Below are 57,671 nucleotides of genomic sequence, written 5' to 3' on the forward strand. Positions count from 1 at the left end.
ATCCATCGAGTCTACCATCGGCCTCAAGCCAATGCCGAGCGCCAGCGAGCCTTGTACCCGGCGAAGCCGTCGGGCGCGCGCGCCGCAACGACCGTGCTGCCGCCCGGCGGCGGCGCGTCGCGGTAGCGCAGCATCCAGCCGCCGCATGTCGTGCCGCTCGCATCGTCCGAATACGATACGGCCTGCGCGGGCCGCAGCGCCGCCAGCAGGGGGCCGAACCACGGGTTCGCCGTAAAACTGCCTTCGACCGCGAGCGGCCCCGTGGCGCCCAGCGCGTCGAGACAGTAGTCCGTCACCAGCACGCAGTACAGCGTGGCCAGCGCATAGCGTTCGCGCGCGTCGGTCGGGTGACGACCAAGGATGGTGCCCGCGCGGCCCGCGAACGGACCGCCCGTCGCGGCGAAGCAGGGCAGGGCCAGCGTGCCGTGCGCGACGAGGCGTTCGAGGCCGTCGAATCCGCACGGTACGGGCGCGGCGCCCGCCAGCTCGCCGAATTCGCGGCCGCCCATGAAGCGCATGCACGCGACGGGCCGGCCCAGCGCGTTCGTGTTGGCCAACATGTCGGCTCGTTCGCGCAGGGCGTCCAGCGACGCGCCGAATGCGGCGGCGATGACCCACGTGCCCGTCGACAGCACGGTGCCTTCGCCCTTGCCGAGGTAGCGCAGCAGCGACGCATTGCTGTCGTGGATACCGCACAGCACCTCGCAATCCGGCGGCAGGCCTGTCGCGGCGGCGACGGCTGGCAGCAGGGTGCCCAGCACTGCGTGCGCCGGCGCCAGCGGCGGCACCAGCGCCGTCCAGCCCGCGCGCGCGACGAGGCTCGAATAGGCTTGTCGGCGCGGGTCCCACAAGTCCGTGTGGCAGCCGAGAGACGTCGCTTCCGATGCGGCCCGGCCGCACAGCCGCCACGCCCAGTACTGCGGATACATGAGAATGTGATGGGCGCGGCCGAAGGCGTCCGGGAAGCGCGCCTGCAGCCACGCGAGCTGACGGCCCAGGTTCAGGCCTGCCGGCAGGCGCGGCGACAGCGTTTCGTCATACGGAGGGGCGTCGTAGTCGAGGCCGGGCAGATCGGCTTCGTAGTCGAGCACGGGCAGCACGAGGCCCGCGTCGTCGACCAGCGCGGCAGTCGCGCCATGCGTGACGGGCACGATGGCCGACACGTGCGCGAGCCGGGCCAACTCGCGGCACGTTGCCAGCAGCCAGTCCCACAGGCCGTCCGTGTCGTGGTATGGGTAGGGGCCATCGGTGCGCACGGCATTCGGGCGGCGCCGTTCCGCCAGTACCGTGCCGCCCGCATCGATCAGCGCCAGCTTGGCGTTCGTCTTGCCGATGTCGAGGACGATCAGCGCGTCGTGCGGGGCGCTCATCGCGCGCGCCGCCTGCGCAGGAGCCGCGGTACGGCGATCGTCACCAGCAGCAGCACGCCGACGACGATCGTCATGTAAATGCCGGGGATGTTCGCGAGAGACAACCCGTACGTGACGGTGCCCATCGTGAGCACGGCCAGCATCACGCCGGCGATCGTGCCGGCGCCGCCGGCGATGCTGACGCCGCCCAGGATCACCATCGTGATCACTTCCAGTTCCCAACCGGTGGCGATGTTCGGGCGCGTGCTGCCGATGCGGCCCGTGAGCAGGAAGGCGGCGAGGCCCGCCATCGCACCCGTCAGCATGAACAGCGCGAGGCGGTAGCGGTCGACGGCGATGCCGGAAAAGCGCGCGGCGTCCGGGTTGTTGCCGATGGCGTAGATGCGGCGGCCCCATGCCGTCGTGTGCAAGAGGACCGCGAACAGCGCGGCGCACACGAGCAGCACGACGAATTCGCGCGGCACGATGCCGAAGAAGTAGCCCTGTCCCCAGTCCGCGAGCAGTTGCGGATAGCCGGTGAACGCCTTGTCGCCGAGGACGACGCTCGCGAGGCCGCGGTACAGCGAGACGGTGCCGATGGTGACGACGATCGACGGCAGCGCGAACCGGGTGACGAGCACGCCGTTCAGGCAGCCGCACGCGGTGCCGGTCGCCAGCGCGACAAACGGCAGCGCGGCTGGCGGGAAGCCGGCCCGTTGCGCCAGACCCATCGCGACGGACGACAGCGCGAGCGTGCCCGCGACGGAGATGTCGATCTCGCGGCAGATGATCAGCAACGCCATCGGCAGCGCGATCAAGGCCTTCTCGCTGAAGTTCTGCGTGCCGTCCAGCAGGTTGTACAAGTCGAGGAATTGCGGCAGCGCGACGCTGTCGACGGCGAAGACGGCGATGAACAGCAGCGCCAGCAGGGTTTCCCAGCGTCCGAGGAAGGTGGCGAGGCGGGGCGCTTCGCGGTCGAGGATCGTGTAGCGCGAGGACGACTTGGATTCGGTTGGCATGGTCGTGGTCGGGTTCACGCGGCACTCCGTTCGGGTTGGGCGGCGGTGCCGTGCAGCGGCAGGATCTGGCGGCTGCGGCGGCCCGCGCCGCGGGCGTTGATCAGGACGGCGACGAGGATCACGAGGCCCGTGAGGGCACTCTGCCAGAATGGCGATACCTGCAGCACGGGCAGCGCGTTGCCGATCACGGTGAGGAACAATGCGCCCAGCATCGCGCCGAGCACGGTGCCCACGCCGCCGCCGATGGAGACGCCGCCGATCACGCACGCGGCGATCACGGTGAACTCGAAGCCGTACGCGATTTCCGTGTAGGCGACGGCATAGCGCGCGACCCACAGGTAGCCGCACAGGCCGGCCACCGCACCGGACAGCGCATACGTCCACAGCAAGCGCTTGTGGCTGGGGATGCCGATATAGCCTGCGCATTGCGGCGCGTTGCCGATCGCGTACAGGTCGCGGCCGAAGCGCGTGCCGCGCGCGACCCACGCGAAGACGCCCACGGTGGCGGCCGCGATCCATACGAGGTGCGGCAGGCCGAGAAGGCGGTCCAGCGGAAAGGCGATGAAGTGCGCGGGCATCTGATGCGCGGACACCCACGCGCCGCCCGACAGCACGAACACGGCGCCGCGGTACACGCTCATGGTGCCCAGTGTGACGACGATCGGCGGCAGTTCGAGGTAACCGATCAGCCAGCCGTTGACGAGGCCGAGCGCGAGGCCGACGGCGACGGCCGCCAGCATGATCAGGGGCAGCGGCAGGCCGGGCACGTGCGCAGCCAGCATCGCGGCGACCATGCCGGACAGCGCCAGGTTCGACGCGACGGACAGGTCGACGCCGCGCGTGACAATGACGAGCATCTGCGTCAGGGCGAGCATGACGAGCAGGGTACTGTCCGTGACGACGTTCGCGAGCGAGCCGCTGGACAGAAATGCGGGCGCGCGCAGGCCGACGGCCAGGACGAGCAGCACGATCATCGCGGCCAGCAGCGGCTCGCGTTGTTTCAGGAAGGTCATGCAGCCTCCGGCGCGGTGATGGGGTCGAGGGCCAGACCCGATGCGGCCGCGACGACGGCTTCCGGCGTCGCCTCGTCGCGCGTGAATTCGCGCTGCACGCGGCCGTGGTGCATGACGACGACGCGGTCCGCCATGCCCAGCACCTCCGGCAGCTCCGACGACACGAGGATGACGGACAGCCCGCGCGTCACGAGTTCGCTGATGAAGCGGTGCACGGCGGCCTTCGAGCCGATGTCGATGCCCTTCGTCGGCTCGTCGAGGATGATCACTTTCGGGTTTGTCGCGAGCCACTTGCCGAGGACGACCTTCTGCTGGTTGCCGCCCGAGAGTTCAGCGACGTGCTGCGTGAGGTGGCTCGCCTTCAGTTCCAGCTGCTCGGCGAAATGGCGCGCGATCGCGGTCTCCTGCGCGCGGCGCCCGCGCAGGAAGAAGCCGATGCGCGACAGGATGGGCAACGTGATGTTCTGCTGGATCGTCATCGTGAGGTGCGCGCCGTGGTGCTGGCGGTCTTCCGGCACGTAGGCGATGCCGAGCGCGATCGCTTCGCCGGGCGAGCGCGCAGCCACGGGCTTGCCGTCCAATGTGACGCAGCCGGAAACCCCGGGTGTCAGGCCGAACAGCGCCTGCATCACTTCCGAGCGGCCGGCGCCAACGAGGCCGTAGAAGCCGAGGATCTCGCCGCGGCGCAGAGTGAAGCTGACGTCGTCGAATTCGGTTGGATGCGACAGGTTCTGCACGACGAGCAGCGGCGCGCCGATCGTGGCCTCCGCCTTGGGATAGGCCTGGTGCACGGCGCGCCCGACCATCAATGCGACCAGTTCCCCTTCCGTGATGTCGGCCAGGCGCCCGTCGGCGACGAACTGGCCGTCGCGCAGCACCGTGTAGCGGTCGGCCACGGCGAAGATCTCGTCGAATTTGTGCGAGATGAAGATGACCGCGGTGCCGGCGGCCTTCAGCTGGTCGATGATGCGGTACAGTTCGCGGATCTCGCGCTGCGACAGGGCGGCCGTCGGCTCGTCCAGGATGACGACGCGCGCTTCCTGCGCGAGGGCGCGCGCGATCTCGACGAAATGGCGCTGCGCGACGGACAGGTCCTTGATGCGCGCTTTTACGGGGAGCGCGACTTCCAGGCGGGCGAACAGCGCCTCCGCTTCGCGCTCGATGCGCGCCCAGTCGATGCGGCCGGCGCGCACGGGCTGGCGGCCCACGTAGATATTCTCGGCGACCGTGAGCTCGTCGAACATCACGGTTTCCTGGTGTACGGCGGTGATCCCGGCGGCCATCGCTTCCTGCGGGCTCGCGAACGTCACGGGCTTCCCGTCGAGGGCAAGCGTGCCGGCGTCCGGCCGGTAGATGCCCGTCAGCGTCTTCACGAGCGTGGACTTGCCCGCGCCGTTCTCGCCGACGAGGGCCATGCATTCGCCGGCGCGGATCGTGATGTTGACGCCGTTCAGCGCGTGGATGCCGTTGAAGCGCTTGCTGATGCCGGTCAGTTGCAGGACCGGGGGCGCGTCCGTTCGCGGACTTGTGGTGTCGGTGGCTGGCATAGTGGTGCGGTGTGATTGAAAACGCCGCCGTTCCGCGCGGGGCGGAACGGCGCGATACATCAAAGTACTGCGCAAAGTACTGCGCAAAGTACTGCGCAAGGTACTGCTCAGAACAGCTTGGCGAACTTGTCGACGTTGTCGGCGTTGTACGTGAACGGCGGTCCGAGCGCGGCCTCGCCTTCGGCATCGAGCGTCACGTTGCCAAGGCGGCCGACGGACACGGTGGCACCCGGCTTCGCCTCGGCCTTGCCCTTCACGAACTGGTCGGCGGCGTATGTCGCGGCATAACCCAGGTCGATCGGATTCCAGATCGCGAATTCCTTCACGGCGCCGCTCTTCACGTGGCCCGCCATCTCGGACGGCAGGCCGAGGCCCGTCACGTAGACCTTGCCGACCAGGTGCTCGTCCGCGACGGCCTTGCTCGCGGCGACGATGCCCACGGTCGTCGGCGCGATGATCGCCTTCAGCTGCGGATGGCTGCGCAGCAGGCCGATCGCCTCGCGGTAGCTCTTGTCCGACTGGTCGTCGCCGTACACGGTGGCCACCAGTTTCAGCTTCGCGTACTCCGGCTTCTGCAGGACGTTCTTCATCACACCGATCCAGATGTTCTGGTTCGTCGCTTGCGCCGACGCGGACAGGATCGCGATCTCGCCCGCGCCCCCGATTTCGTCGGACGCCATCTGGATCTGCTTCTCGCCGATCAGCTGCGCGTTCGACGGATTGAGCTGCATTTGCCGGCCCTCGGGCGCGATGCCGCTGTCGAACGAAATGACCTTGATCCCGCGCTGCATGGCCTTCTTCGCGATGGGGACGAGCGCGTTCGGATCGTTCGCGGAGATGACGATGGCGTCGACCTTCTGGCTGATCAGGGAGTTGATGATCTCGATCTGGCCTTCGGCGCTCGGTGTCGTCGGCCCCGTGTAGATCACTTCCACGTTGCCGAGCTGTTTCGCCGCTTCGTCGGCACCGGTGTGGGCGGCGTCGAAGAAGCCGTTGCCGAGGCTTTTCACGACCATCGCGATGCGGGTCTTTTCAGGCTTCTTCTGGCCGCAGGCCGCAAGGCCGGCCAGGATGCCGACGGCCGCCAGCGCGAGCAGGGTGGTTTTCAGCTTCAATGTGCGGGCTCCAGTTGGGTGTCGAGCCGCGGGTCGAGCTGCGCGTCCAGGTGGAACAGCGCCGCGGACTGCAGGTCGTACTGCGGATTAAAAAAAGGTGCACCGACGTCCGGCGCCACGTCGTCCGGTTCGACGGTGACAACCTTGACGCCGTATTGCTCGAGCGTCTGTACGGCCTTGTCGGACGCGCCGGTGTCCGTAATGACGGTCGACACGCGATCGAGGCCACACAGGATCAGGCCCGCCTTGCGCGCGAACTTGGAGCTGTCCGCCAGCACGACGAGTTCTTCGGCCTGGCTGATCAGGCGCTTCTCGGCCTGGATCAGCAGCGGGTCCGCTTCCATCAGCCCCAGTAAAGACAGGCCGTAGACGCTCATGAACATCTTGCCCGCGTAGTGGTGCTGGGTGATGTCGTTATCGAACGGCGACAGGATCACGTTCTGCTCGCGGTAGACCTTCCCGCCGGGGACGATGATCTCGTTCTCGCTCGAGACGAGCAGGCGCTCCGCCATCAGGAACGAATTGGTGAGGATCTTGAGGTGCTTGTCGGCCAGGAATTCGGCCATCATGAACGTCGTCGTGCCGCCGTTGATGATGATCGTTTCGCCGTCCGCGCACATGCCGGCCGCGTGGCGCGCAATGGCCCGCTTCCGCGCCGCATAGCACTGGATGTTGTTCTGGAACGTTTCGCTCGACAGCGGGAACTGGCGCTTCTTCGGAAGCAGGTTCTCGGCGCCGCCGCGGGTGCGGGTGAGCAGGTTGCGGGCTGCGAGCCAGCTGATGTCGCGCCGGACCGTGGCCGGCGATGCGTTGAGCCATTCGACGAGTTGCTGGACCGTCGCCGTCTGATGCTCGGCGAGCAGTTTCAGCAAACGCTTGCGGCGTTTGTGATTCACCATTGTCTCCTCCTGATGCCGTCTGTTTTTGTGAAGCGGCCTGACAACGTCGTACCGATGGTCGCGTTGTGTGGGAAAAAGAGTAATGAGGAGTTAACAGTGCGTCAATCGTTAAATGATCAAACGATTGATTATTTGGCCGCCGCAGCGCCGCGAAATGCGCGTTTCGATCAACCTGATGATTAAATCGTTCTTGGTCACGATGTTGATCGGTTCCGCGTTGACACCCCTCGGGCCGCTGAATTCTACTGTGCCGGATGCCGCGACCGTGGTCCGCCACGGCACGGGCGAAGGAGACGGGATCGCCGTCCGGCGACGACACACAACGCATATTGGAGAATTTTGAATGGGTGCACCGAGCGACACGAAGCACAAGGAACCGATCACGTCACGCTGGGACGACCAGCACGCGGCCGCGCTGAGCGAGCCGGAACTGCTGCTGTACCGTTCCAACCTGCTCGGTTCCGACCTGCGCATCACGAACTTCGGCGGCGGCAATACGTCGGCCAAGATCGCGATGACGGATCCGCTCACGGGCGATCAGGTCGACGTGCTGTGGGTGAAAGGCTCGGGCGGGGACCTGGGTTCGATCAAGCTGGATGGCTTCTCGACGCTGTACATGGACAAGCTGCACGCGCTGAAAGGGCGCTACCGCGGCCTGGAACACGAGGACGAGATGGTCGGCTACCTGCCGCACTGCACGTTCGATCTGAACCCGCGCGCCGCGTCGATCGACACGCCGCTGCATGCGTACATCGACCGCAAACACGTCGACCACATGCACCCGGACGCCGTCATCGCCATCGCCGCCTGCAAGAACAGCCGCGCGCTGACGGAGAAGATCTTCGAGGGCGAACTGGGATGGCTGCCGTGGCAGCGCCCCGGCTACGATCTCGGGCTGAAACTGGAAAAGCTGTCGCAGGAACAGCCGCAGCTGAAGGGCATCATCCTCGAAGGCCACGGACTGTTCACGTGGGGCGATACCGCGAAGTCGTGCTACGAGACGACGCTCGCGATGATCAAGCGTGCCGACGAGTGGCTCAGCGCGAACGTGAAGCAGCCCGTATTCGGCGGCCGGGTCGCGCAGCCGCTGCCGGCGGCAGAACGGGCGGCGCTCGCGGCCCGGCTGATGCCCCTGCTGCGCGGGAAGATCAGCCAGCAGGAATACAAGCTCGGTCACTTCGACGATGCCGACGCCGTGCTGGAATTCGTCTGCAGCGCCGACCTCGCGCCGCTGGCCGCGCTGGGCACGTCGTGTCCCGACCACTTCCTGCGCACGAAGATCCGCCCGCTGGTGCTCGACTTCGATCCGGCTGCACCGGATTTCGATCGCCTCGTGGGCGGCCTCGATCAGGCGTTGAGCGATTACCGCGCCGACTACACGGCGTATTACGAGCGCTGCAAGCGCGCCAACTCGCCGAAGATCCGCGACGCGAATCCGATCATCTACCTGATCCCCGGCGTGGGCATGCTGTCGTTCGCGAAGGACAAGGCCACGGCGCGCATCGCCGGCGAGTTCTACGTCAATGCGATCAACGTGATGCGCGGCGCGAACGGCGTAGACTCCTACGTCGGGCTGCCGGAACAGGAAGCGTTCGACATCGAGTACTGGCTGCTGGAAGAGGCGAAGCTGCAGCGCATGCCGAAACCGAAGAGCCTCGCGGGGCGCATCGCCCTCGTGACGGGCGGCGCGGGCGGCATCGGCCAGGCCGTGGCGCGCCAGCTGCTGCAGGAAGGCGCGTGCGTGATGCTGACCGATATCGACGGCGAGGCGCTCGAAGAGGCGCGCCAGAATCTCGTCAAGGTGGCGGGCAAGGATGGCGTGGCGACCGTGCAGGCGAACATCACGAGCGAGGACGACGTGGCCGGCATCCTGTCCGCGACGGCGTTGCGCTTCGGCGGCGTCGACCTGCTCGTGTCGAACGCAGGCATCGCGTCGGCTGCGCCGCTGGACGAGACGTCGCTGGAAGTGTGGAAGCGCAACCAGGACATCCTCGTCACCGGGTACTTCCTTGTGAGCCGCAATACGTTCCAGATCATGAAGCAGCAACAGCTGGGCGGCAGCATCGTCTTCGTGGGCAGCAAGAACGGTCTCGTCGCGTCGGCCGGCGCGTCCGCGTACTGCACGGCGAAGGCGGCCGAGATCCACCTGGCGCGCTGCATCGCGCTGGAAGGGGCGGAACACGGCATCCGCGTCAACGTCGTCAATCCGGACGCCGTGATCCGCGGCTCGCGCATCTGGGACGGCAAGTGGAAGGAAGAGCGCGCCGCGTCGAACAAGATCGGCGCGGACGACGTCGAGGAGTTCTATCGCAAGCGCAGCATGCTGAAGAAGAGCGTCTTCCCGGAAGATATCGCGGAAGCCGTGTACTTCTTCGCGAGCGACAAGTCCGGCAAGAGCACGGGCAATGTGCTGAACGTCGATGCGGGCAACGCGGCCGCTTTCACGCGATAATCGAGATAGCCGGACAGTACCAATAAGATGAGCGGCGCCGCGAGAGGCGGTGCCGCCGACGACTAGGAGACAACATGACGACCCTCATCGACGCCGCGCTGGTGGCGGACCACAACGACAAGCTCGCGGCGCAGCTGCAGGCCGACTACGACGCGCTGGGCGGCATGCTGGCGCGGCGCGGACAGGACATCGAGGTATTGACGGCCCTCGCGCAGCGCTTCGCCGTCGCCGTCCCGAGCTGGGGCGTGGGCACAGGCGGTACGCGCTTCGCGCGCTTTCCCGGCCGCGGCGAGCCGCGCAACGTGTTCGAGAAGATCCACGACTGCGCCGTCATCAACCAGTTGACGCGCGCGACGCCAACCGTGTCGCCGCACTTCCCGTGGGATAAGCCGACGGATGCGAACGAGCTGCGCCAGAAGGCGGACGATCTCGGGCTCGCATTCGACGCCGTCAATTCGAACACGTTCCAGGACCAGCAGGGGCAGGAACACACGTATAAATACGGCAGCCTGACGGCGGGCAGCGCGGCCACGCGCGCGCAGGCCGTCGCGCACAACATCGATTGCATCGAGCTGGGACGCGCGCTGGGTTCGAAGGCGCTGACGGTCTGGGTCGGCGACGGCGCCAACTTCCCCGGCCAGAGCAATCTGCGTGGGGCGCTGGAACGCTATCTGGACAGCATGCGCGCCATCTACGCCGCGCTGCCGGACGACTGGAACGTCTTCATCGAGCACAAGCTGTTCGAGCCGGCGTTCTACGCGACGACGATCGCGGACTGGGGCACGAGCTTCGCATGCGCGACGGCGCTGGGCCCTAAGGCGAAATGCCTCGTCGACCTGGGCCACCACGCGCCGAACACGAACATCGAGATGATCGTCGCGCGGCTTGCGCAGTTCGGCAAGCTGGGCGGCTTCCACTTCAACGACAGTAAATACGGCGACGACGACCTCGATTCCGGCTCCATCAACCCGTTCCAGCTGTTCCTGGTCTTTAACGAGCTGGCCGATGCGGCACAGCGCGACGGCGCCGGTTTCAATCCGGCATACATGCTGGACCAGTCGCACAACGTGACGGACCCCATCGAAAGCCTGATGAACAGCGCGGTCGAAGTGCAGCGCGCGTACGTACAGGCCGCGCTGGTCGACCGTGCACGCCTCGCCGAGCTGCAGGAGGCGAACGACGTGCTGCTGTCGGCGCAGGCGTTGAAGACGGCGTTCCGCACGGACGTGTCGCCCATCCTCGCGATGGCGCGCGTGCGCGCGGGAGGTGCGGCCGATCCGGTGGCGTGCTACCGGACGAGCGGCTATCGCGACAAGGTGGCCGCGAGCCGGCCGGCCAAGGCGGGGGCGAGCAGCAGCGGGATCGTGTGAGCGGGGTCCGTTGCATGCGCAAGCCCTTGCTGGGCGCGGTGCTGTCGTGCGCGTTCGCCGCGCACGCCGCCGCGCCGTCGACCACCTTTGCTGACGTCGCAGCCCATCTCCAGGCGCCGCCGCCGGACGCCCGCCCGATGATGCGCTGGTGGTGGTTCGGCCCAGCCGTCCAGAAACCTGAGCTGGAACGCGAGATCCTCGCGATGAAGGCCGGCGGTATCGGCGGCTTCGAGATCCAGCCCGTCTATCCGATGGAACTGGACGACGCCGCGCGCGGCATCCGCAACGTGCCGTATATGTCGGCCGACTTCCTCGATGCCGTGGCATTCGCCAACAAGACGGGCCGCGCCAACGGCATGCGCGTCGACATGACCCTCGCGAGCGGCTGGCCATATGGCGGCCCGCACGTCGCGGTGGCCGATGCGGCGGCGCGGCTGCGCCAGGCCGTCGTCGATGTGCCGGCCGGTGCGAAGAGCGTCGCGCTGCCGGCCGTGGCGAACGGCGAGAAGCTGATCGCCGCCTTCGTCGGCACCGCCGTCGATCCCTCCGCATTGAGGCCGCTGACGGTGCGGGCCGGCGTTGATGGCCGCGCGCCGATCGCGCCCGCGCACGAGCCGCGCAAGCTCGTCGTCTACATCGCGAGCCGCACGGGCCAGCAGGTCAAGCGCGCGGCGCTGGGTGCGGAAGGCTTCGTGCTCGACCACCTGAGCCGCAACGCGGTCGACCACCATCTGGCGACGGTCGCCGAACCGTTGCTGAAGGCATTCGGCGACACGCCGCCGTATGCCGTGTTCTCGGACAGTCTCGAGGTGTACAACACCGACTGGACCGATGACTTCGCCGCAGAATTCAAGAAACGCCGCGGCTATGACATCGTGCCGCACCTGCCGGCCGTCTTCACGGGACAGGGACCGGACGCCGCGGCCGTCCGCCACGACTGGGCGCTGACGCAGACGGAGCTCGCGAACGAGCGCTATCTCACGCCGATCGACGACTGGGCGCGGGCGCACGGCACCCGCTTCCGCTCGCAGACGTATGGCGAGCCGGCCGTCTCGCTGTCCAGCAACCGCCTCGTCGCGCTGCCGGAAGGCGAGGGGCCGCAATTCCGCGAATTCTCGTTCACGCGCCTCGCGACATCAAGCGGTCATCTGTACGGCCGCCCCGTGATCTCGGCCGAGACGTGGACGTGGCTTCATTCGCCCGCATTCGCCGCGACGCCCCTGGACATGAAGGCCGAGGCGGACCGTATGCTGCTGCAGGGCGTGAACCAGTTTGTCGGGCACGGCTGGCCATACACGCCGCCCGGCACGCCGGAACCCGGCTATGCGTTCTATGCGGCCGCGGTGTTCAACGACCACAACCCGTGGTGGAACGTGATGCCCGACGTGACGGGCTATCTGACGCGCATGAGCTGGTTGATGCGCCAGGGCGAGCCGGCAAACCAGGTCGCCGTGCTGCTGCCGAACGACGACGTCTACGCGTCGCTCGTGCCGGGCAAGGTGTCGCTGTCGGCCGAGATGCACAACTACGTGACGCCGGCGCTCACGGGTCAGATCCTCGACGCGGGCCAGAACCTCGACTACATCGACGCGGACGCGATCCTCGCGCTGGGCGTGCGCCATCCCGTGCTCGTGATGCCGCACGTGACGCGGCTCGCGCCCGCGGTCCTCGACAAGCTGGCCGAGTACGTACGTGGCGGCGGCAGGATCGTCGCCGTGGGCGGTCCGCCATCGCTGGCGCCCGGCTGGCTGGACGCGGCGCGCGTGTCCGCCACGGTCGCAGCGAAGGCGAAGGTCTTGTTCGCGCATCCGAACGTGCGCGTCGTCGCGGATGAGGATGCCGTCGGCGCCGCGGTCCAGGCCGTGCTCGCGCCGGACATGCGGTTGTCGGCGCAGGTGGCCGATGTCGGCTTCGTGCGCCGCAAGCTGCGCGACGCGGATATCTACTTCATTGCCAACACGAGCAACCATCCCGTGCATGCCGAGGCGACTTTCGCCGCCCGGCGGAAGGCAGCCGCATGGATCGACCCGGACAGCGGCCGCATGACGGTGGCCACCTTGCCCGCGCGGCTCGACCTGGCACCTTACGAATCGCGCGTGCTCGTGCTGGCCGACGTGTTGCCGGCCGCGCCGGCGCCCGTCGCCGCGACGATGGAAATCGCGGACCTGGGCCGCGGCTGGACGCTGCGCTTCCCGGGCCAGGACGAGGCGCAGCGGCTCGACACGCTGCGTTCGTGGACGGACGTCGACGCGACGCGCTTTTTCTCGGGTGTCGCCGCGTACGACAAGGAGGTCGACTTGACGGCGGCCCAGCTGGCATCGGCCCGCCTTATGCTGGACTTCGGTCCCGGCACGCCGTTGGAGACGACGCCGAAAGTCCCTGCGGGCATGAGGGCGATGTATGAAAGCCCCGTGCACGAAGCGGCGCAAGTCTGGGTGAACGGCCGCCACGCCGGCGCCGTGTGGCATCCGCCGTATGCCGTCGACGTGACGGGCCTGCTGCAGCCGGGCCGGAACCGCATCGAAGTCCGCGTGGGCAATTCGGCACTGAACGTGCTCGCGGGCCGCGCGCTGCCGGACTACCGGCTGCTGTCCGCCCGCTATGGCCAGCGCTTCGTGCCCCAGGATACCGCTTTGATCGCGCCGCAGCCTTCCGGCCTGCTGGGCCCCGTTAAGCTCTTCGGAGCGGTCGCGCGCTGACCATATCGCAGAACAGGACAGGATCTTGAAAACGACGTTACGACTCTCGCTGCTGGCGGCCGGTACCGCGCTGGCATTGCCGGTGCTCGCGCAGACCGCGCCGGCCTACCCGCTGCCGACGCCCGCGATGCAGGCCGTCATCGACAAGGATGTGGCGCGTCATTTCGGCGACGCGCCCGTCGATGCGGGGCCGCTCGCGACGGATTTATCGCCCGAGCTGACGCCTGCAGCCATCGACAGGGTCTTACGCAAGGTGGCCGACTGGCAGCTGGCACGCGCCCAGCCTTACTTTTCGCGCATCTGGACGGAAAGCGTGATGTACACGGGCTTCATGGCCGCGTCCGACGCGACCGGCGACCCGCGCTACCGCGACGCCATGCTCGCGATGGCGCGCCACTTCGATTTCCAGGAACGCGACCGCCTGCCGAACGCGGACGACCTGTCGATCGCGCAGACCTACCTCGACCTGTACTTCCAGGAGAAGAGCCCGGGCATGCTGCGGCTGACGAAGGCCGAGATGGACGACCTGCTGCCGCTGGCCACGTTGAAACCGAACGATGCGCGCATCCCGTGGTGGTGGTGCGACGCGCTGTTCATGGCGCCGCCCGTGTGGGCCAAGATGTTCCGTGCGACGGGCGAGCGCAAATACCTCGACTACATGCACGTGAACTGGAAGCGCACGTACGACCAGCTGTACGACAAGGACGAGCACCTGTACGCGCGCGACGCGGGCTACAAGACCAAGCGCGAACCGAACGGCAAGAAGGTGTTCTGGTCGCGCGGCGAAGGCTGGGTGATGGGCGGCCTCGCACGCGTGCTGGACTACGTGCCGGCCGACGATCCGCAACGCGGCTTTTACGTGACGCAGCTGCGCGAGATGGCCGACAGGCTGGCGTCGCTGCAGGGCCCGGACGGTCTGTGGCATGCGGGCTTGCTGGACCCGGCGTCGTATCCGCTCCCTGAGACTTCCGGTTCCGCGTTGTTCGTGTACGGCATGGCGTACGGCGTGAACCACGGCCTGCTGGACGGCGCGCGCTTCCGTCCCGTGATCGCGAAGGCCTGGGCCGGCATCGTGAAGAGCGTGTATGCGGACGGGCGCGTCGGCAATATCCAGCAGACGGGCGCGGAGCCCGCGTATTACCGGCCCACGTCGAGCTACGACTACGGCGTCGGCGGCGTCATGTTGGCCGCGGCGGAACTGAAGCGCATGGCACAGGGAGGCGCGCGATGAGCGAACAGGTCGAAACCCGCGCATTCGTGATGCGCCTGAAACCGGGCAACGTGGCGGAGTACGAGCGGCGCCACGATGCCATCTGGCCCGAGCTCGCGGACTTGCTGGGCACGTCCGGCATCCACGATTACTCGATCTTCCTCGACGAGGACACGTTGCAGCTGTTCGCCGTGCTGAAGCTGCGGCCCGGCCATACGATCGCCGCGCTGCCGGACCACCCGGTGATGCGGCGCTGGTGGGACCACATGGCGCCGCTGATGGACGTGGAGCCGGACAACCGGCCCCGCGAATGGACGCTGCGCCGCGTGTTTCACCTGCCGTGAGCGGGCGCCGGGTCCAGCAGGCCCCGCGCCTTCAGCCATTCTTCAGCGCGCCGTGGCCAGTCGGACGACGTGCCGAGACCGGCGCGCATCCCCATGCCATGCCCGCCGTGCTCGAACAAATACATCTCCGCCGGCACCTTCGCGCGCGTGAGCGCCTGGTAGAACAGGATGCTGTTCTCGACGGGGACGGTGCCGTCTTCCTGCGTGTGGATCAGCAGGGTGGGCGGCGTGGCGGACGTGACCTGCGTTTCCACCGACATCAGGCGCACCGTATCCGCCGTCGGATTGCTGCCCAACAGCGCCTTGCGCGAACCCGCATGTGTGGCCGGGCCGTCCATCGTGATCACGGGGTACAGCAGCATGAGGAAGTCCGGCCGGGCGCTGACCTTGTCCAGCTCCGCGCCGGTGCGGCCCAGCGGATGGTCGAACAGGGTGCCTGCGCTGGCCGCGAGGTGGCCGCCGGCCGAGCTGCCCATCACGCCGATACGGTCGGCCCGGATCCGGTACGTCGCGGCGTTGGCGCGCACGAGGCGCACGGCGCGCAGCACGTCGCGCAGCGGCGCCGGGTGGCCGAATTCCTGCATGCGATACTTCAGCACGAACGCGGTGATGCCGAGGGTGCCCAGCCACGCCGCGTACTGTTCGCCTTCGCGCTGCATGGACAGCCGCACGTAGCCGCCGCCTGGAGAGACGATGACGGCGGTGCCGTTCGGCCGGTCGACGGCGGGGCCGTACACGGTCAACGTCGGTTCGCTGACGTTCGCTACGCGGCCGTCGTCGACCCGCTCCGCGCCCAGGCCGGGCTTCGCATCCGGCACGCCTTCCGGCCACAGCGGGATGACGGCCGTTGGCGCGGCGAAGGCGGCACCGGCCGCACCGGCCGCACCGGCCGCACCGGCGAAGAGGGCGCCGGCGACGAGTTTCATGTAATGTCTCCTGTATTCATTCGAACGATTCATCGTGGGGTCCTGACATGGTAAAGCTTGGATGGTTGGGCGGCGCGCTGTTGTGCGCGGGTCTGTTCGGTTGCGCGACGCCGCAGCCCCGTGCGGATGGCGGCCTCGGCGCGCTGGACATCGTCACGGCGCCGGCCGCGGCGCTGGACACCGTGTGGCAAGCGCGACCCGACGGCGTCATCGGCGTGGCGGGCAAGCCGTCCGGATTCATCGTCACGCGCGACGTCTACACGGACTACCGCCTGCACGTGGAATGGCGCTGGACCGGGAAGCCGGGCAACGGCGGCGTGCTGCTGCACGTGGCGTCTGGGCCGAAGGACGGCGTCTGGCCGTACAGCATCCAGGTGCAGACGAAGCACGGCAGCGTGGGCGACCTGCTGCCGATGGCCGGCGCCACCTTCCATGAACCGTTGACGACGGCGCCCGGCGCGTACCCGCCGATCAAGGCGCGCACAGCGCCCGACAGCGAGCTGGCGCCCGGCGAATGGAACACGATGGACGTGCTCGTGCGCGGCGGCTGCATCGACGTGACGATCAATGGCGTCGCGCAGAACGCCGTCACGCTCGCGCAGCCGGCAACGGGGCGCATCGGGTTCCAGCTCGAAGGCACGCCGTACGAGCTGCGCAACCTGCGCGTCGAGCGCCTGTAGGAGTCTTTGCATCAGCGCGTGCCGCGCTTGAGCCAGGCGTCCGGCACGGGCACGATGCAGATGTTCAGCGTGCGGCCGTCGGCGGACAGCATCGCGGACTGGATCTCGATGCGCGTGCCGTCCGGGCTGAACGTCGGATGCGGGTGGTCGGCGGCCGTCGTCTTGTGGCCGGTCGTCAGCAGGATCATCTCGTGGCTGGCCCGGTCGATCAGGTACAGGCTGCGGCTGAAATCGTCGCCGACGGCGAAGCGGCCGTCGCTGGAGCCGTGCACGTGCCAGAAGCCGCTGCCGGACGGCGTCTGCCCCACGATCTGCATCTGGCGCGTGCGCAGGTTGACGATCGCGAGGCCGCTCGGCTTCTCGCGCGTACCGGTGGCGCCCCAGCCGTCATCCTGGCCGGGATTCGCAGCGCCCACGTCCGTCGCAGGCGCGTCGATGGCCGACGCCGCGCCGGGAATCGGGCGGTGGCCCATGATGGCGAGCGCCACTTCGTCCTTGCCGATCACGGCTTCGTGCGTGACCCATTCGTACGGCGCTTCCGGGTACAAGGGACGCAGGCCGCTGCCGTCCGCACGCACGGTCCACGTGCGCTGCGGCGACTTGCCGCCCGTTTCCCAGCAGAAGACGATCTCGCCTGGATTCCACAAGTTCGCCTGGATGTGGCCGACCTGGAACGGTACCGACACGACGTGACGGACCTCGCCCGTGCGCATGTTCACGCGCGCGATGCCCGCGGGGCCGGCGCCCATGTGGCGCGGGCCGAACGCGGGCTCCAGCTTCGTGCCCGGTGCCAGGTGGCGCGCCGCCTCGTGCGGGCCGACGCGTACGTACAGCCATTCCTCGTCCGCGTCGAGCGCCGTGTCGCCGAACGCTTCAAGAGCCGCGGGCAAGGTGGCGGCCACGCGCTGGTAGCGGGATGCGTCCTCCATATGGCCGGCCGCGCTGTCGGCCAGCACGCGCGCGAGGTCCACCTCGATCACCTGTTTGTCGTCGCCCGCGCGGCGCAGGAAATACAGCTTCATCGACTTGCGCGCCACGTTCAGCATGCCTTCGTAACCGCCTTCCGTGACCTGCACGATGGCGCCCGTCGTTTCGTTGACGGCCATCGCCTCGTTGCCGGCAAGGTGCGAGCGGAAGATCAGCCACTGGCCGTCCGCCGTCCACTGCGGGTGCGTCTGGTAGATCTTCGAATCGCCGTGCGGCTGGCTCGTGAGGAAGGTCAGATGGGTCCCCGTGACGGGGTCGACGACTTCGCGGCGCTCGGACGGAAAGCGCCGGCCGATGGCGGCGGAGGCATCGGTGGCCGCGCCGAGCAGAGCGCAAAGTGTCAATATGGCGAATGGGCGCATGCCCGTCTCCTTGTGGTTGGGATCCGCTCATTGTTGCAGCGGCGGGCGCGCCTATCCGCTCATGTTCCTGATTCTTTGGCCGCTTGCGTTCTGGCCGTGCGCGTCGCTCGCATAGAATGGACCGCAGAACAGAACAACGAGACAGGAACACCGCCATGCTGCTGCCCCACCTGCTGCGCGCCGTCGCCGCGCTTCTCCTGCTGATGGTCGCCACCGCCCACGCGCAACCGCTGCCCGCCGCCGTCAATACGGACCCTGCGCGCGCGCAGGTGACGTTGCCGGTGCCCGCGAACCCGGCGCTGCCGTCGCTGATCCTGATCGGCGACTCCACCGTGCGCAACGGCCGCGACGACGGCCAGGGCAAGGGCGCGGCGGGCCAGTGGGGATGGGGCAATCCGATCGCCGCCTGGTTCGACCCGGCGAAGGTCAATGTCGTCAACCGCGCCGTGGGCGGCCTGTCGAGCCGCACGTACATGACGAGCGGGCACTGGGAGCGCACGCTGGCCTTCGTCAAGCGGGGCGACATCGTCCTCATGCAGTTCGGCCACAATGACGCGAGCGCGGTGAACGACGCGAGCCGTGCGCGCGGCACCTTGCGCGGCGCGGGCGAAGAGACGGAGGAGATCGACAACCTGCTCACGCAGCAGCACGAAGTGGTGCACACCTACGGCTGGTACCTGCGCAAATACGTCGCGGACATCCGCGCGAAGGGCGCGACACCGGTGATCTGCTCGCCGATCCCGCACAAGCAGTGGGACGCGCAAGGCCATGCGAAGCGCGACCGCGACACGCATGGGGGCTGGGCCGCCGCGGTCGCGCGCGAGCAGGGCGTCGGCTTCATCGACTTGAACGACGAGGTGGCACGCCGCTACGATGCGCTGGGTCGCGACGCCGTCACGCAGCTGTTCCCGCAGACGATGCCGGACGAGCACACGCATACCAACTGGGCGGGCGCCGTGCTGAATGCGCAGGTCGTGGCCGCCGGCCTGAAGGCGCTGGGCGATCCGCGCATCGCCGCATGGATGAAACCGCAGCCGCCTGTGAATCTGCAGCCGCCCGCGCGCGAGGACGACCGGCCCGTCGTCGATGCGGCGAGCGTGCGCGACGAGGCACCGCGCGATCCGGCGCTGCCGACACTCTTTCTCGTCGGCGATTCGACCGTGAAGAGCGGCGGCGTGCACGGCGCCATCGGCTGGGGCGAGCGCATCGCGCCGTGGTTCGATCCGCGCAAGATCAATGTCGTCAACGCGGCCATCGGCGGCCGCAGCAGCCGCACCTACTTCACGGAAGGCCGCTGGGACAAAGTGCGCGACCAGCTCAAGAAGGGCGATATCGTGCTCGTCCAGTTCGGCCACAACGACGGCGGCCGCATCGGCGACCCGGCGATGAAGAACCGCGCATCGGCGCCCGGCACAGGTTCGGAAACCGTCGAGGACACGCGCCCGGACGGCAGCAAGGAAGCCGTGCACACGTTCGGCTGGTATATGGCGCGCTACGTGGCGGATGCGAAGGGGAAGGGCGCGACGGTGATCCTCGTGTCGCCCGTGCCGCACCGCGACCGCTGGCAGGACGGCCGCGACTTCGCGACCTTTGCCGACTGGGACCGCCAGGTGGCCGACGCGAACGGCGCGCTGTTCATGGACCTGACCTTGCTCGTGGCGGACGGCTACAAACAGATCGGCGCGGAGCGCGTAAACACCTTCTTCGCCGACGCGCGTACGCACACGAACGAAGACGGCGCCGCCTTCACCGCGCAGCGCGTCGTCGCGGGCCTGAAGGCGCTGCCGGGCAATCCGCTGGGGCCATACTTTGCCGACAAGACGGTGGCCGGCCGATGAGGATGGCGTTCGCCGCGCTGGTGCTGGCGTCGGGCGCGGCCGGGGCTGCGGAACCCGCCGCGTGCACGTACTGGGGCCGGCCGGGCGCCGTGCTGTTCGCCGACGATTTCAGCGCGCCGTCCAGCGCGTACGTGGCCGAGTACGCGCGCAAGCCGGGTAGCGTGGTCGAGACGCGCGACGGCCGCCTGCTGATCGACGTGGACAGCGGCGCCACCGTGTGGCTGGACCGACGGCTAGCCGGGAACGTGTTGATCCGCTTCACGCGCAAGGTCGTCGTCGAGGGCGGGCGGAACGACCGGCTGTCCGACCTGAACGTGTTCTGGATGGCGCGCGACCCGGAGCGGGACAATCTGTTCACGCGCGGCGGCAAGTTCGAGGACTACGACGATCTCGCGATGTATTACGTTGGCATCGGCGGCAACCGCAACACGACGACGCGGCTGCGCCGCTACGGCGACGGCCGCCGGGAGCTCGTGGGCGAGTACAAGGACGCCGCCCATCTGTTGGCCCCGAACCGCGACTATCGCATCGAGATCGCCGTGTACGACGGCTGCACGCGCGTGCGCGTGGATGGCACCAACTGGTTCACCTACCGCGACCCGCATCCGCTCGCGAGCGGCTACCTGGGGCTGCGCACGACATGGTCGCGCCAGACGGTGGACGACCTGACGATACAACGACTGGAATGACAGGAGACAGTGTGAAGACTCGATCGATGGCACTGGCGCTGGCCGCCTGCGCCTTGTCCGCATCCGCCCAGCAGGCGCCGGCACCGCAGGAGCGTGGCCCGGTGGCCGCGGACGCGCTGCTGCACGCGCAGCAAGTGCATTACCCGACGCCGTATGGTGCGATGGATGCGGCCGAGGTCAAGGCCGTGCTGGACCGCGTGTTCGGCTACCTCGACCAGGTGACGCCCGCCGAGGTGATCGACCAGCGCACGGGCGCCCCGATCGCGGACTTGTCGAAACCCGATCCGAACGCCGTGCTCAAGCCCGGCGACTTCCGCCTGACGAGCTATGAATGGGGCGTGACGTACACGGGCATGCTGGCCGCAGGCGCGGCGACGGGCGACCGCCACTACACGGACTATGCCATCCAGCGTCACCAGTTGCTGTCCCGGCTGACGAAGACCTATCTACCGCTCGTCCAGGCGGACCGCGAGCATGCGGCCGCGCCCATCAAGAGCTTCCTGAATCCGCACGCGCTGGACGATGCCGGCGCGCTGTGCCACAGCTTCCTGAAGGCGAAGCTTGCCGGTTCGTCCGTCGACTATGGTCAGATGATTCCGATCTGCGCCGACTTCGTCACGAAGAAGGAATACCGGCTGAAGGACGGGACGCTCGCGCGCGGCGGCCCGGACGGCCACGGCGGCGTCAAAATGCGCCCGCTGCCGGACACGCTGTGGCTGGACGATCTGTTCATGGGCGTGCCCACGATCGCGTACCTGGGCAAAGTGACGGGCGACGCGCGCTATTACGACGACGCGGCGCGCCAGGTGCTGCAGTTCTCGAAACGCATGTTCAATCCGCGCCTCGGCATTTACATGCACGGCTATGTTGAAGGCTTGCGCGACCATCCGGAACTGCACTGGGCGCGTGCGAACGGCTGGGCCGTGATGGCGATGGTCGAAGTGCTCGAGGTGCTGCCGAAGGACCACAAGGATTACGGCGCCGTCCTCGAGCAGCTGCGTGCCCACGTCAAGGGTCTCGCGAGCTACCAGACGAAGGACGGTTTCTGGCATCAGCTGATCGACCGCCCCGACACGTACGAGGAGACGTCGGCCACGGCGATCTACGCGTACGCGATCGCGCGCGCCGTCAATCGCGGCTATGTCGATGCGCAGGCGTACGGCCCGATGGCGAACCTCGCGTGGAATGCCGTCGCGAGCAAGGTCGGGTCGAACGGCCGGATCGACGGCATCTGCGTGGGCACCGGCATGGCGTTCGACCCCGCGTTCTACGCGTACCGGCCGACGAGCGTGAAGGCCGCGCACGGCTATGGCCCCACGTTGCTGGCGGGTGCGGAGATCATCGCCATGAACCGCAAGTTCAAGTTCGGCCTGAACGACAGCGCGCTGATGTATCAGGGCGTGCGCGACTGAGTCGAGCGCCTCTACACGACGATCACGAGCTCCTCGCGGAACGCCGCCTGCTCGCCCTTGTTCGCATAGCCGAGCGGGTTCGCGACGACGCGGCAGCGCCAGCCGGTGCCTTCGACGACGTAGTCGTTCGCGCAGTGCAGGTGCCCGTGCATCCACACGTCCGCGAACGGCAGCAGATCGTCCAGCGCATTGCAGAAGCCCGCAGTGCCGGGCGTGATGCCGTAGCGCGGGTCGGCGCTGCGCAACGTGGGCGCGTAATGCGTGACGGCGATGGTGGTGCCGTCGAACGGCGTGGCCAGCGCATCACGCAGCCAGGCCTGGCACGCGAACGACAATTCGCGCTGGCCCTCGGCCAGCAGTGGCGCGCCGTCGACGAGCGTCGTGTTCCCACTCAGGTAGTAGTTCGCGGCGCGGAACGCCTTGTCGCGCTGCTTCAGCTGGCGCGTGATGTCCGTCTCGCTGGACGCGAGCGCGTCGAAATCGGCCCACAAGGTCGTGCCGATGAAGCGGACGTCGCCGAGCGTGACGATTTCGCCGTCGAGCCACGTGATCCCGAACGCGGCGCACGTCGCGCGCAGGCGGGCCTGCGTCGCGGTGAAATCGAGGCCGTCGAATTCGTGGTTGCCCGGTACGTACAGCACGCGCGCGCCGGCGCCCGTGGTGGCCGGCGCGAAGCGCGCGAGGCCGAAGTCGTCGGACGTCAGGCGCGACCGGGCCTGGTACGAGCCGATGTCGCCGGCGAGGACGACGACGTCCGTGTCGGGGAAGATGGTCGGCTGGAACCCGGGGTCGCGTTCGAGGTGGAGGTCGGAGAAGAGCTGGATGCGCATCGCCGGAGTATACCGCCTTCCGGCGCCACCCCGCCGCGCGCATCCGGGCGCGGAGCCCGGCTTACTTGCCGGCCGCGTTCTGCATCTTCTCGCCGGTGCGTTCGAGGCTGCGGCCCGTGGCGGCCGTCGCATCCTTCGCGCCTTCCTTCACGTTCTGCGCGGCTTCGTGCGATTCCTGGCGGACTTCGGCACCTGCCTTCTGCATCTGGTCGCCGGCGCGGTCGGCCGCGGCCTTGACGTTGGCGTTGGCCTGCTCGGCCGCTTCCTTCGCATTCTGGCCGGCCTGCTGGGCGGCCGCATTGGCGTTGGCGGCAGCTTCCTTCGACTCGGCGGCGGCCTTCGCGCCCGCGTCGTCGATGGCCTTGCCCGTGGCCTGGGCCGGGCCCATGCCGTCCTTGTCCTGCGCTTTATGGCAACCGGTCACGAGAACGGCGACGGCGAGCATGATGCTTGAAATGGTGGTGGCTTTCATGGTTTCTCCTGTAAGAAGTTGTCACTTAGATTACACAATTCCGTCAAGACGCGGCGTACGATACGGCTGGGCCGGTCCGCGGATCGTGGCGACGCTTGTTTTGCCGCCGTTGTGGTGGCACGATGCCGGATGCGATTCGACACAAGGAGACCGGCATGAGCGGCACGATCACATTAAAGGAAACGGCAACCGACTTCCTGCGGTTGACGGCGCGCGGACAAGTCGACGAGGCATTTTCACGTTACGTGGCGCCGGGGTTTCGCCACCACAACCCACATTTCGCGGCGGACATGGCGACCTTGCAGGCGGCAATGAAGGAGAACGCGGGGCGGTTCCCGCGCATGGTGTTCGAGGTGCAGCGCGCGATTGCCGAGGGCCCGCTGGTGGCCGTGCATTCGCGCGCCGTGATGGAAGAGGGTGGAACGGAACTGGCGATCGTCCACATCCTGCGCTTCGAGGGCGACCGCATCGCCGAGATGTGGGACATTGCCCAGCCGGCGCCCGTCCCGATGGCGAACAGGGACGGGATGTTCTGACGGATCAGATGGCCCAACCGCCCCCGTAGAACGCGGCCAGGGCCAGGGCGATGCTGACGGTGCCGACGTTCAGCTTGCGCCATTCGCCCGCCAGCACGCGGCCGACGACCAAGGTGCAGAAACCCAGCATGATCCCGGTGACGATATTGCAGGTCAGGAGGATGAACACGGCGCACACGAGGCCGGACAGCGCATCGAGCTTGTCGTCCATGTTCATGTGCGCGACGCTGCTCAGCATCAGCAGGCCCACGTACATCAGGGCGGGCGCGGTGGCGTACGACGGCACGAGGCCGGCCAGCGGCGAGAAGAAGATCAGGCCGAGGAAGCCGAGGCCCACGACGACGGCCGTCAAGCCCGTGCGGGCACCGGCCGCGGTGCCGACGCCCGATTCGATATAGGCCGCAGCGGGTGCGCCGCCCACGAGGCTGGAAAAGATCGAGCTCAGGGAATCGGCCGTCAGCGCGCGGCCGCCGTTGTGGATGTAGCCGCGCGCATCGACCTGGCCGGCCTGGCCCGCGACGGCGCGGATGGTGCCCGTCGCGTCGAACACCGCCGTCATCACGAGGGCGAGGACGCTCGGCAGCACGGCCATGCTCAGCGCGCCCTTGACGTCCATCGCGCCGATCAGCGATGCGTGGCCCGGTGCGCTCAGTTGCGGCCACGAGAAGATGCCCTTGAAGTGCACGTTCGGATCGAACGCGAGGCCCAGCGCGGATACGGCGATCACGACGAGCAGGATGCCGCCCGGGACCTTGCGCTGTTCGAGGCCGAAGATCGCGGCGAGGCCCAGGATGCTCATCACGACGGGGAACGCCGTGACGTGGCCCAGCGCGACCGGGAGGCCGGCACCGGCATTCTTGACGACGAGACCGACGTCGCTCGACGCGATCATCAACAGGAACAGGCCGATGCCCACACCGGTGCCGTGCGCGACGCCGGCCGGCAGGTTCTGCAGGATCCACGAGCGGACGCCCGTCACGGAAATCGCCGTGAACAGGAGCCCCATCAGGAAGACGGCGCCCAGCGCGATGGCGGGCGTGAGGCCCTTGCCCAGCACGAGGCCGAACGCGGTGAATGCCGTGAGCGAGATCGCGCAGCCGACGGCGATCGGCAGCCGGGCCCAGAGGCCCATCAGCAGCGAGCCGAATGCGGCCGTCAGGCACACGGCGACGAAGACAGCGCTGACGTCGAAGCCGGCCTGGCCCAGCATGCCGGGAACGACGAAGACGGAATACACCATCGCCAGGAACGTCGTGATGCCGGCAATGACCTCGCGCCGCGGCGTGCTGCCGCGTGCCGTGATCTGGAAGTAGTGGTCGATCTTGCCGATGGGGATGGATGGGGACGTGAAAGTCTCCACGCGTTCCACGCGCTGGACTTGAGGCTGGGACATAGCGGCTGCTCCTCTGTGTTATTGACCCGCCGATCGCGCCGCAGGGGCGTGTCGACGGGGTGTCTCGTCGTTATGAGTGGTGAAGCTTAGGCCCGAAGCTCACCGGCGACATATCGGAGCAGCGCATAGAGACTATACGAAAAGTGGTATTGCGTTTATGGATAGTGTCGTTTTGGCATGAGGTCACGCGAGGCGCACGGACGGCTCGACGTCTCCGCCGAACGACATGGCGTGCGCGTGGCTGGACGCGCTGGCGGCCCGCTGACGGGGCCGCGCGGGATCAGTGCCCGAGGATGCGCGCGAGGTAGGCGTCGTGCGAGGCCAGCGGGGCGACGGCTTCGGCGAGCTGGCTTGCGCGCGTGCGTACCCAGTCGAGCGACGTCGCGAGCGGCAGGTCGGACAGGCGAGGGTCGGCGCGCTCGGGCCAGCAGTGCATGCCCGCGTAGATCGCGAGCCAGCTGTGGCCGTCGAAGCCTTCGACGTCGTACTGGTGCAGTACGCCCGTCTGGCGCCATGCGTGCAGCTTGTACGCGAGCGTCTCCGGCAGCTCGACGTGCGCCATCGCGTTCCAGAACGGCGTGTCGCGCCGCGCCGTCAGGCAGTAGTGCAGCAGGATGAAGTCGCGGATGCGTTCGAACTGGCGCGTGAGCCCGTGGTTGTACGCCTCGATGGCTTCCGGCGCCACGCGGGTGCGCGGCACGAGCAGCGGCATCAGGTTGCCCAGGCCCGCCTGGATGAGGTAGATGCTCGTCGATTCGAGCGGCTCGAGGAAGCCCGTGGCGAGGCCGATGCCGACGACATTGTGCACCCAGAAGCGTTCGCGCCGGCCCGTCGTGAAGCGCAGCAGCCGGGGTTCCGCCAGCGCTTCGCCGTCCAGCTGTTGCAGCAACTGTTCGCGCGCCTTGTCCTCGTCGATGAAGCGGGACGAAAACACATGGCCGTTGCCGGTGCGGTCCTGCAGCGGGATGCGCCACGCCCAGCCCGATTCCAGCGCCGTCGCGCGCGTGTACGGCGTCAGTGCCGTGCCGGTGCGCGCGCAGGGGACGGCCCAGGCGCGGTCGACGGGGAGCCAGCGGCTGTAGTCGAGGAACGGTTCCTCGAGCGTGCGGCCCAGCAGCAGCGACACGAAGCCGGAGCAGTCGATGAACAGATCGCCCGCGACGACGCGGCCGTCGTCCAGGCGCAGCGACGCCACGCCGCCGTCGGCCCGGCGCGTCACGTCGACGACCTTGCCCTCCGTCCGGCGCACGCCGCGCTTGATGGCAATGTCGCGCAGGAAGCGTGCGTACAGGTTGGCGTCGAAGTGGTACGCGTAATTGAAGCTGGCCGCGCCCTGGCCCGGCGCGCAGAAGCGGTCCTGCATCGCCATCACGGTCGGCAGGCATTGCTCGCCGAACTTCGGCAAGCCCGCGTTGACGTGGCGGCGATACTGGCCCCACAGGGAGTGCGGGCCGTCCAGTTCACCGAAGTCGCCGAACGTATGGTAGTAGTCCTCGCCGCGCACGCGCCAGTCGCAGAAGCGGATGCCCAGCTTGTACGTGCCTTGCGTGGCGCGCAGGAAGTCGGCTTCCTGGATGCCGACGATCTGGTGGTAATTGCGGATCGAGGGGAAGGTGGCCTCGCCGACGCCGACCGTGCCGATGTCTTCCGATTCCACCAATTCCACCGTCGTGCCCTGCAGGCCCGTGGCCAGGGCAACCGCCGTCATCCAGCCGGCCGTGCCGCCGCCGAGGACCACGATACGTTCGTAACTCATGCTGTCTCCATTCTGTCCCATGGCGGCCGAGTGGGCCCGGCCGCTCTTCGTATGCATGCGATTGTACCGCCGTCTTTACGGGGCGCAAGGAACTTTTAGCGCCGGACAACAGGTTTTGCACGGCTGTTGTGAAAACGGTTTCTTTGCTGGGGTATCATAAGGCTGTTTGCGCTAACAAAATCAACCCGAGGGAGACATCCATGCAGACGAACATTCCGGCGGCCGTGGCCCGCGTGGCGGTGCTGGCCGCCGCGCTCGGCGCGGGCGTTGGCGCGCACGCGGCCGCTTATCCGTTCCAGGATCCGACACTGCCGCCGCAGCAGCGCATCGCCAACATCCTGTCGTTGATGACGCCGGACGAAAAGATCGCCGCGCTGTCGCCTGATTCGGGCGTCCCGCGTCTCGGCATCCCCAGCTTCGGCGCGACGGAAGGCATCCACGGCCTCGTGCAGCGGGGCGAGAGCACGCGCCAGCGCGAGGTCATCACGACGACGCAGTTCCCGCAGCCGCCCGGCATGGGCGCCACATGGGACCCCGACCTCGTGCGCCAGGCCGGCGCCGTGCAGTCGACGGAAGCGCGCTACATCACGCAAAGCAGCAAGTACAAGCACCCGATGCTGATGCAATGGGGCCCGCAGTCCGACCTCGCGCGCGACCCGCGCTGGGGCCGCAGCGAAGAGGTGTATGGCGAAGACCCGTTCCTCGTGGGGACGATGGCGACCGCGTACACGCGCGGCATCCAGGGTGACGATCCGACCTACTGGCGCGGCGCGGCGCTCTTGAAGCACTTCCTCGCCAACAGCAACGAGGATGGGCGCGGCAATTCGTCGTCGAATTTCGACGAGCGCCTGTTCCACGAATACTATGCGGCGCCGTTCCGCATGGCGTTCCAGGACGGCGGTGCCCGCGCGCTGATGGCCGCATACAATGCATGGAACGGGACGCCGATGGACGTGCATCCCGTGCTGCGCAGCCTCGTCATCAAGCAATGGGGTGCGGACGTGATCTCGAGCGACGGCGGCGCGATTTCCACCCTCGTGAAACTGTATAAACGGTATCCGGACCAGAAGGCGGCCGCGGTCGCGGCGCTCAAGGCAGGCGTCAACCAGTACCTCGACAAATACCAGGACGAGCTGCGCCCCGCGCTGAAGGACGGCACGATCACGGTCGCGGACCTCGATGACGCACTCGCGCGCAAGCTCCGCACGACGATCAAGCTGGGCCTCATCGATCCGCCGGCCGGCAACCCGTATGCCGCCATCAAGGATGGCGCGGCCCCATGGGACAGCGCGGCGCACAAGGCCGTGTCGCTGCGGATGGCGCTGGAATCGATCGTCTTGATGAAGAACGACGGCCACGCGCTGCCGCTCGCGAAGGACCACATCAAGCGCATCGCCGTGATCGGTCCGCACGCGGACAAGGTGCACTGGGACTGGTATGGCGGCATCGCGCCGTACACGGTGACGGCGCTGCAAGGCGTCAAGGCCGCTGCCGGACCTGGCGTTACGGTGACGTATGCGCCCGACGACAAGGACGGCGCCGCGGTGAAGGCGGCGCGCGACGCGGACGTGGCGATCGTCGTCGTCGGCAACGACCCCACGTGCGGCCCGAACATGGCGCACGAGTGGACGGACGCGGGCACGAAGCGCTGCGCCGACCCGGGCGACGGCCGCGAGGGCCGCGACCGCGAATCGCTGGCGCTGGCGCAGGAAGGCCTCGTCAAGCAGGTGCTCGCGGCGAACCCGCGGACGGTGATGGTGCTCGTCTCCAGTTTCCCGTTCACGATCAACTGGTCCAAGGCGCACGTGCCCGCGATCGTGCAGATGGCGCATGCGTCGCAGGACCAGGGCACGGCGCTCGCGCAAGTGCTGTTCGGCGCTTACAACCCGGGCGGCAAGCTAGTGACGACGTGGCCCGCCGCGGAAACGCAACTGCCGACTATGATGGACTACGACATCCGCCACGGCCGCACGTATATGTACTTCAAGGGTGAGCCGCTGTTCCCCTTCGGACATGGCCTCAGCTACACGACGTTCCGCTACGACCGGCTGCGCACGAGCGCGCCCGCGCTGGCGCCGGACGGGAAGGTGGACGTCGACGTGGACGTGAGCAATACGGGCAAGGTGGCCGGGGATGCCGTCGTCGAGCTGTATGCGGCGTGGCCGAAGTCGAAAGTTGAGCGTCCGCGCGAGGCGCTCGTGGGCTTCGCGCGCGTGCACCTGGCGCCGGGCGAGAAGCGCACCGTGCGTATTCCGCTGGCGGCGCAGCGCCTCGCGTACTGGAACACGGACGCAGGCCGCTTCGACGTGGAGACGGTGCCCGTGAAGTTGATGGTCGGGGAATCGTCCGCCGACATCAGGCTGACGGCGACGCTGCCTGTGCGTCCGCGCTGACGGCGCCGGGTGCCCGGGCCAGCATGCGGCCCAGCCGCCAGCCCAGGCACAGCAAGGTCAACGTGGGCGGCAAGCCCCACGGCTCCGGAATGACGGAGGCGTCGCACACGTACAGGCCGCGCGTGGCCGTCCGCAGGTCGGCGTCGACCGTGCGGCCGATGGGGGCCGTGCCGCCGGGATGCGCGGCGAAGTGGTGGCTCGCGAACACATGGCGGGCGCCGGCCCGCGCGAGGATGTCGCGCGCGATCCCGATGCCTTCGTCCAAGCGGTCGCGGTCGCGCGGATGCAGGGTCTTGTCGACCCAGCGCGGGCCGACGTCGCCGCGGATCTCGTCGCGGATCTTGACCATGATGGTGAGTGTCCGCGCGTGCGCCAACAGCCGGTCGACGCGGCCCGCCTGCGCGGCGAACGCCTGGTACATCGGGCGGGGTAACGTGAGGTCGGCGAGGCTGATGCCCGCGTCGGGAAGCATCGCGCCGGCCGCCATCGGCACTTCGGCGCCGCCGCCCTCGATGTTGTCGATGGTGCCCATCACGGCGACGACCGGATCGCTGAAGAACGGCACGGGGCCGGCCAGCAGGTTCGACGCGCGCAGGATCCGCGGGCTGCCGATGCCGCCGGCCGCCAGCACGACGCGTCCCGCCCGGAACGTTTCGGTACGCCCGTCCACGACGGCTTCCACGCCGACGGCGCGTCCACCGTCCACCAGCACGCGCGTCACGCGCGCGCCCGTCCGCAGTTGCGCGCCATGCGCGCGCGCGTCGTCGACGAGTTCGCGGGCGGACCATTTGGCGCCGAACGGGCAGCCGTAGACGCAGCGCCAGCAACCCGTGCGGCACGCGGCGGGGCGGATCATCTTGTCCAGCTTGCGCCACGGGAAGCCGGCGGCCTGCGCGGCATCCATGATGCGCGCGGCCATCGGGCCGACGAGGCTGTCCGGCAGCGGCGCCATCGGCAATTCGGCGCGCCAGGCGGCGAGGGCGGGCGCCAGGTCGATGCCGTGCGCGGCGAACATGGCGGCCGGTGGCGGCGCGGCGGTGGCGAAGTTGATCGTCGACGTGCCGCCCGTCGTCAGCGCCCGCACGAGCAGGGAAAGATCGCGGTGCAGGAAGGCGCCCTTGCCGGGCACGGCGGCCATGCCGGCCATCTGCGCGAGGGTGCCGGCCAGCGGCGCGTCGCCGCCCGCTTCCAGCATGAGCACGCGCGCGCCGGCCCGTGCGAGCTCGCGCGCGACGCTGGCGCCACCGGGGCCGGTGCCGGCCACGATGACGTCAAAGGGGGAGGGCGGCGTGGACATGCGGCATTCTACCGCGCGCCGCACCGCCCGGGCGTGCTCAGGACGTCATGCGATCCCACCCGGACCGCACGGCCGCTTTCATCCGTTCCCACGTCGATGCGCCGGCGCTGCCGTAGCGTGCATCCCAGTCGCTGCGCAGGCTGGATTCGACGTCGTCCCAGTTGCGGCCCTGGTAACGGGCGTCGCGCCGCATGTCGTAGCCGTAGCGGTAGGCCGGCGCGTAGTCGTCGTACGTGCCGCCGAGGCTCGCGTAGTTCTGCTGCCAGTCGTTGCGGTAATACGTGTCGTCGTCGCGGGCCGCGCCCTGCAGCGGCTGCACGTCGACTTCCGTGCGGCGCACCGTGTCGCGAATGTTCTGCTCGCGCTGGGTGACTTCCTTGCCGACGACGACTTCCTCCACGACGCGGGCCGACTTCTGCACGACGGCTTCCTCGGCCGATTCCCGCAACTCGATCGTCTTGTCCTTGAACATGGCGGCGTCGCCCGGGTTGACGGGCCGGTCGACGGGCCGGCGCTCCACGCTCACGTGCTCTTCGCGCAGCGCCACCGTTTCGTTCACGGGTGTCTCGACGACGCGCGAGAACACGCGCACGCCGCCCCGCTCGACGAGGCGCTTGCCGACGCGGACTTCTTCCTGCACGACGGGGATTGCGGCCTTCCCGGTCTGCATGGCGGTCGCGTCGCGCTGCTGCGAGTCGGTGCGCACGTCGGCGGATTCGGCGCGGCTGCCGGCCAGGTTGCCCGATTGCGAGCCGGATTGCAGCGATGCCGACGTGGCGCCCTGGTAGGCGCTGGCGCCCAGCGTCGCGGCGTTACCGGCCAGATCGTGGCGCTCGTCGATGTCGATGGGACCGAAGCGTTCGATGACGTCGGCCGCGCGTTCCACGTCCGGTTCCGACATCGTCGTCAACGTGAGCACGTGCTGGCCGGACGTGACGGCGTTCGAGTAGCGGATCGCGTGCTCGTCGTGGTCGGTGCCGAACAGGCTTTCGAAGAAGTGCTTGATCGACGCGCCGATGCCTTCGTCCTGGGTCGTGGTGGTGGTGGTCGCCGCCGTCGTGGCGGACGAGCCGGCGGCCAGGTCGGCAGTGGAGAGGTTGACGTTATCGCGTGTGAAGCCCGATGCCAGCAATTCGTCCATCGCGCTCTGGGCATCGCTGCGGTTGTCGAAAACCGCGACTAGGGTATGTTGCATGATGTGTCCTCCGGTGTGTCGTTGGTTTCAATTGGATGATGTGTCGCCGTGCTCGTCGAAACGCTCCACGCTGACCTGCTCGGACCTGAGCACGACGGTGTCGACGTGGCGCTCTTCGCGGCGGGTGCGGGTGATGTGGAGCTCTTCCTTGATGCGCAGGCGCCGTTCGACGACCAGCACTTCTTCGAGGATCGGGACGACGAGCGTGTCCCCTTCGTAGCGCGTCGCGGGTGCCTGGTCGAGCGGGACGATGCGGTCCACAGGGACGTGGCTGACCTGCACATCGTCGCGCGCCAGGCTCTCGTCGATCTGGCAAGGGTGCTCGGCGACGGTCTTATGGATACGCACGCCGCGTCCCGTGTCGACGATCCGTTTCTCGACCCACGCTTCCTCCCGCACGACGGGAACCCTCAGGAGTTCCTGCGGTTCCTGCTGTTCCTCTTCGGGTTTCGCTGGGTCAAGGGACACGGTCCGCCTCCGGGTTCACGACGTTGGAGAGGCCGAGGTTACTCCATCCGGCTGCGGTTCCGCGCACCATTGCCCATCAACAAGCGGCAGCGCGCGGCGGCGGGTCGTTCAGCGCGCGCGCAATGTGTCCAGCAATGCCGGCGGCACGCGCAGCGCCGTGCCGTGGCGCATGCGCTTCGCCGTGCCTTCGTCGGGGAACCGCATCTGCGCCGTCACGTCTTCCCAATGCACGAGATCGCGCGAGCGCAGCGCGCCGTAGTGTTTCGCCGTGTACGCGTCGTAGTAGACGATGACGGCGTCGCCCACCTGCAGCGCCGTCGGGCCTTCCGTCCACAGGCCCGCGGGCGAAATGGGCGCGCTCAGCGGGTCGAACGGCCCCTGCAGGCTGGCGGCGCGCGCGACTTGCAGGTATTTGCGCGGCGGGTGCCTCGTCTCGTCCTTCACGAGCAGCCAGTCGCCCAGGCTCGTGCGGACGAACGTCGCGTCGATGACGGAAAAGCCCGGATCGTAGAACAGCCGCGTCGGGGTGAACGTGACGAAGTCGCGCGTCGTCGTCGCGTAGATGCGGTGGTTGTACTTCGCGGCGCCCGCATCGTCGCCGGCCGCTTCGGATTGGGGGAAGCGGCCGGGAATCGTGGACGACCAGAAGATCAGGTATTCACGGCGCTGCTCGTCCCACGCGATCTCCGGCGCCCACGCGTTCAGCGTCGTCGGCTCGTGCGCCATCACGGGCAGTTCGCGCTGCGCCGACCAGTGCACGAGGTCCGGCGACGACGCGTAGCCGATGCCCGTCTCGTTCCAGCCGCTCGTCCACACCATGTGGTAGATGCCGTCCGGGCCGCGCACGATGCACGGATCGCGCATCAGCTTCGCCTTGCCGACCTGCGGCGCGAGGAAGCTGGCGCCGCCGCCCAGCGCGTCCCACCGATAGCCGTCGCGGCTGCCCGCGAGATGCAGGCCGTCCTGGCCGTTGTCGACGAAGTAGGCGAATACGTAGGCGTCGCCGGCCGGCGCGACGCTCGCGCACCCGGCCAGCGCGGCCGCGGCGATGGCGGCCAATGCCGCGCGCCGCTTCATCGGTGCGCCTCGTCGCCCAGCGGGCGCTGTGCCGTGCGGTGCGGACTCGGGGACACGGCGACCGCGGTGACCGGATCCGGGTGGGCGGGGTCGAACGCGAAGTCGTCGACGATGAACGCGGCCGCCGGCACCTTCGCGTCGCGCATGCCCAGCACGACGGCCTTCGCCAGCTCGTAGCTGCCATAGTCGTCGTGGTGTGTGTTGTCCAGGCGGCCCGGCGCCGGTTCCGCGAACGCGGCCTTCGAGCCTTCCGGTCCCAGCGCCTCGTACAACGTCTTGCTCATCGCGTTCAGGTCGATGAACGGCACGCGCAATTCCCGCGCGGACTGGCGCGCCGCCTCGGCATAATCCTGCAGCGACGGGATCACGTGGCCGTCCGCATCGAAGCCGCGCCGCTCCATCGACGACACGATCACCGGCAGGCCGCCATGCGCGCGGATGGCATCCACGTGCAGCTTGATCTCCGCCTTGTACGTCGTGAACGGGCCGCCCTTGCCCTCCTTGATCTGCTTCTGGTCGTTGTGGCCGAACTGCATGAGGACGACGTCGCCCGGCCGCAGCGCGGAGACGACCTTGTCCAGGCGCCGGCGTGCGATCGAATCGCGGTAGGTCTCACCCGACTCGCCGTGGTTGGCGACGGCGATGCCGGGCTTGAAGAAGCGCGGCAGCATCTGGCCCCAGCTGGCGTACGGTTCCGCCGGCTGGTCGCAGACTGTGGAGTCGCCCAGCAGGTACAACGTGGGCACGGTGGCCGGTGCGATCGCGATGGTGCGCACGGCCGGGTGTGTGCCGTTGATTTCCAGTGTCAGGCGCCGGTCCCAGTTCCACGCCTCGTCGACCGTTTCACGCGGTGCTTTCAGTTTCACTTCGCCACCGGTCGGGATCTGCGGCGTGCGCACGTTGACGGTGAACGTCTTCGTCACCGTCTGGCCCTTCGCCGTGTCGACGTTTTCCAGCATCAGGCGGCGCAGCTCCGCTTTTACGGTCGTCCTGGCCGGCGCGGCGTCGTCGCCCAGCGCGAGCGTCACCGTGTAATTCCCCTCCGGCAGGTCGACGGAAAAATACCAGGGGTGCGCGCCATCGGGCGCCGTGCCCGGCTCGAGGCCGTAGCCCCGCGTGGACGTGTAGACCGTGTCGGTCGTCACGGCTGTGTAGCCGGCAGGCGGCTTGCCGGGGCCGAACGCGAATTGCCGGGTGTCCGCAGCGTGGGCGCTGGTGGCGCAGGCCGCGCAGAAGACGGCGCGAAGGATGGTGTTCATGTGTCTCCGTCGGTGCAAAGAGTCAGCGTTCGAAGGCGCCAAGGTCGGGCGCGCGGCCACGGTACGGCAGGCCCACGTCGATGCCGCGGTCCACCACCGGGCTGCCGGCGCGCGGATGGAACATGGGCACGTCGGGCAGGCTGCCGTCCGGCTTGCGCGGCGCGTCCCAGCCGGTCGTCGCGACGCTGTCGAAGTCGGCCGGCGACAACGTCAGGCCCCGGTCCCACGAATTGGACGCGCTGTCCGCGCCCGCCACCTTCAGCCGCGTGCCCGCCGGATAGGCGACGTTGTTGCGCAAGGTGCCGAGGTAGACGGGGCCACCGTCGGGCGCGATGCCCAGCATGTTGAAGTCGGTCGCGTTGCCGAACGCCGTGTTGTTGAAGAAGTCGAGGGCCAGCGGGTGGTGGTTCGCGTAGAAGCCGGACACCTTGTTGTCGAAGGCCACGGAGAAGCGCACGATGTGCTTCACGCCGTTGGCCACGTACTTGCCGCTGTAGCCGCCCGCCTTGATGCCGTTGCCGTTGCCCGCCGGAAGCGGCGTGTGCGTGCCCGGCAGGTAGCCGTGCTGCCAGGCCCACGAATACTCGATGGTGACGGGAGAGAAGGCGTTGATCAGGTCGAAGCCGTCGTCCGTGTTCGCCCACGCGCGGCAGCCGCGGAACACGTTGCCGGGATGGCCCGCGCTGACGTGCGCGCCGAAGCCGTCCGCGCTCTGGCCCGCGCCGTTCGACGTGTACGGATCGTAGTTGTGGTGCGAATCGCTGTTCAGCACGAGATTCCAGCCGCCGTCCTTGATGAACAGGCCGGGCCCCATATTGTGGTGCAGGTCGAGACGTTCGAAGACGTTGTGGTTCCCGTTGATCCAAACGCCCCACGATTCGTGGTTCAGGTGATTGTCCGGTTGCTGCGGCGCGCCCGTGATTTCCAGACCCCGCAAAACGATCCAGTCCGCGACGACCTCGATGCCCTTGACGCGGCAATCGTCCTTCATGCCGGAAAAGTCGAAGACGGGCGTCTCGCCTTGAAACGCTTCGTAGCGGATCGGCTGGCCCTCGGTGCCGCTTTTGTCGATCACGATGCCGGCGACGGTGGCCCGGCGCGATGCGCAACTCGTCGTCGCATGCGTGTAGGCGTAGCGGCCACCGCGGAACAGCACGGTGTCGCCGGGGCGCGCCATCGCTTGCGCATGGGCGAACGATTGCCATGGCGCGGCTTCGGTGCCGGAGGCCGTGTCGTTGCCCGTCGGGGCCACGTAGTACGTCGCGGCGGTTGCGGGCGCCGCGACCAAGGCCGCGGTGAGGATGAGAGTGCGATGCATCGTTGGTCTCCTAGGTGCGCGGCAGCGCGTCGCCGATCAGCGCGAGGTTCTGGATGGCGGCCAGGCCCCACTGCGCCGTCTCGTTGGTGCTGACCCAAGGGACTTCGTCGACGGGGTTCAGCACGTGCGGGCCCGCCACGTGCACGGTGCGGAAAGGCCGGGGCTTGCCGTCGCCGGCGAACTCGCGCCACGCGCGCCGCGCGAGCGCGGGGTCGCGCCGCTTCCATGCGGCGTATGCGGTCAGGCGCGAGTGGCCTACGTACAGCGCATGCGTGGCGCCGTGCGGGGCGCCCAGCCGGCGGCGCTGCTCCTCGACGGGCGCGTTGAACAATTCGCAGTAGTCGAGCCAAGCGCGCTCGAACGCGGCGTCACCGGTCAGCCGTATCAGTTCGTCGAAGATCTCGACGGCGCCGAACACGGCGTTCAGGTGCAGCGCTTTCACGTTCGTGCCGATCATGTCGTGCATGTGGCCCGTGTCGGGCTCGTAGCCCATGCGGTCGCCGTTGAAGAAGCCGTGCGGCATGGCGGCGATGTCGCGCATCCCGGTCAGGATCTTGTCGCGCCAATGGGTGCTTCCGGTGCGCTCCCACTCCGCGAGCCAGTTGGCGACAAGCGACGCCCAGTCCGTGCCGAAGCTGATCCGCGCCGGATACGGGCCCTTGGGCGGCTGGTTCGGCAGCTTGCGGACCGGGTCGACGGCGTCCAGCTTGCGGTCCGCGTCGAGCACCTCGCGCATGATGTCGCCGATGCGCTCGTCGCCCGTCAGGTAGTAATAGTAGCGCCGGTAGACCGCGGTGCTGATGCGCACCTGCTTGGCGCTGCAGCCCCAGTGCTGCACGTTGTGGCGCGAACCCAGGCCCGCGAAGCGGCCCAGGTGGTACGTGTCGACTTCGCTCGTGTGGCGCACCATCGCTTCGCCCATGCGGAACACGTCGGCGCGTCCCGTGCGCAGGAAGGTGTACCACAGCCACAGGTCGGGCGACAGTTCCGAATTGTCCCAGGCGAAGCCGCCCACGTCGTAGCGCCAGTCGTGGCGGTCGGCGTCGTACGTGTGGCGGATGTCGCCGTAGTCCCAGAAGCCGTACCAGTGGCGCTGCTCGACTTCGTTGCGGTAGAAGTCGAAGCGACCATCGAGCTCGTCCTCGATGGCGGCGCGGGCCGGCGTGCTGCGGTCGGGCAGCGACCATAGCGTGCCGAAGACTTCCGTCGCGAGCAGGTGCGCGGGCGCGGGCGTCAGCTGCGGGGGCGTCTGCACCTCCCGCGCGAACTGCACGAAGCGCTCGCGTGACGGCGTCGCGTCGCACGCCCACAGCGTGATCTCGCTGCTGCGCGCGACGCCCACCGGCGTGCCGTAGCCCCGCTCGTAATCCTCGTAGGTGATCTGCAGGCCCTGCAGCTCTTCCGCATGCGTTTCCATGCCCATGCCGTCGTGGTAGAAGCGCAGGTCCATCGCCGGCGCGTCCGGGGACCACATCCAGACGGTGGCGCGCGCCGTGTCCGTGTGTGCGTCGCGGATGTCGAGCTGCGTCGGGTGGCGCTGCCAGAAGTCGCGCAGGCCGAATGCGACACCGCCCGAGGCGCCGCCCACGTAGCCGCAGCCGGCCGCGCGGCCGCCCCACGCGGCGTCGACCCAGCCGCAGCCGGCGGTCGTGCGCTTGCGGATGCGGAAGCTGTCGGCCGACAGCTGGGACAGCGACACGTCGCCCCAGGCGGGGACGAGGTGCAGCAGCGGACGCACTTCGTCGGCCACGGGCGGACAGCGCTCGCCCGCCAGCTGCGCGCGGCGCACGGCGGCGCCGGGGTCGCGGCGCAAACCCGTCAGGTTGCGCACGCCCTCGGCCCACAGGCCGCCGTCGGCGCCGGCGAACCGCACGTGGCGGTCGTGCAGCTCGTCGTGCATGGGCACGTCGACCGTCAGGCCAATGCCGCGGATGAAGTCGCGTTGCTCGTCGCCATCGAACACGAACGTGTGCATGATGCGGACGGACGCCGCGCCCGCGTAGAAATACAGCCGGACGGTGAACGGCAACCAGTCGCGCCCCGCGGCGCGATGCTTGCCTTCCAGACGGAGCACGCTGCGCACGGGGCCTTCCTGCTCGAGTGTCACCGTCTCGACGGCGCTCTCGAATGCCGTGCGGCGCGTGCTGCCTTCCGGCGTGTCGTCGCAGAGCGCGACGAGGCGCGCGTTGCGCAGGACGTCGCGGCCCCCGCGGCGGATGGCGCGCACGAGCACGGGGCCGCGGGACGGCACGATGCAGTCGATGACACCCGTGCCGACGACATGGGCGTCGGCGTCGCGGCGCACGGTCACGCCCGGGCCCGCGGGCGCGCGCGACGTGCCCGGGCGCACGCGCAGGGCGGCGCCCGTATCGTCCGTCGCGCCGAGCGCGTGCGCCGTCCACTTCAGCGAGCCGTCGGGCCAGTACGCGAGCGGCCAGCTTTGCGCGGGCACGGGGCCGGAAGCGCCGTCGACGACGAACGCCTGGCCTTTGCGGAACACGCCGCGCGGCCAGGGCACGCCGAAGGTCGTGCCGACGATGCCGGCGGGGCGGCCTTCCAGCCACGCGACCTTCGCGCCCTCGGCGGGATCCGCGACCGGGGCGGCCGTCGTGGCGCGCCCCAGCGGCAGCGCGGCGGCCAAAGTCGTGGCCCGGAAGAAGTCGCGGCGGGTGAAGCCCCGTGTGGCGCGGCCTGTGTCCACCATGTCAGTGCGCGGACGACGTCACGCGCACTGGCGCGGCCACGCGGGCCGCCTCGTCGGCCACGTAGCGCTTCCACTGCTGCTCGGAGGCGATGTCGCCCCCGCGCGTCCACGCGGCGCCCACGTAGTAGCGCAGCGGCCGGCCGGACGCGGCCGGCGCCAGCATGAACGCGTTGCGGGTGTCGGCGCCGAACGCGGGGTTGCCCGCCTCCGGCACGATCACTGCGACGCCGAAGTCGCCGCTCTTCTTTTGCGCGACCCATTGCACGAGGGCCTTCGCGGCCGCGTCCTGCGTGAACGTGACCTTCGCATCTTCGCCCTTGTCTGCCGGGTCCTTGTTCAAGCCGACGGCAGCCTGCACCGGATGGCCGCCCGCGAACGTGAACGTGCTGTCGATACGGTCGAAGTAGTGGCCGGCATCGACCGTGAACCGCTTGACCTCGGACACCTGCGTGCCGGCCGCGTTCCAGCCGTCGTACGTGAGCTCGAAGATGGCGCGCACGGGGCCGTTCGCCAGCACCTTCCAGTGCGTGAAATTGATGCCCGAGTAGAGCTTGCCGCCGGCCCAGATGCCCGTGCCGCCGGCGCCCATCGTCGTGCCGACGTTGTACATGTCGAGGCCTTCGCCCTCGTCGTGGTGGTAGTGGTCGTGGCCGACGTTGTACCAGCGGTCGACGATCGGGTACGGCACGCGCTTGAACCAGATATCGAGGCCGCTCGTCTTCAGGACCTCCTTGTCGGAACCGGTCGGCGCCGGCGCGGCGAGGGCGGGGCCGTACGTGCGGTGCGCCACCTTGTCGTTTTCCCACGCGAAGTCGTCGAGCCGTTCCGGCACGATGCGCGCGAAGACTTTCGTCGGGAACGGGCCCACGACCGCGTCGCTGGGTTCGACGGTGAACGTGGCCGTCTTTTCGCCGGGCGCGAAATCGTGCTGGAACAGCAGTTCGCCGTACGCGACACCGTTGCGCTGCGGGTCTTTCGCTTCCGGCGCCACGTTCGTCACCTGGTGCGGCAGCACGCGGCCGGCGGCATCCTTCACGACGATGTGCTGGACGCCGGCATGCGGCAGCGCGTCGTTGACACTTTTCCACGGCACGGCGATCGTCTCGGCCGGGCGCGCGATGGCGAGATCGTGGGTGACGGTGATGGTCATGCGGTCGGCGGCGGCGGCGCCGGTGGCGAACGTCACTGCGCATGCGCAGAGCGACAGGTGGAGGCGGGCGGGTAAGGTCATCGTGCGTCCGTGAGTGCGGGATCGTGGATCGGGAACAGCGTGCCCGCCGAGTATCGATTCCGGGTGGCGCAAGTGTCAATGAACGGGCGGCTGCCTCCCGCATTTAATCAGCGCGTTGAGCGGGCCCGTATTGACGCGTGTGACCCGCAAAGCCAGTGTTTTGGCTCGCAAGGACAGGGCGCCGGCCCGTGGAACGCCAGGCTTTCCATTACTCTAATACTGCTTGACGTTCCTGCAACGATCGGGCGCGAGGAGACGCGCAGTACAAGAACAAAGGTCGGAAAGACCGAAGGGGCAACGATGAGAGACCACCACAGGCCCGCCGGGCCGGCCCGCGACGGGGCCGGCGCGCCGCGCGGCGCCGCATCCACCCGCCGCCGTCCCGCCGGGCAGCGCCCACCACGGCGCGCCGCCTGCGTCGACGGCTCCCGTCACCCACACGGGGCTGCCGGCTTTTTCACCTCCGGCCGCCTGGCCGGCGCATCGGCGCGCCACGAGCCGCCGGACGCCGGTGCCAGGGCGGTCCCGGGCCGCGACCCGGCCTGAGACGGCGCGCCGCAGCGCACGCCAACGGGTCCGACCGCAAGCATCGAACGATGACCGAACCGCCGGGGCATGCCGGGACGGCGCTTTGCCGCTGCCCGAGCGCGCCACCACGCCGGCGCCTCGCCCGACGCGAGGCATCCCGGCCCACAACAATGGAGACACCATGACGCATTCAATGACCGGAACTTTCCCAGAGGCCGCGGCCGTACCGGACGCGCGCGACGCCTTCGCGGGCAAGCGCATTCTGCTCACCGGCGCGACGGGCTTCGTCGCCAAGGTCGTGCTGGAAAAGCTCGTGCGGACCGTGCCGGACCTCGGGCGCATCCTGCTGCTCGTCCGTCCGGGCGAACACGGCGACGCCCGCGCGCGCTTCGAGCGCGAGATCGCGGCATCGTCCGTATTCGACCACCTGCGCGCCGTGCGGCCGGCCTGGCTGGAGCGCGTCTTCGCCGAGCGCGTGGAATGCGTGACGGGCGAGATCACGGCGCCCGCGTTCGGCCTCCCGGCTGCGCGCTTCGCGGCGCTGGCGGAGAGCGTGGACATCGTCGTGAACGCGGCCGCCAGCGTCGATTTCCGCGAGCCGCTCGACGAAGCTTTGGCCATCAACACGCTCAGCCTGCGCCACGTGACGGCGTTCGCGCGCGTGGCTGACGCGCCGCTCGTGCACGTCTCGACCTGCTACGTGAACGGCTACAACCGCGGCGAGATGCGCGAGGAGATCGTGGCGCCGGCCGGCGCGGCGAAGGACGCGATCCCGCGCCACGGCGACGGCTGGTACGACGTCGACGCGCTGATCGAATCGCTGCAGCGCAAGATCGCGCGCGTCCGGGCGCGCCACGACGATCCCGAACGCCTGCGCCGCCGCCTGACGGACCTCGGCATCGCCCAGGCCCAGCGCTACGGCTGGAACGACACGTACACGTTCACGAAATGGCTGGGAGAGCAGGTCGCGCTGCGCGCCATGCACGGGCGCACGCTGACGATCGTGCGGCCCGCGATCATCGAAAGCACCTTGCGCGAACCGGCGCCCGGCTGGATCGAGGGCGTCAAGGTGGCGGACGCCGTCATCCTCGCCTACGCGCGCGGCAAGACGAGCTTCTTCCCCGCGGGCCGCGACGGCATCATCGACATCGTCCCCGTCGACCTCGTCGCCAACGCCATCGTCCTGGCGGGCGCGGAAGCGCTGTCCTCTGGACCGGGGCGGCGCATCTACCAGTGCTGCAGCGGGTCGACGAATCCGCTGGCGCTCGGTGAACTGATCCGCCTGTTGCTGGCGGAATCGAAGCGCAACTGGCAGAAGTACGACCGCCTGTTCCACGCGGAGCCGAAGCACGATTTCCGCACCGTGGGCGAGCGCACGTTCCGCTTCGTGATGGGGGCGTTGGGCCTCGGCGCGGCGGCGTGGAACGGCCTGCGGCGCCTCGTCGGCGCGCCAGGGTCGACGCGCGCCATGGAAAAGCTGCGCACGACGCGCACCTTGGCGGTCACGTTCGCTTTCTACGCGCACCCGCGCTACCGCTTCCACAACGCGAACCTGCTGGCGCTGGCCGCGCGTTGCGGGGAAGAGACGCGCCGGCTGTACCCGGTCGACGCCCGGCTGATCGACTGGGAAGAGTATTTGTGCCGCATCCACATGGCGGGGCTGAACCGCTACGCGCTACGGCGCCGGGATGCCGTGCCTGACGACGCGGCCGACCAGGCGAACGCCGCGCGCGGGCAGGCCGACGCGTGTGGGGGTGCGGAGGTGCTGGCGCCGCAGGCATCGCGCTGAAGCGGGACGGGCGCCGGGCGCGGCATGCACGCCCGGTGCCGTTCACGGCGGCACATTGTTGTCCGGATAATTTGCAACTAACCGACATGTGCAACATACCACCCCCAAAAGGCGCCACCAGGGAGAGGGCGGCCGCCGCGCCATGCACGATAAATACGGCGCCCCGGCTTTCATGACTGCGCTATGATGTTTTCCTGCCGGACGCCATACAAAGCAAGCCCGGCCGGTTCTCAGGAGGAGCCCGTGAACCTTTCACCTTTGCCCCTCGCCGTATTCGTCGTCGACGCGACAGGGTCCATCACGAGCTGGAACCGTGCGTGCGAGAAGCTGGCGGGCTATGGCGCGACGGATATCCGCAATCGCGGGCTCGACACGATCATCGCGTTCGACGACGCTGCCACCGTGAACCGGGTCGCGGACCGGGTCAACGCCGACTCGACGGGCGAACTGATCTGTGCAGACGGGCGCCGCGTACCCGTTCGCGTGACGGTGGCCCCGCAATCGCTCGATCCCGACCAGCCCGGCACATATAGCGTGATCGTCGTGCCGCGCTCCGGCCTCGCGCCCACGCGCTATGCGCTCATCCAGGACCTGCCCATCGCCGACATCATCGAGGAATTGCCGTGCGTGTTCTACGTGATCGACCAGAGCGGGCACCTGTTGCTGTGGAATCAACAGCTGGAAGAGGCGCTCGAGATGACGAGCGACGAATTGCCGACCTATGACGTCAAGAATTTCTTCGACGAGGCCGCGCAGGCGAAGATCGTGCAAAAGATCCTGGAAGCGTTCGAAGAGGGGACGTCGTCGCACGAGGCCGACCTCATCGGGCGGCACGGCAAACGCACGCCGTTCCTGTTCCATTGCGCGCGCACGAACCTCGGCAACCTGCCCGTCGTGTTCGGCACCGGGCTGGACATCACTGCGCGCAAGGAAGCGGAACACGGCTTGCGCGTGCGCGAGCGGGCGATGTACTCGAGCGTCAACGCCATCGTCATCACGTGCTGCGAGGATGCGGACAACGTGATCGAGTACGTGAACCCGGCGTTCGAACAGATCACGGGCTATACGCTGGCCGAGGTCAAGGGCAAGAACCCGCGCTTCATGCGCGTCGACGATTGCGACGTGGACGAGCGGCAGCGGATCCACGACGCACTGGCGCGGCACCAAAGCGTCCGCGCCGTGCTGCGCAACCGCCGCAAGAACGGCGAGATCTTCTGGAACGACCTGCGCATCGACCCGGTCGCCAGCATGGAGGGCAAGGTGACGCACTTCGTCGGCGTGATCAGCGACGTCACCGAGGCCAAGCATTACGAGCGCCGGCTGCAGCACCTCGCGCATCACGACGCGCTCACGGGCCTCGCCAACCGCACGCTGCTGCAGGAACGCTTGAAGGCCGCCATCGACGCCGCCACCGCGCACCGCAAGCAGGGTGCGCTCGCCTTTCTCGACCTCGACAATTTCAAGCACATCAACGACACGTTCGGCCACGAGGCCGGCGACGCCGTGCTGCGCGAGATCGCCCTGCGCCTGCGCGCCAGCATGCGCGAGGAGGACACGGTGGCGCGCCTTGGCGGCGACGAATTCGTGCTCGTGATCGCCGAGCAGCCCGACCTGGCCCAGCTGGGCATGCTCGTCGAGCGGATCCGCCAGAGCGTGTCGGCACCGATCGTCGTGGGCGGCAAGGAAATCCAGCCGGGCACGAGCATCGGCGTCGGCCTGTTCCCGCAGGACGGCCGCAACGTCGACCAGATCATGCGCGCCGCCGATGCCGCCATGTACCACGCGAAGACCCTCGGACGTAACAACGTGCAGTTCTATTCGGACGAGCTGAACCAGGTCGTGCACCAGCACCTGCTGCTGGAAGCGAGCCTGAGCCGGGCGATCCGCAACCGCGAACTCGTGCTCGGCTACCAGCCGAAGGTCGACCTGCGCACGGGCAAGGTCGTGGGCGCGGAAGCCCTCGTGCGCTGGCAGCACCCCGTCGACGGCATCATTCCGCCCGACGTGTTCATCCCCGTGGCCGAGCAGACGGGCCTGATCGTACCGCTGGGCGACTGGGTGATCGACGAAGCGTGCGCCACGCTGCGGGCGCTCGGCGCGCTGGGCATCGACGATTTCGTGATCGCCGTGAACCTGTCCGCGCGCCAGCTGCGCCAGCGCCGCTTCGTGAACCGCCTCGCGGAGACGCTGGCCCGGCATGACGTGGCCCCTGGGCGGCTGGAACTGGAAGTGACGGAAAGCCAACTGATGGACCACCCGGAAGAGGCGCGCGAGGCGCTGGCCCAACTCAAGCTGCTGGGCGTGCGCCTGTCGATCGACGATTTCGGCACCGGCTATTCGAGCCTCAGCCACCTGCAGCGCTTCCCGGTGGACTGCATCAAGATCGACCGCTCCTTCCTCGGCGGCAGCGGCGACCTGCACAACGGCCATGCCGTGATCACGCGCGCCATCATCGCGCTCGGCCACAACCTCCAGCTGCAGGTGATCGCGGAGGGCGTCGAGACACGCGAGCAGCTGACGTTCCTGCGCGACCACGACTGCGACCAGATGCAAGGGTATTATTTCAGCGCCGCGCTCGCGCAGGACGGGCTGCAGGACATGCTGCGGCGCGACACCCGGCTCGACATGTAGCGGGGAGGGCGGTTGCGCTCAGGCGTATTCGCCCGTGTGCAGGATCGCGTACGTGTGGCGTCCCGCTTTCTTGGCCGCGTACAGCGCGCGGTCGGCCGTCTCCATCAAGGTGCGCGGGTCCAGGGCTCCGGCGGACGCCAGGCCCACGCCGATCGTCGTGCCGACTTTCAGCGTGTGGGTGGCGAGCACGAACGGTTCCGCGACGGCTTCCAGGATCTTGCGGGCCACGCGTTCGGCGTCGGCCTCGCTGCGCACGTCGTGCAGCAGTACCGTGAATTCGTCGCCGGCGAGGCGGGCGACGAGGTCCGTCGAGCGTACGGACATGCGCAGGCGGCGCGCGAACTCGACGAGCACGTCGTCACCCGTCGCGTGGCCGTAGCGGTCGTTGATCTGCTTGAAGAAGTCGATGTCCAGGTACAGCAGCGCGCAATCGCGGTCGCCCTGGCGCGAGCGGCTCGTCGCCCCCTCCAGCGCCTGCTCGAAGCGGCGGCGATTCGGCAGCTGCGTGAGCGGGTCGGTGTGCGCCAGCGCGTGCAGGCTGCGCTCGTGCAGGCGCGACGCCGTCGCGTCGGTCGTCAGGATGTACACGCCCACCACGCGGCCGTCGCGCAGCTGCGGCAGGAACGTGGAGTGGACGATGCGCGTGTGGCTCTTGCGGACGACCTCGTGTTCGCACTGCGACGCATTGCCGAGCCAGGCCTGCTCGAGCGCCTTCGCCTGCGGTGCGTGGAACGCGGGGCCGAACGCTTCCTCGACGGTGAGGCCCAGCATGTGGTCCGGGCGTACGCCCAGCCACGACGCGTGCACGGCATTGGCGAACGCGTAGCGGCGGTCCGCGTCGAGGTAGGCGATCAGCACGGGCACGTTGTCGGTGATGGTGCGCAGGCGTTCTTCGCTCTCGGCCTGGCGCAGTTCGCTCAGCTTGCGGGCCGTCATGTCGAACGCCATCGCGTAATAACCGTCCGGCGTGCCGTCCGGCGCGCGCTGCGGCACGAACACGCACTGGTAGTACAGCCGGCGGCCGCCGACGTCGACGACGTCCTCGAACGTGCTGCGCTCGCCGCCGTGGACGCGGCGCAGGTGCGGTTCCAGCTTCGCGTACTCCTGCTCGGAATAGGCGTCGCGCACGTCGTGGCCGATCAGGGCCTCGGGCTCCTTGCCGTAGAACTGGATGGCGCGCCCGTTCAGGAACACGAACTTGCCGGCCGCGTTCACCTTGCCGATCAGGGCCGGCAGGTTTTCCGTGACGGCGCGCAGGCGGCGCTCGCTCGCTTCGAGCTGTTCGCGCGCGGCGTTCCGTTCCGTGATGTCGTGCATCGCGACGACGGCGCCGAGTGCGCGGCCGCTGCTGCTCTTCAGCGGACGGCCGCTCGCCAGCAAGGTGACGGGTGCGCGGCCCGCCGGCGCGACGCTCATCGCCTGCTCGCGCACGACTTCACCGCGCAGCACGCGTGCCAGCGGCACGTCGGCGGGTGACAGCGGCGTGTGGCCGTCCGCCTCGTACAGCGAGTAATGCCTGGACCAGTCGGGCGACTTGACGCACTCACGGTCCAGGCCATGCAGCATGCGCGCCTTCTTGTTGAACAAGCTGAGGTTGCCGTCCGCGTCGCAGGCGACGACGGCCACGTCGATCGATTCCAGCACGGCGTCCAGCAGTTCCTGCTTTTCCTCGAGCTGCTGGCGCGTGCAGTTGCGCTCGGACACGTCGTCGAGGAACGCGCCCACGCAGCGCCGGCCCTGCCATTCGTAGGCGCCGACCTTCATCTCGACGGTGATGCGGCGCCCGCTCGCGGTCAGCGCGGGCAGTTCGACCTGGCGATCGACGACGTTGCTCGCGCCCGTCGCCAGGTAGCGGGCCATGCCGGCAGTGTGCGCGGCGCGCAGTTCTTCCGGTACGATCAGCTCCGCCAGCGGCCGGCCGAGCGCTTCGGCGCGGTTCCAGCCGAATATCCGCTCCGCGGCCGCGTTCCATTCCATGATGCGGCCATCCGCGTCGGCGCCGACGAACGCGCTGTACGACGTCGCGACGATCGTGCGGTTCCACGCCTCGGCGTCGCGCAGCGACAGCTCGGCGGCCTTGCGCTGCGCGGCTTCCGCGGACAGCTGGGCGAGACGGGCTTCCAGCTCGGCCGTGCGCTGCGCCACGCGCTGTTCGAGTTCCGCGTTGAGCGATTTGAGGGCCTGCTCGGCCATCACGCGCGCCGTCGCCACGCGCGCCTGGTTCAGTTCCGCCTCGACGAGGTCGGCGAGGTCGCGCAGGCTTTGCCGTTGCCGGGCATCGAAGCTGCGCGGATTGCGGTCGACGATGCACAGCGTGCCCACGGCGTGGCCGTCGCAAAACACGGGTTGTCCGGCGTAGAAGCGGATGTGCGGGTCGCCCTTGACGAGCGGGTTGTCGGCGAAGCGCGGATCAGCGGCGGCATCCTCGACGACGAGCATGTCGCGCTGCGCGATGGCCTGGCTGCAAAAGGCGATGGCGCGGGGCGTCTCGTCGGCGTCCAGGCCGCAGCGCGACTTGAACCACTGGCGCTGTTCGTCCACGAGCGTGATCAGGGCGATCGGCACGCCGAACGTCATCGCGGCCAGGCGCGTGTAACGGTCGAAGCGGGGCTCCGGCAGGGTATCGAGCAAGTCCAGTGCGGCCAGGGCCGCGAGGCGTTTGGTTTCGGAAATCGTCGAGGTCATCAGCAAGGCCGTTCCCGGCGGGTGAACGGCGGCGAGGCAAGGGCCGCAGGAGGGACGCTGCCGGGAATCGGGGCCGGCGTCCAGTGGGCATCGTACACGGAATTCTCTACAGAAAGTCGAACTGTGTGACAGATTGTGGCGCGCCGACTACGTTGCAGTTCACATATCCATGCGGCCTTGTCATAGTAGAATGGGCGCTCCGTTCCCTTCCTGCCAAAAGGACATCGACCCATGGCGCGCTTCGATCTCACCGGTTATGACCTCGCCGAATTAAAAGGCTTGCAATTCGAAATCGAGCAGGAAATCAAGCGACGCGCGCGCGACGAACGCGAACACGCCCGTGCCCGCATCCACGCGCTGGCGGCCGACGCGGGCATCCCGCTGGACGCCCTGATCGCGAAGGCAGTACCGCGCTATCGCAATCCGGCCGACAGCGGCCAGACGTGGACGGGGCGGGGCCGCCAGCCGCGCTGGATCGCGGAGGCGCTTGCGAGCGGCAGGTCGCTGGACGAGTTCAAGATCTGACGGCGGCGCTCAGCCCGGTAGCGGGCCCGTACCGTGACGGGCCACCACCCGCCAGCCATTGCCGCGGCGGACCCAGACGTCCGTCGTCAGGAACACGCCGCTCCAGTCCTGCTCGGCGACGCTCGCTTGCTGCCGCGACCGCCCGTGGACGACCGCGACATCGCCGAACGGCCGCACGACGAGCTCAATCCACTCGAATGATGTGCATTTGAACACGCTGCCTTCGTTGGCAAGCCAGGCGTCCTTGGGCATGAGGACACCGCGTGCGCTCGCGAGCAGGAAGTCGTCCGCAAGGATGGCCGCGCAGGTGGCGAGGTCGTTGTCGACCCAGGCCTGCATCCATTGTCGTTCGAGGGTTTGGATTTCGGTGGTGCAGGAAGCGTCCATCCTGTCTCCTTGCGAGCGGATTGCCCGGCCCATATTACGACAATCTTCGCCTTGCCATATCTTATCGGAATAGCCAAGTCACGATTGCGAATCCATGCATGACGCCGCCGCCACGGCCTGTCGGCGTGGCGCATGGACACCTTTTTGTAGTGGCGGTATTATTCGCGATTTAACATTCCTTCGCATGCATAACGTCGCGACACCACTGTCCTCCCGGGAGGAGGGCCGCACCTATTGGCTTGTACTCGTTGTCGGCTTCGCCGTTCTCGCGCTGGCGGTAATGTGGTTGCGGTGGGGCGGCACGATCGAGGATTCGCAAGCGTATTTCGATACGGCGCGGTATCTTCGCGGCGAGATTCCGTTGGAACAGCTGCGTGCGCCGTTCCCATATCGCTTGCTGGTGCCCGCCGTGGCGGCGGCGCTCCCTGGCGACTTGCGGAACGGCTTTGCGACGCTCAACTGGTTGCTGGTCGTCGCGGGGGCCTGCTTCATGGCTGCCGCGGTGTCGCGGGCGGGCCTGAGCCGGCGGCGCGCGGTGGCGGCGGGCCTGCTGATGATCGTTTCCTTTCCGACCTTTTGGTACGCGCCCTATCTGCTCGTCGATCCAGGTTCGGTGTGCGCGCGGGCCGCATTCGTTCTCGCCGTGCTGTCGGGGCAGCCATGGCTGGCCGCCGTGGCGGGATTGGCCGGGACGGCGGTACGCGAGGAGAACATCCTCCTCCTCGTTTGGCTCGTCGCGACGCGCCGGATCGCCGTGCTGCCGGGACTGGCTTTCGTGGCCGCTGCCGGCGGCTGGCTGGTCGCCGTGCGCTGGTGGCTGATTGCCGGGCTTCCCAGCTATACCTGGGTGCCCAGCTGGGACAGGGTCCATGCCGCCGTACGCGACGTCCGCTCGCTTGCGTCCCTTGCCGCCACAGCCTGCGTCGTGGTGCCGCTCGCGATCGTTGGATGGCGCGCCGCGCCGCCCCGGCTGCGGCCACTGACGACCCTGCTTTTGCTCATGGCGCTCCCCCAGTGTTATGCCGCGCTCAGCGTACGTGTGGAGGGCCGGCTGATCTGGGGACTCTTTCCTTTCCTGGTGCCGTTCGCGGTCTGCACCGGGTTGCCCCGCCGCACGCCATCGCACTCGGTGTGATCAGGTGGCGGCGACCGTCAGTACGAAGCAGAGCGCAAACAGGGCGAGGCTGACGCGATCGCGACTGACGTACAGGACCGGGTCGTCGTCGACCCGGCCGCGGTAGGACAGGATCCAGAGACGGCTCAGCCAGAAGACGAGCAGCGGCACGATGCCTGCCAGCCATATCGGTGACTTGTATTGGATCAGGGCGTTCTGCGATTCGACGTACAGGATGAAGACGAGGACGGACAGGAATGCGCTGTTGATGCCCATGATGCCGATCGGTCCCTTGTCGGCGACCGTGTAGCCGCGGCCGGCCGTCTTGTCGGCACCTGATCGCTCGAGGTTTTCCAGCTCGCTATGACGCTTGAGCAGCGCCAGGCTGAGGAAAATAAAGAAGGAAAACGCCAGCAGCCAAAACGAAGGTGCGATGCCGGTGACTGCACCGCCGGCAAGGATGCGCATGCTGTACAAGATGGCCAGCGTCACGACGTCGACTGCGAGCATGCGCTTCAGGTACAGCGAATAGAGCACGGTCGCGACGAAATAGACGGTGAGCACGGCCAGCAACGTCCGACTGACCGCTGCGCACAGCAGCAGCGACGCCACGGCCAGCAACAGGCTGCAGCCGAGTGCGACGGCGATCGGCAGCGTCCCGGCGGCGATCGGCCGGTGCCGCTTGGTCGGGTGCATCCGATCGTCGGCGACGTCGAGCGTATCGTTGAGCAAATAAGCACTCGATGCACAGAGCGAGAATGCGGCAAAGGCCAACAGCGACTGCAGTGCGGTGACGGCCGATATCTGGTGGCCCGCAAGCATTGGCATGCAAACCAGCAGGTTCTTCAACCACTGGCGCGGGCGCAAGGTCTTGAACAATGCAGCGATCCTGCCGCCGCGCACTGCGCCGATGGGCGTGGTGAAGCGCCCGTTGCCGATGTGGATGGGTTGCCGGGCGACCGAGTAGGCCAGACGGCTGTGCCGCCAGAGCACATGGTCGCGCTTGTGATAGCCGATATAGTCGAACCCTCGGTCCCCGTACGCATCGAGCATGAGTTTTGCCTTGGCATGGGTTCCCGAGATGTCTCCGCGATCCGGCGCGACAATTCGGTCGAACAGCCCCACGTGCGCGGCAATGCTGGCGGCAAAGCTGCTTTGAATGTCCGTCAGCAGCACGACCCTGCGGCCCGCGCGGCGCTCGTCGTGAAGAAAAGCCAGCAGTTCGTGGTCGTAAGGGAGCGTGGCCGCTGCAGGCATGGCCGCATGCGCCAAGTGCCGTTGGAATGCTGACCTGCCCGCCAACAGCCAGATTGGAATACGCCATAGCTCCAGGAAACGGGCGCGAATAAAGAGCGCCAGCGCTTCCCATAACAAATGCGTGCGAATCAACGTGTGATTCAAATCGACGACCAAAGGCAGTTGCCGCCCGTGCGCCTGTGCGTCTGGCCTGGCTTCTCGAGCACGATTCATGGGCGGCGATGCCCGGACCAGCAGGGGGTTCCGGCGGCGCGATCCGGGTCGGGTGGATGTCGGACGGTAAAAGTGTCTTCGGGCATGCGGACAGTTTAAGTTTCAATCAGCCGGCATGTTAGCGCAATGTTGACTTCCAGTCATGTTGGATTTCACATTCCACGTGATGACGAAATGAAATGACAGTTTTACAATTGAACATTGTTGCCTCCATTCAACTCGATAGATCGGAGCCCACAGTGAACACCATCAAACGCCTTATCACCTGCGCGGTCGCGACGTTCGCGCTGTTGAGCAGTTTCAGCGCCCACGCGGACGAGGAGACAGGGTGGAGAAAGATCGTCGATATCGGCTGCCACCACGTTGGCGGCACCTGCTTCGTCGCATTGGACGGCGCCGCTTTCGGTGCGTCCCTCGGCTGCCCCGGCGCGCCGACGAATCAATTCAGGTTCGACGACGGCAACACGGTGACCGGGCGCCGGACCGACTCGACACTGCTAGCCGCCGCCATGAGCGGAAAGAGCGTGTCGATCCATTTGACGGGTTGCAGCTCTCAGGGCACGCCTACGCTTGCGTGGTATCACGTACAGCCTTGAGCAAGTCGTAACATGGCGTCGGCTTGGGGTGTCTATATCGTAACCGTATAGATCGCCCACGATTGCGAATGCTTGAATCGCGCCGACCGGGGCTACACTGGCCCCCATGAAAATCACGCGACTCACCACCTACCGCGTCCCGCCGCGCTGGATGCTGCTGAAGATCGAGACCGACGAGGGCGTCACCGGCTGGGGCGAACCCGTCATCGAGGGGCGCGCGCGCACCGTCGAAGCGGCCGTCCACGAGCTGTCCGACTACCTCGTCGGCCGCGACCCGGCGCGGATCAACGACCTGTGGCAGACGATGTACCGCGCCGGCTTCTATCGGGGCGGGCCGATCCTGATGAGTGCCATCGCCGGTATCGACCAGGCGCTGTGGGACATCAAGGGCAAGGTGCTGGGCCAGCCCGTGTACGAGCTGCTGGGCGGCCTCGTGCGCGACCGCATGAAGACGTACAGCTGGGTGGGCGGCGACCGTCCCGCGGAACTCATCGCCGGCATCGCCGCGCTGCGCGAGGCAGGGTTCGACACGTTCAAGATGAACGGCACCGAGGAACTGGGCATCGTCGACAACGCGCGCAAGGTCGACCAGGCCGTCGCGCGCGTGGCCGAGGTGCGCGCGAAGTTCGGCTACGAGATCGAGTTCGGCGTCGACTTCCACGGCCGCGTGTCCGCGCCGATGGCGAAGGTGCTGTTGCGCGAGCTGGAGCCGTATCGTCCCCTGTTCGTCGAAGAGCCCGTGCTGGCGGAGCAGGACGAGTACTACCGGACGCTGTCCGACGCGACGTCGATCCCGCTCGCGGCCGGCGAGCGCATGTACTCGCGCTTCGACTTCAAGCGCGTGTTCAATCGCGGCGGGCTGGCCATCGTGCAGCCCGACTTGTCGCACGCGGGCGGCATCACGGAGTGCGTCAAGATCGCCGCGATGGCCGAGGCGCACGACGTCGCGCTCGCGCCTCATTGCCCGCTTGGGCCGGTGGCGCTGGCGTCGTGCCTGCACGTCGATTTCGTCGCTCACAACGCCGTGCTGCAGGAGCAGAGCATGGGCATCCACTACAACCAGGGTGCCGACCTGCTGGACTATGTGAAGAACAAGGATGACTTCCGCCTGAGCGGCGGCTGGATCCGCCCGCTGACCAAGCCGGGCCTCGGCGTCGAGATCGACGAGGAACGCGTGATCGAGGCAAGTCGCGCGGCGCCGGACTGGCGCAATCCCGTCTGGCGCCACGCGGACGGCAGCATCGCGGAGTGGTAGACCTGTCGGGCCCTGGTGTACGATGCACGGTATATAAAATATACAAAGCCGGGGACGACAGGAAGCGATGAACGGAAGACTCGAAGGGAAGGTGGCGATCGTCACCGGTTCCACCATGGGCATTGGCGCGGCCGTGGCGCGCCGCTTCGCGGCCGAGGGCGCGCGTGTGGTGATCAACAGCCACGTCGACGACGCGTCCGCACAGGCGCTGCGCGAGGCGCTCGGCGGCGCGAACAGCCTGTTCGTACAGGCCGACATCACGGACGGCGCGGCGATGGAGCGGCTGGCCGCGCTGACCTTGGAGCGCTTCGGCCGGATCGACATCCTCGTCAACAATGCCGGCGTCAACGTGTTCGCCGACCCGCTCGAGCTGGATACCGAGGGCTGGCGGCGCTGCCTGTCGCTCGACCTCGAAGGCGCGTGGAACGCATGCCGCGCGGTGCTGCCCGCGATGCTGGCGCGCGGTGCCGGCAGCATCGTCAACATCGCATCCGTGCATGGCCACAAGGTCATCAAAGGTTGTTTTCCGTATCCCGTCGCGAAGCACGGGCTGATCGGCCTCACGCGATCGCTGGGCGTGGAATATGCGGCGCGAGGCATCCGCGTGAATTCGATCTCGCCCGGCCTGATCCTGACGGAACGCATCGAGGCATGGCTGGCCGGCTTCCCCGATCCGGATGCGGAACGTCGCCGCCAGGCTGCGCTGCTGCCGTGCGGCTGGATCGGCGAACCCGTCGACGTCGCCAATGCGGCCCTGTTCCTGGCTAGCGACGAGGCGAGGTTCGTGAATGCGACGGATCTGCTGGTGGATGGCGGGCGGAGCCAGGTGTATCACGATTGACAAGCTGCGGGCGCGCGGCAACTTGCTTTTGTGCAACTCTGCGCCTACACTTGGTGTCGACGCCGTTTAACCCGCCACTTCTTGCGCGCACATGGCCGAACACACCCATCATTTCGATACCTGGCCTTTCCCGGACGGTGCGGACACTGTCTCATACTGCACGGGCAAGGTCGCATACGAGCATTTTCCCGTCCTCCGGGTCTCGCATGACCACGACGGCGATTGGCAGTTCTTGGACGCCACGACCCACGACCCGGGCGAGCCCGTACTGGTGTGCCTCGGTTGTGTCTACGAGCGGGATGCCACGTTGTCGGATATCGCAGATCTCCCGCGCGGGTGGAGCGCGTGTCGTCCAGCCATCGGCGAGGATTGGGAGCGTTGGGAGAAGCCGCTCGATGCGGACGAGGACGACGAATGACGCTGAACCGGCTCTGGTTGACCGCCAACGCCGAGTACGAAGGCTTCCCGATCTATTTCCGGCGCCCGGACGTCAAGGTTGCGGAGTTTGCGACGCTCCAGTCCAGGTATCCCCGATTATTAACCGTCACCCACGTGCTGAAGCATGTCAAAGAAAACGGTCTGCCCCGGAGCGATTACAACGCCTCCCTCGAATCGTTCGACGAGAGCCTCACGTCGCCGTTCTGCGACGAAGTGAATGGCGTGATCGCGTTGATCGAGACGTTCGCCGGAAAGCGGACCTACTACATTTATATCGATCCGCTGTTCGACGCCGATGCGTTCGTGCGGCAGGCGCAGGACCGCTTCCCCGGGGAGTGCTTGTCGTATTCGGTCGACGAAGACCGGGCGTGGCGGCTTTTCCGCGGCTATGCGGCGGATTTTAATTTTTCCTGATGGGGCGTGCCGTGCGTGAAAATCCAGTCCCGGTAACCAAAGACCCCGACAAAGAGGGGCCGATACCGTCTGCGTGGCGACCGATCCTGAAAAGCATCGCCGATGCATTCGCGAGGGAAGACTACCTCCTCAAAGAGGGGATATCCGGCGTTGCTCCGATATCCGAGGAAACTGCGGAGCAGGTGCGCGAGTACATTCAGGACTATGGCGCCAAGCTCGTCGAATTACCACCAACTTCGTGGGATACGTCCGTATGCATCTGGATGGGCGATCACTGGGATGCCCTCATCGATCTCTGGACCGAGGAGGAAGGGCGGAGCGACCTCGTGCTGGAGGTTCACGTATCGGAAGCCGGTTCCGGATATCTCGTGACCGTCTACATGGTGTATGTACCCTGACAATGGACCCAATCGTGCAGTTTTACCGCGAGACACGAGAGCGCTTCCCGAGCATACTCGCGCAGACAGACAAGGTACATCGGCAGACTTGGGACGTGGCAGACGAGGACGCGTATATGTGGTTTCACTCGCTTGCCGACATGCTCAACGAGAATATGCGAAAGGGCACGCGCCTGGATATTGCCGGCTCGATCTTCGATTACATGCGCGACCGGTTCATGACGGGTAGTGACGAAGTCCGCAATTGCATCGACGTCTCGTTCGTGGAAAACCTGTTCTGGCAGGTGTCGCCGACGCGTGCACGGCTGTATTGGACACGAATGCCCGATCCATTAAAAGCGCTCTACCTTGGATTTCACAGTGAGCCACCGTGTTGAGCGATTGGGAGCCGATCATGGGGATTGATAAGCACCCTTTGATGAACGATACCAAATGGGACGAGCTGCGCTGCGCCATGCATGGCCTGCAAGCACTTAAGCCCCGTTGGCGCACGCTCGATGTCGAAAACAGCCACCTGTCCGACTGGGACGGAGAGTGGTTCTACCACTTCCGCAGCGGCGACTATGCACCCATACACTGGGCAGAGATCGCCGTCGATACCGATGAGCAGCGAGTCGCCGTCGTTGCAGAACTCATTCGCATCCACGTTCCCGGGGAGACGACGCCATCCGGCTATCGCGTTTTCGGCTATGCGGAGCCAGGGCAGGCGGTGGACTACATTCGGTAAGACATCCAACTCTTCCGGCCGACCAGTCATTACGCTATTGCTCGGGAAACTCTTCGATGGCAGGATGACATCCTTATCGCTCTGAAATAGTGGATGGATATGCCAACCCGATACGTCCTTGACCTGTGCGATACCTCCGGCGCACACAAGCCGATCGCTTCATTCGAATCCGACTCGCCTTTTCACCCGGTCGCCGTCGGCGAGCGTTTCGACGACATCGGCTGGAACCGCCTGGACGGCGTCGGCGTCATCGCGTCGCCGGAGCGCCCTCGGCGTTACACGGTCCACTCGATCAAGCATCTCGTGTATCCGACGGCGCATGGATTGACTGTTAAATACTGCCTCAACCTGTCGCCTTTCGATGGGCCGAGCTCGCCTGTGTGGGGAGACCAATGACCGAGCGGGAAGGACCGAAGTCGTCGTTCAAATCCCGACAACCCCCGAGCCGGGCGAGAGGGTCTGGCCCGATCAAATGAGCTATACTGGACGCTCATAGGAGCGTAAACCATGACACGAGCCGTAAGCAAAGCCAAAGGACGCACCGTCGCGAAAGCGCGTGATCCGTTGTCGGGGCTCGCCGGAAAGCCAGCTGGCACGGCTGGAATGGTGACGGTCGACACCGGCCCGACGCGCAAGGGTGGTCCGGCGACAAGCGCACCCACGCTTCAATGGCAGGATTTTCGCGAGGTCTTTCGATCGGCACCGGCCGCACGCATTGACCTCATCCGTAATGGCGTGCCTGCCGACGACTTCAAACATTTCGCCGCCGGGCTGAGTGTGCCGAAGGAACGCGTTTACGGCATGCTCAGGATTCCGACTGCGACCGTCAACCGCAAGGCCGCTCGGCATCAGGCGCTTACGCCCGAGGAAAGTGCGAAGGTGGTGGGGATGGCTAAGCTGATCGGCCAAGTGGAGACGATGCTGGCGGAATCGGGCGACCCCGAGGCGATTGCTGATTTCGACGCCGGAAAATGGTTGACGGAGTGGATGGAGCGTCCGCTTCCGGCGCTGGGCGGCGCGCGGCCCGCGGATTACATGGACACCATCGAAGGACAAGAGATGGTGTCGCGGATTCTTGCGATGATGCAGTCGGGGGCATACGCGTGATCCATCTGTGGCGGATCGCAAGCGATACCCGAAATTACACCGCCGACGACGTCACGGGCGCTGGCGCCAAGGCAACTGGAGGACGATGGAACCGCCAGGGCAACGCGATGTTGTACACCGCGACGAACATTTCGCTGGCGGTCCTGGAGACATTCGTTCACATCAAAATCGGAGGTTTGCCTCTGAATCGGTACCTCGTGCGGTTCGACGTCCCCGACGCCGTGTGGCAGGATGCGCGCGACTGCAGGAACCCGCCAGTGGGATGGGACGCGGTCCCGGAGGGGATGGTCAGCCTGGATGAAGGCGACAACTGGCTGAGGGAGAACGCCAGCGCGCTGATGATCGTTCCTTCGGTGATCGTGCCCGACGATTTCAACGTGCTGGTCAACCCGGCGCACCCGGATGCGTCGCAGATCGGCGTCGTCAAGCTGAAGAAATGGCAGTACGACCGGCGTATGTTCGGGTGATTGCCGGCTCGGCGCTTGCGGCTGACGCAGCGTAACGATTCGAATTTGCCCTTCGGTTTCCGCTCAATAACGGAAAGTATCATCCGGGAACGCTGTTGTCAGAGACACTAAGTGTTATTCCGGATACGACACAACCACCCGGCGTTTGACCCTGGCCGAATGGGCAACTATCATTGTGGAAACTTTTAAGGCCCACGCCGCACCGCCATGTCCGATCCACGCTCCGACCGTTTCGTCCGCGCCTATCTGAAGACGCGCCACCTCGTGCTGCTCGTGGAACTGGGCCGGCACGGATCGATCATGCAGGCCGCGCAGGCCGCGAACCTGACGCAGCCGGCCGCCTCCAAGCTGCTCGGTGAACTGGAACACGCGCTGGGCGTCACGCTGTTCGAGCGCCTGCCGCGCGGCGTCGAGCCCACGTGGTACGGCAAGGTGCTGATCCGCCGCGCCGGCGCGTCG

Annotated in this window: 51 protein-coding genes (1 of these 51 only partly in view); 28 read left to right on the plus strand and 23 right to left on the minus strand. The window is 67.7% G+C overall.

Features of this window, described 5'->3' with window-relative positions; all coding sequences use genetic code 11:
• Positions 1-23 precede the first annotated feature (23 nt).
• The 6 genes from NX784_RS16290 to NX784_RS16315 all read right to left on the minus strand — a co-directional run bounded on the left by NX784_RS16290 (position 24) and on the right by NX784_RS16315 (position 6,942).
• Complete coding sequence (locus tag NX784_RS16290; protein WP_258817735.1) at positions 24-1,370, minus strand: FGGY-family carbohydrate kinase; 1,347 nt, start codon at positions 1,368-1,370, stop codon at positions 24-26.
• Complete coding sequence (locus tag NX784_RS16295) at positions 1,367-2,368, minus strand: ABC transporter permease (RefSeq protein ID WP_258817736.1); 1,002 nt, start codon at positions 2,366-2,368, stop codon at positions 1,367-1,369. Before NX784_RS16295 ends, NX784_RS16290 begins: the two co-directional genes overlap by 4 nt.
• Before the next feature lie 14 nt (positions 2,369-2,382).
• Positions 2,383-3,381 (minus strand): ABC transporter permease, encoded by a 999-nt coding sequence (locus NX784_RS16300; RefSeq protein WP_258817737.1) that lies wholly within the window; start codon positions 3,379-3,381, stop codon positions 2,383-2,385.
• Complete coding sequence (locus NX784_RS16305) at positions 3,378-4,928, minus strand: sugar ABC transporter ATP-binding protein (RefSeq protein ID WP_258817738.1); 1,551 nt, start codon at positions 4,926-4,928, stop codon at positions 3,378-3,380. Before NX784_RS16305 ends, NX784_RS16300 begins: the two co-directional genes overlap by 4 nt.
• A gap of 107 nt (positions 4,929-5,035) precedes the next feature.
• Entirely contained in the window at positions 5,036-6,043 is a 1,008-nt protein-coding gene (rhaS, locus tag NX784_RS16310) for a rhamnose ABC transporter substrate-binding protein (RefSeq protein ID WP_258817739.1), read from the minus strand.
• Positions 6,040-6,942, minus strand: a complete 903-nt coding sequence (locus tag NX784_RS16315) for a DeoR/GlpR family DNA-binding transcription regulator (RefSeq protein ID WP_258817740.1) — start codon at positions 6,940-6,942, stop codon at positions 6,040-6,042. Before NX784_RS16315 ends, rhaS begins: the two co-directional genes overlap by 4 nt.
• Before the next feature lie 112 nt (positions 6,943-7,054).
• Between NX784_RS16315 and NX784_RS16320 the strand changes: the two genes are divergently transcribed.
• The 6 genes from NX784_RS16320 (at position 7,055) to rhaM (ending at position 15,017) form a co-directional block, all read left to right on the plus strand.
• Entirely contained in the window at positions 7,055-7,285 is a 231-nt protein-coding gene (locus tag NX784_RS16320; protein WP_258817741.1) for a hypothetical protein, read from the plus strand.
• On the plus strand, positions 7,286-9,394 hold the full coding sequence (locus NX784_RS16325; protein WP_258817743.1) for a bifunctional rhamnulose-1-phosphate aldolase/short-chain dehydrogenase: 2,109 nt from the start codon (positions 7,286-7,288) through the stop codon (positions 9,392-9,394).
• A 74-nt stretch (positions 9,395-9,468) separates the two neighbouring features.
• The gene (rhaI, locus tag NX784_RS16330) at positions 9,469-10,764 is read left to right on the plus strand and encodes an L-rhamnose catabolism isomerase (RefSeq protein ID WP_258817744.1); all 1,296 of its coding nucleotides are present in this window, start codon (positions 9,469-9,471) and stop codon (positions 10,762-10,764) included.
• A gap of 14 nt (positions 10,765-10,778) precedes the next feature.
• Positions 10,779-13,463, plus strand: coding sequence for a glycosyl hydrolase (locus NX784_RS16335; protein WP_258817745.1), 2,685 nt, complete (start codon positions 10,779-10,781; stop codon positions 13,461-13,463).
• A gap of 25 nt (positions 13,464-13,488) precedes the next feature.
• Entirely contained in the window at positions 13,489-14,694 is a 1,206-nt protein-coding gene (locus tag NX784_RS16340) for a glycoside hydrolase family 88/105 protein (protein WP_258817746.1), read from the plus strand.
• Positions 14,691-15,017: an L-rhamnose mutarotase gene (rhaM, locus tag NX784_RS16345; RefSeq protein WP_258817747.1), complete on the plus strand. Its 327-nt coding sequence runs from the start codon at positions 14,691-14,693 to the stop codon at positions 15,015-15,017. Before NX784_RS16340 ends, rhaM begins: the two co-directional genes overlap by 4 nt.
• Here the strand turns inward: rhaM and NX784_RS16350 are convergent.
• The gene (locus NX784_RS16350; RefSeq protein ID WP_258817748.1) at positions 15,005-15,943 is read right to left on the minus strand and encodes an alpha/beta hydrolase; all 939 of its coding nucleotides are present in this window, start codon (positions 15,941-15,943) and stop codon (positions 15,005-15,007) included. The two genes, rhaM and NX784_RS16350, sit on opposite strands and share 13 nt — an antisense overlap.
• A gap of 47 nt (positions 15,944-15,990) precedes the next feature.
• Here NX784_RS16350 and NX784_RS16355 point away from each other — a divergent pair, with 47 nt between their 5' ends.
• Entirely contained in the window at positions 15,991-16,623 is a 633-nt protein-coding gene (locus tag NX784_RS16355) for a 3-keto-disaccharide hydrolase (protein ID WP_258817750.1), read from the plus strand.
• Between the two features lie 11 nt (positions 16,624-16,634).
• Here the strand turns inward: NX784_RS16355 and NX784_RS16360 are convergent, their stop codons facing one another.
• On the minus strand, positions 16,635-17,972 hold the full coding sequence (locus NX784_RS16360) for a TolB-like translocation protein (protein WP_258817751.1): 1,338 nt from the start codon (positions 17,970-17,972) through the stop codon (positions 16,635-16,637).
• Between the two features lie 155 nt (positions 17,973-18,127).
• On the opposite strand from NX784_RS16360, the gene NX784_RS16365 reads away from it, so the two are divergent.
• Genes NX784_RS16365 through NX784_RS16375 form a run of 3 tightly spaced genes read left to right on the plus strand, consistent with a single transcriptional unit; the run spans position 18,128 to position 21,911 of the window.
• On the plus strand, positions 18,128-19,810 hold the full coding sequence (locus NX784_RS16365; RefSeq protein ID WP_258817752.1) for a rhamnogalacturonan acetylesterase: 1,683 nt from the start codon (positions 18,128-18,130) through the stop codon (positions 19,808-19,810).
• Positions 19,807-20,499 carry a DUF6250 domain-containing protein gene (locus NX784_RS16370; RefSeq protein WP_258817753.1) on the plus strand — a complete coding sequence of 231 codons (693 nt, stop codon included), beginning with the start codon at positions 19,807-19,809 and terminating at the stop codon, positions 20,497-20,499. Before NX784_RS16365 ends, NX784_RS16370 begins: the two co-directional genes overlap by 4 nt.
• Positions 20,500-20,510: 11 nt before the next feature.
• Positions 20,511-21,911 (plus strand): glycoside hydrolase family 88/105 protein, encoded by a 1,401-nt coding sequence (locus NX784_RS16375; RefSeq protein WP_258817754.1) that lies wholly within the window; start codon positions 20,511-20,513, stop codon positions 21,909-21,911.
• An 11-nt stretch (positions 21,912-21,922) separates the two neighbouring features.
• On the opposite strand, the gene NX784_RS16380 is transcribed toward NX784_RS16375, so the two are convergent.
• Both NX784_RS16380 and NX784_RS16385 read right to left on the minus strand, forming a co-directional pair.
• Entirely contained in the window at positions 21,923-22,741 is an 819-nt protein-coding gene (locus NX784_RS16380) for a metallophosphoesterase (RefSeq protein ID WP_258817755.1), read from the minus strand.
• A 61-nt stretch (positions 22,742-22,802) separates the two neighbouring features.
• Positions 22,803-23,213: a hypothetical protein gene (locus NX784_RS16385; protein ID WP_258817757.1), complete on the minus strand. Its 411-nt coding sequence runs from the start codon at positions 23,211-23,213 to the stop codon at positions 22,803-22,805.
• Between the two features lie 155 nt (positions 23,214-23,368).
• Here NX784_RS16385 and NX784_RS16390 point away from each other — a divergent pair, with 155 nt between their 5' ends.
• Entirely contained in the window at positions 23,369-23,749 is a 381-nt protein-coding gene (locus NX784_RS16390) for a nuclear transport factor 2 family protein (protein ID WP_258817759.1), read from the plus strand.
• Positions 23,750-23,753: 4 nt separating this feature from the next.
• Here NX784_RS16390 and NX784_RS16395 read toward each other — a convergent pair whose 3' ends face one another.
• Complete coding sequence (locus NX784_RS16395) at positions 23,754-25,118, minus strand: NCS2 family permease (RefSeq protein WP_370662945.1); 1,365 nt, start codon at positions 25,116-25,118, stop codon at positions 23,754-23,756.
• A 304-nt stretch (positions 25,119-25,422) separates the two neighbouring features.
• Entirely contained in the window at positions 25,423-26,898 is a 1,476-nt protein-coding gene (locus NX784_RS16400; protein WP_258817762.1) for a tryptophan halogenase family protein, read from the minus strand.
• A 200-nt stretch (positions 26,899-27,098) separates the two neighbouring features.
• Between NX784_RS16400 and NX784_RS16405 the strand changes: the two genes are divergently transcribed.
• Positions 27,099-29,291, plus strand: a complete 2,193-nt coding sequence (locus tag NX784_RS16405) for a glycoside hydrolase family 3 C-terminal domain-containing protein (protein WP_258817764.1) — start codon at positions 27,099-27,101, stop codon at positions 29,289-29,291.
• On the opposite strand, the gene NX784_RS16410 is transcribed toward NX784_RS16405, so the two are convergent.
• The 8 genes from NX784_RS16410 to NX784_RS16445 all read right to left on the minus strand — a co-directional run bounded on the left by NX784_RS16410 (position 29,254) and on the right by NX784_RS16445 (position 39,840).
• Positions 29,254-30,588, minus strand: coding sequence for an FAD-dependent oxidoreductase (locus tag NX784_RS16410; protein WP_258817766.1), 1,335 nt, complete (start codon positions 30,586-30,588; stop codon positions 29,254-29,256). The genes NX784_RS16405 and NX784_RS16410 overlap by 38 nt on opposite strands.
• A 37-nt stretch (positions 30,589-30,625) precedes the next feature.
• On the minus strand, positions 30,626-31,783 hold the full coding sequence (locus NX784_RS16415) for a YsnF/AvaK domain-containing protein (RefSeq protein WP_258817767.1): 1,158 nt from the start codon (positions 31,781-31,783) through the stop codon (positions 30,626-30,628).
• A 27-nt stretch (positions 31,784-31,810) separates the two neighbouring features.
• Positions 31,811-32,251 carry a YsnF/AvaK domain-containing protein gene (locus tag NX784_RS16420; RefSeq protein ID WP_258817768.1) on the minus strand — a complete coding sequence of 147 codons (441 nt, stop codon included), beginning with the start codon at positions 32,249-32,251 and terminating at the stop codon, positions 31,811-31,813.
• 108 nt (positions 32,252-32,359) lie between these two features.
• The gene (locus NX784_RS16425; protein WP_258817769.1) at positions 32,360-33,328 is read right to left on the minus strand and encodes a glycoside hydrolase family 43 protein; all 969 of its coding nucleotides are present in this window, start codon (positions 33,326-33,328) and stop codon (positions 32,360-32,362) included.
• A complete protein-coding gene (locus NX784_RS16430) occupies positions 33,325-34,587 on the minus strand; it encodes a rhamnogalacturonan acetylesterase (protein ID WP_258817770.1) in 1,263 nt (420 codons plus the stop codon). The genes NX784_RS16425 and NX784_RS16430 overlap by 4 nt, the downstream gene beginning before the upstream one ends.
• Before the next feature lie 22 nt (positions 34,588-34,609).
• Positions 34,610-35,905 carry a right-handed parallel beta-helix repeat-containing protein gene (locus NX784_RS16435; RefSeq protein ID WP_258817771.1) on the minus strand — a complete coding sequence of 432 codons (1,296 nt, stop codon included), beginning with the start codon at positions 35,903-35,905 and terminating at the stop codon, positions 34,610-34,612.
• 10 nt (positions 35,906-35,915) lie between these two features.
• On the minus strand, positions 35,916-38,609 hold the full coding sequence (locus NX784_RS16440; RefSeq protein WP_258817772.1) for an exo-rhamnogalacturonan lyase family protein: 2,694 nt from the start codon (positions 38,607-38,609) through the stop codon (positions 35,916-35,918).
• A 1-nt stretch (position 38,610) separates the two neighbouring features.
• Entirely contained in the window at positions 38,611-39,840 is a 1,230-nt protein-coding gene (locus NX784_RS16445) for a DUF4861 family protein (protein ID WP_258817773.1), read from the minus strand.
• A gap of 709 nt (positions 39,841-40,549) precedes the next feature.
• Between NX784_RS16445 and NX784_RS16450 the strand changes: the two genes are divergently transcribed.
• Both NX784_RS16450 and NX784_RS16455 read left to right on the plus strand, forming a co-directional pair.
• A complete protein-coding gene (locus NX784_RS16450; protein WP_258817774.1) occupies positions 40,550-42,157 on the plus strand; it encodes a fatty acyl-CoA reductase in 1,608 nt (535 codons plus the stop codon).
• Between the two features lie 243 nt (positions 42,158-42,400).
• Positions 42,401-44,788, plus strand: a complete 2,388-nt coding sequence (locus NX784_RS16455; RefSeq protein WP_258817775.1) for a sensor domain-containing protein — start codon at positions 42,401-42,403, stop codon at positions 44,786-44,788.
• An 18-nt stretch (positions 44,789-44,806) separates the two neighbouring features.
• Here NX784_RS16455 and NX784_RS16460 read toward each other — a convergent pair whose 3' ends face one another.
• On the minus strand, positions 44,807-47,473 hold the full coding sequence (locus NX784_RS16460) for a PAS domain-containing protein (RefSeq protein ID WP_258817776.1): 2,667 nt from the start codon (positions 47,471-47,473) through the stop codon (positions 44,807-44,809).
• A gap of 231 nt (positions 47,474-47,704) precedes the next feature.
• Here NX784_RS16460 and NX784_RS16465 point away from each other — a divergent pair, with 231 nt between their 5' ends.
• Positions 47,705-47,998, plus strand: a complete 294-nt coding sequence (locus NX784_RS16465) for an H-NS histone family protein (protein ID WP_258817777.1) — start codon at positions 47,705-47,707, stop codon at positions 47,996-47,998.
• Positions 47,999-48,007: 9 nt separating this feature from the next.
• Here the strand turns inward: NX784_RS16465 and NX784_RS16470 are convergent, their stop codons facing one another.
• Positions 48,008-48,385 carry a nuclear transport factor 2 family protein gene (locus NX784_RS16470; protein ID WP_258817778.1) on the minus strand — a complete coding sequence of 126 codons (378 nt, stop codon included), beginning with the start codon at positions 48,383-48,385 and terminating at the stop codon, positions 48,008-48,010.
• A 94-nt stretch (positions 48,386-48,479) separates the two neighbouring features.
• Between NX784_RS16470 and NX784_RS16475 the strand changes: the two genes are divergently transcribed.
• A complete protein-coding gene (locus NX784_RS16475; protein ID WP_258817779.1) occupies positions 48,480-49,520 on the plus strand; it encodes a hypothetical protein in 1,041 nt (346 codons plus the stop codon).
• On the opposite strand, the gene NX784_RS16480 is transcribed toward NX784_RS16475, so the two are convergent.
• Positions 49,521-50,969 (minus strand): UbiA family prenyltransferase, encoded by a 1,449-nt coding sequence (locus tag NX784_RS16480; protein ID WP_258817780.1) that lies wholly within the window; start codon positions 50,967-50,969, stop codon positions 49,521-49,523.
• Between the two features lie 239 nt (positions 50,970-51,208).
• Between NX784_RS16480 and NX784_RS16485 the strand changes: the two genes are divergently transcribed.
• From NX784_RS16485 to NX784_RS16540, 12 genes are all read left to right on the plus strand, one after another.
• A complete protein-coding gene (locus NX784_RS16485) occupies positions 51,209-51,565 on the plus strand; it encodes a hypothetical protein (RefSeq protein ID WP_258817781.1) in 357 nt (118 codons plus the stop codon).
• A 97-nt stretch (positions 51,566-51,662) separates the two neighbouring features.
• The gene (gene dgoD, locus NX784_RS16490) at positions 51,663-52,820 is read left to right on the plus strand and encodes a galactonate dehydratase (RefSeq protein WP_307736017.1); all 1,158 of its coding nucleotides are present in this window, start codon (positions 51,663-51,665) and stop codon (positions 52,818-52,820) included.
• 67 nt (positions 52,821-52,887) lie between these two features.
• On the plus strand, positions 52,888-53,661 hold the full coding sequence (locus NX784_RS16495) for an SDR family oxidoreductase (RefSeq protein ID WP_258817783.1): 774 nt from the start codon (positions 52,888-52,890) through the stop codon (positions 53,659-53,661).
• A 91-nt stretch (positions 53,662-53,752) separates the two neighbouring features.
• Positions 53,753-54,079: a hypothetical protein gene (locus tag NX784_RS16500; RefSeq protein WP_258817784.1), complete on the plus strand. Its 327-nt coding sequence runs from the start codon at positions 53,753-53,755 to the stop codon at positions 54,077-54,079.
• On the plus strand, positions 54,076-54,513 hold the full coding sequence (locus tag NX784_RS16505) for a DUF695 domain-containing protein (protein WP_258817785.1): 438 nt from the start codon (positions 54,076-54,078) through the stop codon (positions 54,511-54,513). Before NX784_RS16500 ends, NX784_RS16505 begins: the two co-directional genes overlap by 4 nt.
• 11 nt (positions 54,514-54,524) lie before the next feature.
• A complete protein-coding gene (locus tag NX784_RS16510) occupies positions 54,525-54,911 on the plus strand; it encodes a DUF7668 domain-containing protein (RefSeq protein WP_258817786.1) in 387 nt (128 codons plus the stop codon).
• A gap of 14 nt (positions 54,912-54,925) precedes the next feature.
• Positions 54,926-55,288, plus strand: coding sequence for a DUF7674 family protein (locus NX784_RS16515; protein WP_258817787.1), 363 nt, complete (start codon positions 54,926-54,928; stop codon positions 55,286-55,288).
• A 41-nt stretch (positions 55,289-55,329) separates the two neighbouring features.
• Positions 55,330-55,638: a DUF6678 family protein gene (locus NX784_RS16520; protein ID WP_258817788.1), complete on the plus strand. Its 309-nt coding sequence runs from the start codon at positions 55,330-55,332 to the stop codon at positions 55,636-55,638.
• 93 nt (positions 55,639-55,731) lie between these two features.
• Positions 55,732-56,034 (plus strand): hypothetical protein, encoded by a 303-nt coding sequence (locus NX784_RS16525; protein ID WP_258817789.1) that lies wholly within the window; start codon positions 55,732-55,734, stop codon positions 56,032-56,034.
• 111 nt (positions 56,035-56,145) lie between these two features.
• Positions 56,146-56,745, plus strand: a complete 600-nt coding sequence (locus NX784_RS16530; protein ID WP_258817790.1) for an Xre family toxin-antitoxin system antitoxin — start codon at positions 56,146-56,148, stop codon at positions 56,743-56,745.
• Positions 56,742-57,212, plus strand: a complete 471-nt coding sequence (locus NX784_RS16535) for an RES family NAD+ phosphorylase (protein ID WP_258817791.1) — start codon at positions 56,742-56,744, stop codon at positions 57,210-57,212. The genes NX784_RS16530 and NX784_RS16535 overlap by 4 nt, the downstream gene beginning before the upstream one ends.
• A 207-nt stretch (positions 57,213-57,419) precedes the next feature.
• Positions 57,420-57,671, plus strand: partial view of a LysR substrate-binding domain-containing protein gene (locus tag NX784_RS16540; protein WP_258817792.1) — the 5' end (the start) only. It continues 723 nt past the right edge of the window; 252 of the gene's 975 nt are visible here — the first part of the coding sequence; the start codon lies at positions 57,420-57,422; its stop codon lies off the right edge, out of view.

The organism is Massilia pinisoli, assembly GCF_024753285.1.
GTDB lineage: Bacteria > Pseudomonadota > Gammaproteobacteria > Burkholderiales > Burkholderiaceae_D > Telluria > Telluria pinisoli.

Bases quoted from the DNA above. Each gene is read 5' to 3' on its own strand.
- NX784_RS16370 (WP_258817753.1), top strand. From the start codon at position 19,807: ATGAGGATGGCGTTCGCCGCGCTGGTGCTGGCGTCGGGCGCGGCCGGG.
- NX784_RS16385 (WP_258817757.1), bottom strand. From the start codon at position 23,213: ATGAAAGCCACCACCATTTCAAGCATCATGCTCGCCGTCGCCGTTCTC.
- NX784_RS16495 (WP_258817783.1), top strand. From the start codon at position 52,888: ATGAACGGAAGACTCGAAGGGAAGGTGGCGATCGTCACCGGTTCCACC.
- NX784_RS16380 (WP_258817755.1), bottom strand. From the start codon at position 22,741: ATGCGCATCCAGCTCTTCTCCGACCTCCACCTCGAACGCGACCCCGGG.
- NX784_RS16460 (WP_258817776.1), bottom strand. From the start codon at position 47,473: ATGACCTCGACGATTTCCGAAACCAAACGCCTCGCGGCCCTGGCCGCA.
- NX784_RS16410 (WP_258817766.1), bottom strand. From the start codon at position 30,588: ATGTCCACGCCGCCCTCCCCCTTTGACGTCATCGTGGCCGGCACCGGC.
- NX784_RS16335 (WP_258817745.1), top strand. From the start codon at position 10,779: ATGCGCAAGCCCTTGCTGGGCGCGGTGCTGTCGTGCGCGTTCGCCGCG.
- NX784_RS16405 (WP_258817764.1), top strand. From the start codon at position 27,099: ATGCAGACGAACATTCCGGCGGCCGTGGCCCGCGTGGCGGTGCTGGCC.
- NX784_RS16360 (WP_258817751.1), bottom strand. From the start codon at position 17,972: ATGCGCCCATTCGCCATATTGACACTTTGCGCTCTGCTCGGCGCGGCC.
- NX784_RS16470 (WP_258817778.1), bottom strand. From the start codon at position 48,385: ATGGACGCTTCCTGCACCACCGAAATCCAAACCCTCGAACGACAATGG.
- NX784_RS16475 (WP_258817779.1), top strand. From the start codon at position 48,480: ATGCATGACGCCGCCGCCACGGCCTGTCGGCGTGGCGCATGGACACCT.
- NX784_RS16425 (WP_258817769.1), bottom strand. From the start codon at position 33,328: ATGAAGCGGCGCGCGGCATTGGCCGCCATCGCCGCGGCCGCGCTGGCC.
- NX784_RS16415 (WP_258817767.1), bottom strand. From the start codon at position 31,783: ATGCAACATACCCTAGTCGCGGTTTTCGACAACCGCAGCGATGCCCAG.
- NX784_RS16525 (WP_258817789.1), top strand. From the start codon at position 55,732: ATGGATATGCCAACCCGATACGTCCTTGACCTGTGCGATACCTCCGGC.
- NX784_RS16305 (WP_258817738.1), bottom strand. From the start codon at position 4,928: ATGCCAGCCACCGACACCACAAGTCCGCGAACGGACGCGCCCCCGGTC.
- NX784_RS16300 (WP_258817737.1), bottom strand. From the start codon at position 3,381: ATGACCTTCCTGAAACAACGCGAGCCGCTGCTGGCCGCGATGATCGTG.
- rhaM (WP_258817747.1), top strand. From the start codon at position 14,691: ATGAGCGAACAGGTCGAAACCCGCGCATTCGTGATGCGCCTGAAACCG.
- NX784_RS16320 (WP_258817741.1), top strand. From the start codon at position 7,055: ATGATCAAACGATTGATTATTTGGCCGCCGCAGCGCCGCGAAATGCGC.
- NX784_RS16390 (WP_258817759.1), top strand. From the start codon at position 23,369: ATGAGCGGCACGATCACATTAAAGGAAACGGCAACCGACTTCCTGCGG.
- NX784_RS16505 (WP_258817785.1), top strand. From the start codon at position 54,076: ATGACGCTGAACCGGCTCTGGTTGACCGCCAACGCCGAGTACGAAGGC.
- NX784_RS16450 (WP_258817774.1), top strand. From the start codon at position 40,550: ATGACGCATTCAATGACCGGAACTTTCCCAGAGGCCGCGGCCGTACCG.
- NX784_RS16355 (WP_258817750.1), top strand. From the start codon at position 15,991: ATGGTAAAGCTTGGATGGTTGGGCGGCGCGCTGTTGTGCGCGGGTCTG.
- NX784_RS16295 (WP_258817736.1), bottom strand. From the start codon at position 2,368: ATGCCAACCGAATCCAAGTCGTCCTCGCGCTACACGATCCTCGACCGC.
- NX784_RS16530 (WP_258817790.1), top strand. From the start codon at position 56,146: ATGACACGAGCCGTAAGCAAAGCCAAAGGACGCACCGTCGCGAAAGCG.
- NX784_RS16350 (WP_258817748.1), bottom strand. From the start codon at position 15,943: ATGAAACTCGTCGCCGGCGCCCTCTTCGCCGGTGCGGCCGGTGCGGCC.
- NX784_RS16325 (WP_258817743.1), top strand. From the start codon at position 7,286: ATGGGTGCACCGAGCGACACGAAGCACAAGGAACCGATCACGTCACGC.
- NX784_RS16465 (WP_258817777.1), top strand. From the start codon at position 47,705: ATGGCGCGCTTCGATCTCACCGGTTATGACCTCGCCGAATTAAAAGGC.
- NX784_RS16430 (WP_258817770.1), bottom strand. From the start codon at position 34,587: ATGAACACCATCCTTCGCGCCGTCTTCTGCGCGGCCTGCGCCACCAGC.
- NX784_RS16520 (WP_258817788.1), top strand. From the start codon at position 55,330: ATGAACGATACCAAATGGGACGAGCTGCGCTGCGCCATGCATGGCCTG.
- rhaI (WP_258817744.1), top strand. From the start codon at position 9,469: ATGACGACCCTCATCGACGCCGCGCTGGTGGCGGACCACAACGACAAG.
- NX784_RS16315 (WP_258817740.1), bottom strand. From the start codon at position 6,942: ATGGTGAATCACAAACGCCGCAAGCGTTTGCTGAAACTGCTCGCCGAG.
- NX784_RS16480 (WP_258817780.1), bottom strand. From the start codon at position 50,969: ATGAATCGTGCTCGAGAAGCCAGGCCAGACGCACAGGCGCACGGGCGG.
- NX784_RS16445 (WP_258817773.1), bottom strand. From the start codon at position 39,840: ATGACCTTACCCGCCCGCCTCCACCTGTCGCTCTGCGCATGCGCAGTG.
- NX784_RS16365 (WP_258817752.1), top strand. From the start codon at position 18,128: ATGCTGCTGCCCCACCTGCTGCGCGCCGTCGCCGCGCTTCTCCTGCTG.
- NX784_RS16435 (WP_258817771.1), bottom strand. From the start codon at position 35,905: ATGCATCGCACTCTCATCCTCACCGCGGCCTTGGTCGCGGCGCCCGCA.
- NX784_RS16440 (WP_258817772.1), bottom strand. From the start codon at position 38,609: ATGGTGGACACAGGCCGCGCCACACGGGGCTTCACCCGCCGCGACTTC.
- NX784_RS16290 (WP_258817735.1), bottom strand. From the start codon at position 1,370: ATGAGCGCCCCGCACGACGCGCTGATCGTCCTCGACATCGGCAAGACG.
- NX784_RS16500 (WP_258817784.1), top strand. From the start codon at position 53,753: ATGGCCGAACACACCCATCATTTCGATACCTGGCCTTTCCCGGACGGT.
- NX784_RS16400 (WP_258817762.1), bottom strand. From the start codon at position 26,898: ATGAGTTACGAACGTATCGTGGTCCTCGGCGGCGGCACGGCCGGCTGG.